Here is a 57,671-nt window from a genome sequence, read left to right as displayed (position 1 = left end):
TCATGTTTCAAACTTTAGGCGTGTAAAGCGAATCGGTGATATTGTGCGAGTTTTTGCCAAAGTAATTGAAAAAATTCCTGCACGTCTTGTTTTAGCTGGAGATGGACCTGAACGCCATAAAATTGAACAACTTTGTACGGAGTTAGGAGTTTGTGACAAAGTTGAATTAGTTGGAAATGTTCAGACAGCATCTGAAATTTACCGGATCAGTGATTTATTTATGCTCCCATCAGAAACAGAAAGTTTCGGACTTGCTGCACTTGAGGCTTTAGCTTCTGGTGTTCCTGTTATTTCGAGTAAAAGTGGTGGAATTCCTGAGGTGAACAAGCAAGGTTATTCTGGTTATCTGAGTGACGTGGGTGACATTGACGAAATGGCCGAAAATGCGCTAAAAATTCTAAGTGATGATGCTACGCTGGCTAAATTTAAAGAGCAAGCTTATCAACACTCGTTAAATTTTGGAATTGAAGAGATTCTACCAAAATATGAAGCCATTTACAATCGACTTGTAGAACAGAAAACTGTACAAAGTTAGCACGATAATTTTTAAAGTTAGAATTTAAATGTGCTTGTATTAAATGCCGAGTAAATCAAGCTTTTAAACGCTCAATTTGGATTGATTGTGTGAAAAACATCAAATCATCAGACAGCTCAAGAACCTCATAATCAATTTTGTTATTTGATTTTAAAGCCATTGTAATATAACCTAGACCTGCACCACCTTTTTTTGACATTATACCGTTGGACAATGTATCCATGTATATCGCCTTAATTTCTGCACGATTCATTCCATTTAAATCGTCAATTTTTTTAGTTAAATAGCCGATATTTTTCGCCTTAACTAAATTTCCAAAAGTGAATCGGTAATCATCTTCGTTCTGTAAAACAATTAAAAATGAGACTTGATTCCCATCACTGTCTTTTTCGCCATGAATGCGAGCATTTTGAAGACCTTCGACTAAAATGCTAAACATTCTTTTTACGGTTGCTTTTTTATCCCCCGACTCAATCATCATCTCCTCAATATTCGTCGTCAAAGAATTCACCAAATCCTGAGAAAACTCACCAAAGTGCGACACTAATATTTTACCATCCGCTTGGATGTTGTAATCCCCAAAAATTTTTTGGAATTGAGCATTACATTTTTCAACTAAGTTATTTCGATGTAACATCATGAGTTACAATGGGCTTGATTCATAATGGAAAGATAAACAATATTTAACTATTATAAAAAAATGTTGATAAAATTTAATAACTGTTAATTGTGGATTAATCGAAGAAATACTTCAATTCGTAGTAAAAACAAGGCTTTAAAGGAAGATTTTTTTAATGAGAATTCTTTAAGTTTTCGACAATTGTCGCAACAGCTGGACAAACAAGCGTATTTTTATAGGTCAAGGTTAAAATCTGGTGCATGTTTTTACGATCTGTGTGAGGATATTCACGGCATGCTTGCGGACGCACATCATAAACAAAGCATTTATTATCATCTAATAAAAATGGACATGGTGAAGATTGGAGCACATAATCATCGTCTTCATCAATTTTTAAATATTCTTGAATGAATGACTGTTCCTTCATTTTAAACAATTTGGACAACTTTTTTATGTCTTGATCTCTAAAAATTGGACTCGTCGTCTTACAACAATTGGCACAATCCAAACAATCTGTTTTTTTAAACGTTTCTTCATGTAAATTATGGAAACGAGTATCAATTTGTTTCTTATTCCCTTTTCTCAATTTTCTTAGAAACAAACGATTTTCCTTCTCTTGCGACTGGCTTTTTTCAAGTATTTTTTTCAATTCATGATCCACAATTACAAAAGTCGCAAAATTCATTTAATTATAATTATTATATTTCACTATTAAATTATAGAAGTGCATGAGTAATACAAGGTATGACCTTATTGTTATCGGAGGTGGTCCAGCTGGTTATGCTGCAGCGATGCGGGCGATAGACTATGGTAAAAAAGTGTGTTTAATTGAAAAAAAACGTGTGGGAGGTGCAGGTGTCTATCATGGTGCATTAAGCTCAAAAACATTATGGGAGCTTTCACAACGGGTAAAAAATGTCAATGAAACAATTATATCGCTTGGCAGAAAGCCCTATGAAATTTCATGGGCGGAAGTCAAAAAGACGCTAGAAGAGGCAATATTTGAACGAAAATTCCAGTACTCATGCCACATCAAGCTTTTAAAAAATATGGCGGGAGAACTTTTTAGTTACCGTCGTGGGTATGGAAAATTGGTGTCAAAAAATTGTGTTTCCATTCAAAAAGAGAATGGGGATACAACAGAAATTGAAGCAGATAATATTTTGATTGCCACTGGAAGTCGGCCAAGAACATTACCCAATATTACGGTGGATGAAAAAGCTATTTTAACGAGTGATGGCATAGACTTAATTGAAGATTACCCAAAAAGCATGGTAATAGTTGGTGCTGGGGTTATTGGATGTGAATATGCAACTATCTTCTCCAATTTTGGAAAAACAAAAGTATATATCATTGATCGGGCCGACCAAATTTTGCCATTTGAAGACAATGACATTTCTAAAACAGTTGCAAATAATTTGGAAAAAAGAGGAGTTACTGTCCACCATAAAGCTCAACTCGTCCGTATGGAGGTTGTTGATGGTGAAGTAGAATATGAAATAGAAAGTGATGGAGAACGAGAAGTTATTCGCGTTGAAAAAGCATTATTATCTGTTGGTAGAGTGGCCAATTTTGACAATATTGGACTGGAGGAGGTTGGCGTTAAATTAGGACCTCAAGGTCGATATATTGGCGATAACAATACGCAAACTAATATCCCTAACATTTATGCCGCAGGTGATATTTCTGGGCGAATTGCTTTGGTTAATGTGGGGGAAATCGAAGGGCGTCATGCTGTTGAGCGAATGTTTGATAAAGACATCAATCCATTATCGTATGACAATGTATGCACCATTATGTTTTTAGAGCCAGAGGTGGCTGCAGTTGGCATGAACGAAAAGCAGTGCATTGAGCAGAACATCCCATGTCGTGTTGTAAAGCTTGATTTTTCCGTGATGGCAAGAGCAATTGCGATGCGAAAAACTCAAGGATTTTTTAAAATCATTGTAACCAACGATGACGACATGAAGATATTAGGCATGCGCGCAGTTGGAGAACACGCGTCAAGCGCCATCGAAGCAGTTGCTCTTTTAATAAAGATGGATCGAGGTATTGCTGAATTAGCCGAACTTGTGCATCCGCATCCCTCTATTGTCGAAGGTGTGCAAGAGTGTGTTAGAATGCTTATGAATCGCTCCGTATTTAAATCTTCAGTATTTAAAGACAAATTAGCCTGTTACAGTTTGGTGGATGGTGTTAAAACACCTTTGCAACGATTGTAGCTTTTATGAATTCTTTATTTGCTTACGAACTAACCACTCGTACGTAGCGATATTCCCTCCGATTAGAATAAATGCGTAAATGACATCCTCTATTGGAATTGTCACCAATCTTCTACCGGCGTTCTCTAAATCATTATAATACACTATTGGTTGTTCTATACCCGAACCAGTTAGCACGCCGTTTACGATAAAAAAAGGCAATAAAGAAACGATAAACGCCAAAGGCAAATGCTTCAATTCGCGCTCTTTTTTTTGCAAAAAGTAAACTGTTAAAAGCGTAATCATCCCAACAACTAATGAATAAGCTCCACCCCAGCCCATTATCATCACAAACAAAGCGTAAATCACAACTAATGCATAAATCAATCGATTAAATCCAAGTAATTTAACTTTAGGAAAATAATCCTTCAAGCATTGATAAATAAAGGTACATGAGAATGGGACTACTAAAAAGAATAAAATTTCTTCAATTGGAAGATTAAAAATAGATAATCCAATTAGGTATTGATCGTTGAACCACCATACACCCATAGCTGTAAAAATAACATCCCAAAGAATAAAAGGTATGCCAATTATTAACAGTGCCAAAAACACGTGTTTCCAACTTTTATAGAAAGCTACTTTTTTATCAAAACTTAATAAAACTGGGAAAATGATTGTCAAAAAATCGAGCAGTATGTATAATGACTTCATAAGCAAAAAATTAAATCATGTTAAGCACCGCAAAAAACACGAACCAAATTAAGAAAAGCCACGAAGCTGTACGGTTTTTTAATCGGCTATTTTTCAGGTAAATGTATCCAAAAATACCCGAAAAAATAAACCAAGTAAGATAATTTGAAAAAGGTATTGCCTCACCGCCCCATGACCAAAAATCGAACTTAATCGCAACGGGCTCCATCACAAAATCCATAATTGTACAGAGAATTGCAGTGAGAATCGCTTTTCCAATTATGCCGCCCTTTAAATCTCGAACGATATTTGCTGAAGCTAAAACAATTACAAACCAGTTTACGCCTATTAACAAAGGAACATCGAGTAACTTGAATCCTAAAGTTCCGCCATAAGAATAGTTCCCAAATAATAAACCTGTCGCTGTTCCAATCCATTCAATTAAAAAACCTCCACCACCTATCACCAGCAAATAAAAAAGGGCTTTTTTTAAATTGTCTTCACTAAAAAAAACAAGCAAACCACAAAGGGTAAGGTTCATCCATGTTAAATCTGTACCCTTATTCAGTCCAAAAGTTTGAGGTGCCGCAAATAGTATTATTCCAATGAAATGAAAAATCATTAGAATTATGGGGGCAAAAAAAAGAATGCGTTTAATTATCATTTTTACGAATTAAAGTGGATACTATTTTAGCTGATTTTAACACAAGTGGAATTCCGCCTCCAGGATGAACTGTTCCACCACAAAAATACAATCCAGGGTATTTTTTGTTGGTATTACCATGTCTTTTTAAAGCCGCTAACTTATGATTTGAAGATGCTCCATACAGTGCACCCTGATGTGCTCCTGTAATTGCTTCAATATCTTTAGCCTCCCAAATCGACTCATGCAAAATGTCGTTTTTAATGTCAACGTCAAAGTGTTTTAAAATAACCGCATAAATATAGTTGCGTAGTTTATCTTTTTCTTGATCAGAAACTTTAAAACCCGCTGGCATATTGATCATCACAAACCAATTTTGACCTGATTCAGGTGCATCTTCATTATTGACAACACAACTAAGATGGATATAAATTGTTGGCTGAATATCAAAAAATTCACCATTAAAAATTTGCTGAAATTCCCTTTTATAATCCTCTCCAAAAAATATGTTGTGCAATTTTAAGTCTGGTATTATTTTGTCTACGGCCCAATAAAAAACAATTCCAGATGACGACCGTTCTTGCTTTTTAATTTTTCGTTCTAATGTCTGATCTTTGAGAATTTGAGTATAAAAATTTGCGACATCAATTCCTGATACCACGTTCTTTGTTAAATGAATATGCCCTGAACTTTCGGTTTTATAGCCTTCATCAAGCTGCTCAACTGAAATCTCACTTTGATTAAATTCAAATGACACCCCACAATCAATCGCCAATTGATAAAGTGCATCAACAATACTGCGCATACCTTTTTTTGGAAAGTAGACACCATCTTCCAACTCTAAACTACCTACCATACTATAAATTCCACTCATCTTGAATGGATTTGATCCGTTGTATGTTCCAAACCTATTAAAAATTTGAATTAGCCTTTCATCATTGAAATAAGAACGATTAAAACCATCTAAATTATCCAACAAAGGGCGGGATAATAACTTCGGGTATTGCTCGAGAACTTTACGGTCAAAAATATTGTTTAACCCAAATTTGGGGTGATTTATAAAAAGATTTCCTAATCCGGTATAAATTCGTTTCGTTCTGCCAATATATTCTTCCGCAGCAGCTGATTCTTTTTGCCCAAATATCTCAACGAATAGTTCTTTTCTTTTTTCTTGATCAGCTGGAATAGTCAAGCGCGAACCATCTTGAAAAAAATACTGGCAAGAATAGTCCATTTTGACGTATTCAAAATAATCCTTCAAAGATTTACCCGCGAGATCAAACAACTCTTTTATTTGCTCTGGTAAAGTAAACAAAGAAGGTCCTCTATCCCATCTAAATCCTTCCCATTTATAAGCTGCTAACTTACCACCATAGGTCTCATTTTTTTCTAAAACTAAAACCTTTTTACCTTGAAGAGCCAATCTAATAGCAACCGCCATTCCTCCCAAGCCAGCACCAACTACGACCAAATTTGCATTATCCATTTAAACCATGTGTTTCAACAAGTGCTCTTCAACTCGATCGAAAATCTCTAAAAACCAAACGGTATAATTCTCTCGATTTTCTTTCATGTCTTTTTTCAACGAAGTTAGGTCGATATATTTCCAATTAGCAACTTCATCTGGATTAGGTTTTGGCTCTTGGTTGTAGCGGCCGATAAGAACATGATCATATTCGTGTTCTGTTAAACCATTGTCTAATTTGGCCTCATAAATGAATTCAAAAATTTCACTTACTGGCGCAACGAATCCCATTTCTTCGACTAGACGTCGTTTTGCAGCGGCAAGAATACTTTCATTCTTTCTAGGGTGACTACAACAAGTATTTGTCCACAGCCCCCCAGAATGGTATTTCTCAAACGCACGTTGCTGCAAGAGAAGTTCATTCTTTTCATTGAAAATAAAAACGGAAAATGCCCGGTGCAAAAGTCCTTTAACATGCGCCTCTTGCTTCTCCATAAGTCCTATTTCATGATTTGAGCGATCTACCAATATAACCTGTTCCATTTATAAACTCAAGTTTTGTTTAATTTTCTTTTTGTAAGCTGCTGACCAAGTCGAGGTGTTTAAATTATCAAGAATAAACTTTCTATCAGCCTCAATATTTCCAGAATACCCCAAAAAGGATGGAGCATTTTTTTGAATTGAGTACCTTATAAATCTAATTTCAACATTTCTGCTGTCCCTAGCTATGGCTTTTTCTAGCATTTCTTTACCCTCGTTAAAATAATCTAATTTTTGTAATGGCCAATAGGTATGGTTTGCAAGCGACATTACTCCAGCAGCATAATATGCATAATATAGAGGGTTTTTACTTAGTGAATATGGTTTAGTGAGATTAATGAGCTCATTATTTTTTTCTTCATCTAAATTGGCCTGTTCGAACAAAGTCCTAATTCGAACAATATCAGAAGCATAAACATACTCGGTCAAACCAAGAATTAAGAAAACAATTAGTAATTTTTTCATTATAAAAAGTTAATTGAGTTTTTTAAATAGGACTGAAAGAATAACACTAATTTCTTCTCGTTAGAGATTCTAATTCTTTCTTTCATTAATTCATGAATTGTTTTTCTTTTAATTTTAGCCAACAGTTTGGTATAGTAGGTATAACTCACGTAGACACCTAATCGTGCGGATTTCGGTAACATCTTAATTCCAATATAAGCCTCTGCAAATTCTTTCTCTATTTCTTCTTCAATTTTGAGTTTATCTTGCGGAGTAATACCATCTTCACCAATATGTGGAAAATACAAACGTCCAAGCTCTTCAAAATCATCTTTTAAATCGCGGAGGAAGTTTATTTTTTGAAAGGCAGATCCTAATTTTTTTGCATAAGGTTTAAGATCATCGTACAGTTTTTGATCGCCTTCAACAAATACTTTTAAACACATTAATCCCACGACTTCCGCCGATCCAAAAATATATTCTTCGTACTTAGATTGCGTATAATCCACCTTATTCAAATCCATTTTCATACTGTGAAAAAAGGCATCTATTAGCGCATGGTCTATCTTATATTTATTTACTGTAAACTGAAAAGAATTCAGTATTGGATTCAGTGAAATTTTTTGTTCAATTGCCTTGTAAGTGTCCTTTTCGAAATCATCCAACAATTCTTGTTTGTTAAAACCGTGGAAAGAATCAACAATTTCGTCGGCAAACCGAACAAAGCCGTATATACCATGAACATCATTTCTAATTTTTTTATCCAAAAAACTGACTCCTTTATAAAAGGAAGTACTGTATGTTTTTGTAACCGCCTTTGAGGCTTCAGTAGAATAGTGATCAAATAATTCCTTCATAACTTTCAATTAAATGGTTAGCAACTAATTTTCCAGACATTAAAGCAGGTGGTACACCCGGTCCAGGCACTGTCAATTGGCCACAGTAAAATAAATTGTCCAATTTTGATGTAATTTTGGGTTTCAGATTGGCAGTTTGCTTCAGTGTATTTGCCAGTCCATAAGCATTACCTTTGTATGCATTGTAATCATTTTTAAAATCTTCAATACAGTAAGAACGCTTATAGATAATATGGTCTCTAATTTTCTGACCTGTACGCTCTTCAAGTCGATTCATTACAATATTAAAGTACTTTTCTCTTAACTCTTCCGTATCCTCTATATTGGGAGCGATTGGAATTAGTATAAAAATATTTTCCATTCCTTCTGGAGCCACCGTTCTATCAGTTTTCGAAGGCATGCATGTATAAAACAAAGGGCGTTTTGGCCAGTTAGGATTTTCATAAATTTCTTTGCCATGTGCCACTAAATCCTCATCAAAGAACAAATTGTGATGTTCTAAGTTTTCTAACTTTTTATCGATACCTAAATAAAAAATCAAACTACTTGGTGCCAGGCTCCGCGTATCCCAATATTGAGAGGAATATCTTCTAAATTTTTTGGGCACTAAATTTTGTTCGACAAAATTATAATCTGCACTTGCCACAACAGCGTCGAAAGTAAGATTCTTACCATTGACACTTATTGTCTGTATTTCACCAGCTTCACAGTTGAAGGCATCAACCGACGCATTCAATTTAAATTCTACGCCAAACTTTTGAGCAACTTTGTGCAAGGCTTCTGGTAATTTTCCCATTCCTCCTTCCGGATACCATGTTCCTAATCCCATATCGGCATAATTCATGAGGGTATATAAGGAAGGAATTCTACTCGGCATTTCTCCCAAGAACAAAACAGGGAAATTCAATAAGCCAATTGACTTCGGTGAAGAAAAACGGTTCCTCACATCCTTATCAACTGATTTAAAGACATCGAGTTTAAACGATTCTTTAAGCACCTTGAAGTTAACCACTTCGTTCAATTTTAGCCCAGGTTTTTCGAGGTATTCCGGAATAGCAATTTCGTATTTACTTTTAGCATCATTTAAAAAACGTTTCAGCTTCTCACCTCCTCCCTGCTCATAACCTTCAAAAAGCGCAACAAGTTCATCGCGATCAGCTGGAATATCAGAAAAATCATCCTCCCAGAAAACGCGATAAGAAGGATTTAGTCGAATGAGTTTAAAGTACTCAGAGCGATTTTCACCAATCTCCTCAAACAATTGGTCGATTAATTCAGGCATCCAATACCAGCTGGGTCCCATATCAAAGGTAAAACCCTTCTCTTGATAAACCCGAGCCCTTCCGCCTATTCTATCATTTTTTTCGAAGACAGTTACACGATGTCCAGCTTTTGCAAGCAAGATAGACGCATATAAGCCAGAAAAACCAGCTCCGATAATTGCTATATTTTTTACCTCTCTACGCATTCGCTTAATTTTTTTCTTGCTTGAAAAACACGGCTTTTAACTGTACCCATCGGGATGGATAATTTATCAGCAATTTCCTTATATTTAAATCCTTCCATGTGCATTTTGAATGGAACTTTTAAATCTAGGTTTAAATCTTCAATCTCTGCCTTAATCTGAAGTTCCATCATTCGATCAATTGGAGTTATCCGATCAGTTTCGCCTTGATTGACAATAAAACTGTCGGAGTCACAATGAATCATTTTATTAGACATTTTACGGATATTATTTATAAAAATATTACGCATAATCACTTTCAACCATCCTTTCAAATTAGTATTGGTGCGAAACTTATCATAATTCGTAATTGCTTTAAGTATTGTATCCTGTGCTAAATCCTTCGCTAGTTCAGTGTTTCGAGTGTACTTTAAGGCAAATCCATTAATAAAATCGGATAAATCCAAAATTTGTGTTTGATAATCAGTCCGTGTCATAATGTTTAACGTTTAAGATTTATTGTTAAACAAATCTACAGCAGTATATGCAATATTCAAAACTTTTGTTTAATTAATTTTTGTTAAAGTTAAACAAAATCACCTCAACCCTAGCTACAACAAAGGTTATATCAATAATAAAAAGTTACGTTAAAATTTTGGAATAGGATTTAAAAGCAAAAAAAATATCGATTTAACAAAAATCGATATCAGAAACTTGACTTATCACTTTTAATTCACTGGGAATATGTTCCTTATACAACTCTGTCTGAAAGCCACCGAGATAGACCTTTGTCAAATCAAAACAATTCTTAATCTTATCGATGAAAGCTTGGAATTCTTTTTCACTTATTTGAGCGACCAAACTCGAGAATAAATAGTCGGGTTGAACAGATTTGACCAAAACTTCTAAATCGGTCATTGGCATAGCCGCACCTACGTATACCGTCTTATACCCTTTTGTGCGCAAGTAATAATTGTAGAACAATAAACCAAGTTCATGGTATTCGTCTTCTTTAAGAAATAAAAGAACCACACCATTATTCATGGAAAGGTTCTTTAGTTCGGGCGTATTCACAATAAAAAGGCGACGTATAATATTGGATAAAAAGTGTTCATGCGCCACGGAAATAGTATTTACCTGCCATAATTCACCAACCTTCTTCAATAATGGAATTAATAGGTTAGTAAAGATATAATCGATACTGTACTTTGCGATATAATCGGAAAAAAGGTCAATAATTGAAGGTTCGTCGAATTCGATTAAAAAACGAATGATTACGTTAATGTTACCATCTTGACCTTCGTCCGCACCCATTAAATTTTCGATTGCTAGTTTTTGAATTTCTTCATCTGATAGTTTGGCAATCTTTGAAATTTTTAAACCATTGGAGTATAAAAGATTGATGTTAAGAATCTTCTTTAAATCATCTTCGGTGTATAGTCGTATGTTTGTTTTAGTACGAGCAGGCGACAGCAATTTATACCGCTGCTCCCATATACGCAGCGTATGTGCTTTAATCTGCGTGAAATTTTCTAAATCTTTGATCGAGTAAACGCTCATACTGAGATAAACAGATTAAATCTGCTTTTGTTCAAGAATCTAACTAATTTTTCAGGGCGCAAATATAATTAATGATAGTGAAATCACTCTCGTTTTGCTTTTCTAGCTGCCTTTTTTATTCGCCGTTCATTCTTGCGTTTTTGTTTTCGGATGTGCTTGTATTTTTTTGCACTTTTTTTCTTGCGTTCTTTATCTGCTTTTTTACCTTCCTTATAGGTCAATCGATCAATTGAGACTATTTCATCATCAAACTCAACAATCCCAGCCTGGATATCTTTGATTACCTGCTCCACTATTCTGTCATCGCCAATATTAGGTTCAAATGTTATATGCAGATCCTGATCCCACATTTTTGCCATTGTATTGAACATATTTGCTTTTGTCTCACCTCTATATTTACTAGAAATATCGTAAACTGTCATTCCGGTTTCACGATGAATGAGCTTCATTAACATTCTACCTTCACTCGTGTACAAATCCAAAATAAAATACTTAAAATCATTCTTTAAGTGTTTGTAAGCTTCTTTATAAAAACGATTTTTCTTTCTTCTTTTTTCAATTTTCTCTGCATTATGATCCACTTGATCGATTACATCAGCGGCATATAATGCATAGGGATAAACTTTTACAACCAAACGTTTCATTCGGTTATATCGATTCAAATATTCTTTTGTGTAAACAGGTACTATTTCCCCTTCATACTCCTTCAAACTGTCTGATGGCCACAAACCATTCTGTCCATATACAGTACCTCCCAAAATGAGTGCAAATATTACAAGTATTCTTTTCATAATTAGAATAATACAAGTTTCATACCATAAGTTACGTATATAATTCGAGATTATTATCTTTACAGTCATTAACATTTATTAAATACTGTCATGATACAGCGAATTGTATACCTAGGTCTATCGAGTGTTTTTTTCTTGTTCTCTTCATGTAATGGTGAGGGAGACAGCAATGCGAACGCTGACATAGATTCAGTTAAAATCGATACCAGTTTAGGAATAGACACGTTATCAATAGCTCCAGTTGACTCCTTGACAATTGATTCTGCAGGTTATATCAATGAGGAAGCAGCATTAAGCTCACAAATTGAACAAAAATATGGTGAACAGTGGGATTTTTGTGATTGTGTTGTAAAAAATGATTCAGTAAATAAAGCGATTATGGAAACGGAAGATGACGCTGCTTTTGAGGTTATTGTCGCTAGAATGGAAGTTATTGACCAGCATTGTAAGGAATTGCTTACCGCACCTAATACGACACCTGATGAGCGAGCAAAACATGAACGAAAAGTTAATAAATGCTTGAGAGCTGCGAAATAAAACTCTTTATCCTTAATTAAAGTCGAATGCTAATCTAATTCCCGGATTATTTCCTGCAAGAATTGTAGGATGCCAAGACATCGATAAATCCTCTGACACATCAAAAGTCACAAAATGGGCGTCTACGTATGCTTCGATAACATTTAGACCCCAAACACCAATAAATGCAAAAAGAAAAAGATCTCTTTTATTAGCATATGAATCATACCCTCGAAATTCTACTTCACCTAATGTATAGCCTTGTATGAGTGAGGTTTCTGCTATTCCGTTAGCGTCTTTCGGGTAGTTCTTAAATCGGGCATCTAAATAAGAATTTGGATTATCGATTTGATACAGATATTCCTGACGTGTAAGATTTGCAAATTTATTATTGTGATAAAAAAAATAGCCACATGCCCCTAAACCGCCATATATGAGTGGAACTTTCCACCAAGCACGGTGTTTTTTATTAGAAAAGTTTCGATAACCAATTTCGTTATAAATTTGACCTGCACCAGGAAGGATTGCAGAAAGAATTGCTGCTCGTTTCGTGTTATATCCAAACTCAGGGTGATTAACATCCAAAGAATCTTTCCATCCAAAAGCAAAGCTTGTCGAGATAAAAAGAATTAAACCAGACGTTACAAAAAATTTAGTCATCAAGTTGATTAATAAAATCTATAATTTGATCGAGTTTTTCCTCTGATCCAAAATTAATAACGATTTTACCTTTTCCTTTATTGTTTGAAGCGATTTGAACTTTAGTATCTAGTTTTTCTGCTAGTCTATTTTGAAAATCTACCAAGTTTTCTGCTAAAACCGTTTCTTTTTTCGGCGCAGATTTTGGTTCTTCCATTCCTGCTTTTTGAGATTTAATAAGCGCTTCAACTTCACGAACTGAAAGTTCATCTTCAATAATTTTTCTAAAAATATCGATTTGAACATCTTCTTCTCCCGCTGAAACTATTGCCCGCGCATGTCCCATGGAAATTAAACTCTCGCGAATTCCAATTTGAATTGGAGCTGGCAACTTTAAAAGCCTTAAGAAATTAGCAATGTTTGAACGGCTCTTCCCTACCTTTTTACTTAATTGTTCTTGAGTAAAATTACATTCATCAATTAAACGTTGATAAGACAAACCTACTTCAATGGCATTTAAATCAACTCGCTGAATATTTTCAACTAAAGCCATCTCCAGCATAGTTTGATCATTCGCGATTCGAATGTAACAAGGAACCTCAGTCAATCCAACCAATTGCGAAGCTCTAAAACGGCGTTCACCAGAAATCAGCTGGTATTTATCCCGGCCTAATTTTCGAACGGTAAGCGGCTGAATGATACCATGAACACTAATTGAATCCTTTAATTCCTCTAATTGCTCCTCCTCAAAGTGAGTCCTTGGATTAAAAGGGTTTGCTTCAATTTGCTCAATAGCAATAGAAGAAATTGAACCAACAGTTTTTCCTTCTGAACCAATGTTCTTGGTTGTTATATCTGTATTTGCATTTTCTAATAACGCACTTAATCCTTTACCTAAAGCCCTTTTCTTAGTCATTCTTCAATGCAAATTATATCAGTTGTTTATCTTTATTTTTCATTTTAGTCAAATCATTTTTTTGCAATACTTCTCTTGCAAAATTCAAATAGTTAATTGACCCTTTACATGTTGCATCATGCATAATAATTGTTTCTCCAAAACTTGGAGCTTCACCCAAGCGCGTATTTCTGTGAATAATGGTATTGAATACTAATTCTTGAAAATGTGTTTTTACTTCGTCCACGACTTGATTTGCCAACCTAAGACGGGTATCATACATTGTTAAAACAATTCCTTCTATATCTAAATCTGTATTCAATCGGGTTTGTACGATTTTTATTGTATTCAGCAATTTTCCTAATCCTTCCAAGGCAAAATACTCACATTGAACAGGGATAATAACCGAGTCAGAAGCTGTTAAAGCATTCACCGTAATCAATCCTAATGAAGGAGAACAATCGATTAAAATGAAATCATAATCATCTTTAATAGAGGCCAGCGATTGCCTTAACTTATGCTCTCTATTCGGCATATTAATCATTTCAAGCTCAGCACCAACTAAATCAATGTGCGCAGGAATAATATCAAGGTTCGGATTTTCAGTTTCAATTATTAAATCTCTTGCGTCAGATTCATTCACAAGAGAATCGTAAATACTTTTCTGAACATTTCTGGGGTCAAAACCAACGCCAGATGTTGCATTTGCCTGAGGGTCTGCATCTATAATCAGTGTCTTATATTCAAGCACGCCAAAACTAGCCCCTAAATTGATGGCTGTTGTGGTTTTTCCAACTCCTCCTTTTTGATTTGTTATTGCAATTATTTTACCCATTGAATTTTCTAATTTGAACGAAACCCAAAGATACCCAAATTATGGATAAAATTAAAAATTGTTGAAAACTTATCGAGAGGCATTGGAGGTTTTACCCCTCAAAAAAACTATTAATCAAAAGGTTGGCCACTAAAAAAACTTAAACCCAGCGGTATTTGAAGACCGCCATTATAATTTTATAGCCTGCCAAGATCGTTCCCTTGATAGTACCAGAAACTTTTGATTTTCCGATACGTTTTTTATAGTTTACCGGAACTTCAGTATAGGAATAATTTGAGCGCGCTGCTCGAAGTTGCATTTCGATGGTCCAGCCGTATGTTTTATCAGACATGCCAAGTGCCATTAATTTTTCAAACTTAATGGCTCTAAAAGGACCCAAGTCGGTATATCGAACACCGTAAAATAATTTCATTAAGCGAGTTGCCAACCAATTTCCAAATCGCTGAGGAAAGGTCATAGAACCTTTTTCTTTTTTCCCCAGAGCTCGTGATCCAATAACCAGGTCAATATCATTTGTTAGTATTGGTGCTACAACCAGTGACATTTCTTGCGGGTAATCTGAATAATCTCCATCAATAAATACTATTATATCTGGCTTTGGCACCATTTTATTCGCATACTCCATTCCTTTTAAACATGCCCAACCATAACCAGCTCTTGGCTCATCCAAAACAGTTGCTCCAGCAGCTTTTGCAACTTCTACTGTTCGATCTGTTGATGCATTATTACAAACAAGGATTGCCGATTTATCAGTTAAAGGAATATCGTCAATCACTTTACCAATAGAATGTTCCTCATTCATAGCTGGAATAATGACAACTATCTTTGGTTTGTTTACCTCTTCGACCAATTTTTTTGTTTTAGATGACAAAACTAGACATTTAATTGAAAACCATCATTTCCTAAAACAATTGGTCCTTCATTTCCGAATCGGCCTTTTTCTGGACCATTTTCTAATTTCAACACACCACGGGGACAAACCGCTGAACAAACACCGCAACCAACACAACTCGCACGCACTATATTCTGTCCTTTTTGAGCATATGCCCTGACATCAATTCCTTGTTCGCAGTAGGTTGAGCAATTGCCACATGAAATACATTGACCGCCGTTTGTCGTGATTCTAAATCTCGATTTAAATCGTTGCACTATTCCCATATAAGCCGCTAACGGGCAGCCAAAACGACACCACGATCGATTACCTAAAATGGGGTAAAACCCTGTACCAATTACACCTGCAAAAATTGTCCCAATAAAAAAACCGTAAACCTCACGAATATTGTAAGCTGAAAATCCAAATAAGATATGTTTATCTTGCATCTCAGGTCCACCGTAAATTTCGTTATAAGTATGATAACCGGTAAAAATTGTCATAATAATTGCAAATACCAGTACCAAATGTATCATCCAACGTTCCATTTTCCAAGACCATAATTTTTTATTTGATAATTGGCGAAATGGATCACCAACAGTTTCTGCCAAACCTCCGCAACCGCATACCCACGAACAATACCATCGTTTACCATAAAAATAAACGAGGGTTGGAACAATAATCACGGATAATAAAATACTCCAAACAAAAACAAATCGACCAAAAGTTCCATTTTCAATTAAGCCTTTCACATTCCAATCAAAAAGGAAGCTGTAATCCAACGGCCAAGCATTTTTTAAATCTTTTCCGGGTAAATCGAATAAAGGTAAAATTTCAACCAGCAGAAATGCAAAAACAAATTGAAAAAACACAACTGAAATTGTTCGAACAATTTGGTATTTATTGTGTCTATACTTAATGATCATTCTAACACCCATTATCGTCATTGAGATGGTGTACATAAAACCGTATAAAAACCATTGAGAAGCCTCACCACCTTCAACAAATAACCATTTAACAGGTTCAACAACAAAAATCATATTAACAATACCATAAGGCGCAATGTATAAGAGCAAGTAAAATCCGATCAACCAAGCAGCGGTAATCATTCCAATCCATCCTCGACTGGTGTTTGGATCGTGATAAATTCCATCATTTTTAATTCCTGGAGGTCCTTTGAGTTTTAAATCTGTTAATATAAAAATGAACGCCCCCAGAATAGCTAAACCAAAACTTAATAGAAAAAAAGCGAATTTATTATCCTTCACCGGTCCGTAAGCCGCAACTTTCGCAAGTTTTAATGAAAACTCTTTAGGGGAAGTGTGCATTACCTTATCCCATTGTTTATTTGCCCTGAATTCTTCATTTACATCATCATATATCCCTTTTACCGCACTACCAAAACCATAACTAGAAGTAAAATCAATGTCTATAATTTCCTTCTCAAAACGGTTTTCTAAATTATTTAATTCAGACTCTGTAAGAATATTCCTCATCATTTCATCCGACAATTTCACCCCTCCTATAAAGGGCAAAACGGTAAAAATCCCGAGACCAATAAGGAAAATTACTAAACCTATATTTTTGACTAACTTCATATTACCCTAATACTTTTTGCCACCATTTTTGTTTTAAAAGACGAATATTTTTACCTGTTTGAAGATTAAAAGAATCTAAAATCTCATTTTCGTATCGCTTATAAAATTCTGGGTCAAAATTGGCTATTCTTAGATTTGCCATAACTTCATCAATGTGCACCTTAGTTTTTAGCCATTGATTAAATAGCTCGTGTCTCATTCTCAAACCAAACACATTTATTCCGATAAAAATTTCGTTCGATTTTTCCCAGACCAGATGAATCGCAATTTCTTTAGTTGGATGCTGCCAATAAAAATCAAGTTCATTTGCAGCTCTATTGGCATTTACATTTCCATATGTTTGATATTCAATATCAAAGAATTTTGCAGAATTAAACCATGGTCCGGGTTGATAAGCTTTTCGGTTTCCGGTCAATGTAGCCGCTAATGTTTCCCCCATTATTCTACCAGTATACCACACCTGTTCGATGTTCTTGCGTCCTTCAACAGGAACTTGAAATTGCGCACAATCCCCTATCGCATATATATTGGGTAAATTAGTTTCAAAATACTGATTTACAACTATACCGCGATCAATGTTAATTGCTGAATTCTTTAACCATTCAACATTCGGTGAGACTCCTGCGGTTAAGCCAACAAATTGACAACTTATTCGTTCGCCATCTTTGGTAATTATTTCGTTTACTACCCCATTTTCATCACCAAAAATTTGATCAAGTTCAGTATTAAACCGGAGATCGATGTGGTGTTTTTGAATATGATTTGAAATTAAATTTCCTTCTTCTACAGGTAAAACACTTCCCCAAAAACGATTCTCTCTGACTAAAAATACAACTTCAATCCCTCTTGAAACTAGCATCTCCGCAAGCTCAACTCCAATTAATCCTCCTCCTACAATTACTGCCCTTTGAATTTCGTCTGCTCTTTTAGTTAAATTATCCAGGTCTTGCATGGAGTACAGACCTTGTACTCCTTTTAAATCTTGACCGGGCCATCCAAACTTATTTGGTTTTGAACCTGTTGCAATTATCAACTTATCAAATTTAATTTTTTTACCAGATTGCAACGATAATTCGGAATCGGATGCTTTAATGCCCGAAACATAGTCTTGCAATAGATCTATTCGATTTTTTTTCCAAAACCAGTCTTCGTATGGTTTAATGTCTTGTTTTCGCATGTGTCCCATAAACACATACATCAGTGCTGTTCTTGAGAAAAAATAAGGCGTTTCATCTGAAATTATTAGAAGTTCAGCATCAGATTTTTTTCTGATATGGCGGGCAGCTGTTACACCTGAAATTCCGTTTCCAATTATTACAATTTTCTGCATATCAGTAATTCTCAAATTCGTTTTTATTGTTTCTGCAACAAATTACGATTTAAGTCGCAATAATCAACGTGAACTTACTAAAGCTATTTATTTAGAATGATTCTAAACAGTTTTGAAGGTAAAACTCTGTCTTTGTGAGTGAGTATTCATCTACAGCATAGACCGTTATATTCAAGAAACCATCTGATTGCAAATTTACAACATAATCGGATTGCGGTATGGACCATGGGCATTCCTGTATCCAGCCGTTTACCGCTGAAAGTAGTTTTTCTTTATCAATATCTCCTATTTGATACACTATTTTTTTAGACATCAATTTTCCTTTTGCCTGCCTTTTAACAAACAATTCTGATGTCAACTTATGGAAAGGAATGTAAACGATTTCCTCATCCTTTGTTTTTAGGTGAATTGATGTCGTTCCAATTTTGCTAATTAAACCGATATAATTCATAAACCTTACGGGGTCATTTACTTTGTATTTATTCCCTAGTCGAAGCCATAATCCTGGAAAAAAATCTCGCCAAAAATTAAATCCAATCAATCCAACCACAAGCAGTAAAGCCGCTGTAACGAACAAGCTTTCTGTTAAAAACTGAGTAATACTAAAAAAGGCAAATAACAGCCATATAATCGTTTCCAACCGAAACAAAAACAGTTCAATTTTTGCATTTTTTTTACCCGTTTCAAAAACCGGGACGATATAGTGTCTTACTAAATAAAATGACCCGAATATCACTCCTCCAATCAACAAAAGAATGATAAAAGTATCCAATCCATAACCTAAACTAAATAATCTATTACTAAGCATAGTTCCAATCTTCTATTTTATAAACCCATTCTCTTTTAACCATTTCTCAATATACGGCCTGGATAATTTAATTAGATAAAATTCTCCTCGCTCATTTTGTTTCACAATTCCTGAGTTTTTGAGACTAAGTAATATTCGATTCACCCAATTTTTTTCTCCTTGTCCATAAATTGTATACAACTCATCTCTTGATAAGTTATAATGGATAAACAACTGATAAATCATATTCTTCCACTTGGCGTCATTTATTGTTCCAAGTCGGTGTTTATCTGGTAGGCTCATCACAATTGCATTATCCTTCTTTTCTAAAATTGAACTCAGCCAAATTTGCAGGGCTAATCCAACATTCCCTTCAGCGGCGCCATGAAACTTGAGTAAAAATTTATTTATTTTATGTACCGATAAATGTTGTTCACTCTCTTTATCCAATTGAATTTCCAAGCCGCCTATTTGATGTCTCGACCAAATAACGTCTTTGATTTGATTAGGTGTTAACGGCGGTAATATTACCGATTCGATAATTGCATTTTTAATAAAAGTATGCTGAGCCATTAATCGATACGCACTTATATTCGCTGTCAGAATAAAATAGTGTTTTGAGCTATACTTATTAATTATTCTAGTCAGCTCATTCAGTACAACATCTCCACCTGGCGCCTTTAACCACCATTGCTCAATATTCTCGAATATAATAGTTGATTTCTTGGGCAACTTATTAAAAATTTTCTGAAGGTTATCCTTAAACCCTGTTACCCGCTGAATAGCTTTTAATAAATCATCTTTTGTCCATGAACGATTTAACGGCGGTTGAATTTTATAGAGACTTCCATTTAATTCATGACTTGATATATGCGTTGTTAAATACGTTTTACCACTACCTGCTTCACCTAATATTAATATTGCACCATTAGCTCCGCTATTCAAATGGTCAATTGCAGCCTTGACCCGATCAATTTCTTGCTTCCGGTTTTCTAATGTTTTACTATCAGAAAAATAAGAGCCCTTAAATAATTGTTGATAATAAAAAGGAAGTTGAGATTGACCGCGAACCGCTTGAACAAAATTACTTATAATGCCTTGTTCACTCATTAAATTTTGATAGGAAGACTTATATTTTTCAGCCGTGTGATCCTGTTTCTTTTGTATTAAATAGTCAAAAACATTTCCTACTTTTTTCGTCGCCTTTTTATTGACACGACCTAAGCGTTCCAATATTACGTTCTTACGCTTGTGTTGTTTGACGTATTGTCGTAAGGTTTCTACTTGCTCAATAATTTGATTAATATCCAGTTCTTGCTGAATAATATTTTGACGTTCCTTTAATTCAGACTCAAACCCTTGCTGCACCAAATTAAAATCATTTTTCATTTCAATAATTTCAACGGATGCTTCTGAGATCATATCAGCCAAAGGCTTAATTTTATTGGTCGTAGAATATGAATCAATGGCTTTTTGAACTCGAATGGTCAGATGCATCATTTGACCCGATAAACGTTTTAATTGCTCATAAAACTCTTGAATTCTTTGATGTAATGGATCGACAAAATGTGTTCGTGTTAGGTAATCTGTAATTTCTTTTAAGGCAATTTTTTCAGTTTGTATTTCTTCCGCTTGAGCGTTTCTAATTCCATTAATAGATTTCGCGGTCATTAATTCTACTTCATCAGGAACTTTATTATTCATTTCCTGAATGCCATCTATTAGACGATTTATAATGGTCTCTGAATTAAAATATAATTCTTCGGAAATACGTATTGCGGAGCCCAGAATACCTTGTTCGTTTGAACTGACAATTAATTGATTTAAATTTTCAATTTGCTTTTCAACTTCCGAAAGGTTATCATTGATTTTGGTACTATAATTACTTCTCGTATATGCCGTTAGTTCATAAACCAATCCTTTAATTTTTCCAGCATATCCGATTAAATAGATTTCAGCTTGAAGGTGAAATGTAAACAGGATAACATTTCGGTACCAATAAGAGGGGAAATTATTCGTTCCTTTTCTTATTTTTTTGTACTCTCTATGGGGAAGAACGCTGTAAGTTTCTTGAATTCTTTGCAAATATTGTTTCGACAAAAATATTTTTGCTGCTTTATTGAATGCTTCTCTTTCGTTATTTCTTAATTTATGATAAAGATTTGCCGATAAGTTTAATGCTTCATCTCCTATTTGGTTCAGAGATTGATTTAAGGTTTTTTTACAGGCATTTATTTTATCAAGCTCAATACCATTGTTATCTGCTTTATCAAACAACTTCCAAATTACATCGTGTAAAATATTTTTACTTTGGTGCAATAGAATTAAATTATGATACCCAAATTCTTGTAGCGCGGAAAAATCCCCTTTTATTCCTTTGGCATACCACATTCTTTGTAAGGAGTCTCGGTACTTTATTTTTCTTTTTTTCTTATTCAGCTTTCCATGCGCATCGTAAAAATGATTTACAACAATTTTCTTTTCGAGATAAGCAATAAGTTTTTCTTTTGCATTAAAATAATCCGATACAGTTTCATCTAATCCCTCATAAACTAGTGGTAGTCTATTTTCTATGGCATCCGAATATTCATTCCTTATTTGTTCTAGGACGGTGTTTAATTTTTCTTGAATTTCTTCTCGAGTATCTTTTTCATTGATGTTCTTAAGATATTCATCCAACTTGGTGACTAGGGTTGAAAATATTTCATGGTGATAATTTTCGATGGGTTGAATTCCTTTAGCAATTAGCTCCTCCGTCATCTCCTCTAACTCCTGGTCGGTGCGGGTCAATGCGGCTTTTATTCCGTCATCTGGATAATTATCAAGTGGAATTAAAGCTGTTCGTTCAATTTCTCTCGGATTGTGCTTAAGTGTTATTGTTTCAAGCTTCAAATCAGTCTCTTCGAATTGAGAAGATGCTTTAACAAGTAAAGTTGTTCCAATTACCCCTACTAGACTGTTCGTTTTTGTCACAAAGTCTTCACGATCTTCTTCATTTATCTCTGGGATGCCTACAAAAACAAGATCTGCTTCGCTAGAGTGTATTTTCATTAATTCGTAAATCGGCTTTTTATCCAATTCATTATTAACTACTTTAATTTCGGCCTTAACTCTAAATTGTTCAATAATGGTTTTTATCCGATTTTCAACTACCTTAAATTCAACGTTTGAATCATTGGCAAGTAAAACACGAATATTTGCTTGAGACCAATCGGGAGAACTTGTAATAAACTTAGCTAAAGAAAGCATCAATTCAGCATTATTACCTACCCCTCTCCACCATAAATCAATTTTAGATTTTTTCCTGAACCCCCATCTTTCATCATAATCTAAATACAGTACATTATAATCTAATTCGATTAATTTTTCGGTCATCGCAGTGAACCACTTTGGGTCCTTTGTTTGTCCAGGCCAATCCATCATAACCGTATTTGGTTCGATTCCTGAAAAACCAAAAGTACAGGCTATACTTTCAATTCCTTTAAAGATATTTTGAACCTCTAATTTTCTACCGAAAATCCCATGTTTTTCGAGCTCTTCATCTTTAACGGCCTCCTTATTTTTTGGGAAAAGTACTTTTGCTTGAGGATTTTCATATAGATCAAAATTGGTTATAATTCCACCTTGACCAGAGACGGCTTTACTGAATTCAATCATTTTCCTGCGCTGGTCATGATTTGTACTGAATAAAAGCGTATTCGGCTTCCAATTCCGTTTATGATCATTCCCTGTTTCCATCCGTTTCAATCCCTTCTTTACAATAGTTGCCCAAACCGACTGCCAAATATCGCCTGTACCTAAAACAACCTGTTTACGAGAAAAATAGAGGTAAATACCACCAATAATTATAAAGGCAGCAATCATCGCTGGTAAATTTAATTGAGACATGACTCCAAATGTTGCAATGAAACCAAATAATCCAACCCATTTTTTAACTTTAAAAGTTGGTTTAAAGTCGGCACTTGCCCAGCTCTCTAGAAAAAATGAAAGATTAATAAAACCGTAAGCGGCCAAATAAAACATAGAAACGACTTCGGCAATAATATTCAAATCACCAATTAAAATGCCAGCTTGTGCAATAATCACTGTCAAGATTAAGGCATTTCGAGGTTCATTAGATTTCCCAACCCCTTTAGCGAATACTTTTGGCGTTAATTTGTCCACCGACATTGCCTGTAAAATTCTTGGTCCGCCTAAAATTCCACCCAAAGCAGAGGACAACGTTGCTCCCCAAACACCACAATAGACTAGAATTGGTAAAAGAGCATAATTAAAAAGTGCCTTTGGGTCATTAATTAAAGTTTCTTTATCGATGGAATAATCTAAAAAGATAGCGAGAGTAAGATAAATTACTAATCCAACAGCTATTGCTCCCATCGTTCCAATTGGAATTGCCTTTTTAGGGTTTTTCAAATCACCTGACATCGCCACGCCAGCTGTAAATCCGGTAACTGCGGGAAAAAACACTGCAAACAACGTAGCCCATGCAATTTTCTCATTGGTCACAACTGCTGCCACTACCGCTTCAGGATTATTGCCATTTCCTAAAAATAAAGCGCCTAAAGAGAGAAAGATTATTGATAAAATTATGTACTGTGATTTAATGGCAATAGAGGTACTAATAAAAGCGATAATGGTTAAAACAAGTAATGCAAGGCTACCTGTCAATCGGTATGAATTAAGAATTTTTGGACTTTTAACGAGCTCTCCTACTTCATTTTCAACATAACCAATATGCCAAAATTCGTTGAATATTTCAGCGAAACCAACTAAATACAAAGCAATACTTAGCGCAGTTGCAACAAATAAAGTAATTCCCAAAGCTCCACCAATTGGCAAACCTAAACTCCTTGATAAAACGTAATATACACCACCAGCCCCAACTTTTTTATCAGTAGCTATTGAAGAAATACTAAGACCGGTTGTGATGGAAATTAGATGCGCAAAAAGAACAATTCCTATTGCCAGCGTAAGTCCTGCATGACCAACTACCCAACCCATTCTAAGATACATAATTACCCCTAGAATTGTCAAAATTGAGGGAGTAAATACCCCTCCAAAAGTTCCAAACTTTTTACCTTCTGCCATTAATTTTAGTCTCCGATTTTGTTCTGTATCACTGAAATTTAAACATCAATACAAATAAGTTTTACAATCTTAAAAAAGATACTAAATTTAATGTTATTTTTGATTATTCTCTATAAATGGACAAGAAGAGCATTAAGTTATTGATGCTAAACAAGAGTAAACTTAGAGGTAAGAAAATGCAATTCAACGGCTAAGCAATTTAAAATGAAAAGAGTACCTATTCCAATCTTAATTCGAAAATTAAACAGCGTTTTAGACAGTTGTGTAAATGATGTTAATACAGTATTTTCTGAATTAAATGACGAGCAGTTGAATTGGCAACCGAATGAAAAAAGCTGGAGTATTGCTCAATGTCTCGCTCATTTAAACGCTTATTATCGTTATTATATTCCTGTTTTCAGAGGTAAAATTTCAAATACTCGATTTAAAGAGCCTACTGAATTTTTTAATAGTAGTCCACTAGGAATAGCGGTTTACAGATCTGTTAAACTTGGTAAAGTAAAAAATATAAAGCGTAAACTGAAATCAACTAAAGATTATAATCCTTTAGTCAATAAATCGCTTTCATTGGAAAATGTAATTGAAGAATATAAGGAGCATGTCAAAGAGTTTGGATTAGTTTTAAGCGAAGGTGCGACAATAAATTTGCGTAAAACTAAATGTCCATTATCATTAAGACCTGTAGTAAAGCTAAACTTAGGTGATGCTTTTATCTTTACAGCATTCCACAATGAAAGGCATGTCGAACAAATGAAGCGTGTTATGCGTTGCCCCGGGTTTCCGCGTTAGTCGGCGCTGATGACTGTCTTGATCGAAACTTTCTATTGAATCTATCTTGATGATTCTTTTTTAGTGAAGAAAGTGCTACAGGTATATCCTTTTTCCATCGTTTATGAGACCATAGCCAAGCATGTTTATGTTTCTTAATATCATCCTCTAAAAAAGAAATATAAGTTTGTGTGATAAAGCCATATTTCTCATTAATTGGTTGATCCGAAATTAGCTTAAGTTCCAACTCGTAATGGCCATTTTTTAATCGATTCATACTTGCATAAACCACTGCCATATTGCGTTCATTTGCTATTATTTCTGCACCAAAGAAAAACGCTGTTTCCTGATTCAAAAATTCCGTCCAAAAACAATTTTCATCTTTACCTGGAGATTGATCTCCCAAAACTAACGTAGCAGTTGGTTGATTATCATATGAATTAATAACTTCCTTATACGTATTCGCATTAACTACCTCCATTCCAAACCTGGCTCTTCTCTCATTTATTTTTTTATCCCAAAACTTATTCGATAAAGGCATACCAATGCCAATTGCCTGATGCTTGAAAATTAAATTTTGTGCCGTTATCAAAAACTCCCAATTAAAAAAATGTCCTGAAACTAAGAGGACCGACTTTCCTTCATCGTACAACTTATTCATCAATTCAGGATTTTTCACGCGCATCCTTTTCTTGAGGCTATTTTCAGAAATACTTAAGTTTTTAACTGACTCTGCCAATAAAAACGCCAAATGCTTATAAAATTTCTTTACTATAACCTCTTTTTCTTTTTGCGATAAACCTGGAAAAGAGCTATTAATGTTCTTTCTTACAACTTTTTTTCGATAGGGAATTATACGATACAATAAAAAAAACGTGAAATAGGCGAACAAGTTAATTATCGCAAATGGCAAATAAGACATTGGCAATACTACCCCATAATATATCAACTTATTAAGCAAATTTGTCTAATTAATCTCTACGAAGTTATGAATAATCCTTGAAAACTGTTCTCAACTTTTTAAGCTGACAAACTTAACTTAAAATAGTCCAGCGTATTTTAAACAGTAAATTAAAAAATGTTAATTGTTGAAGAGATTGGTAAAGAAAAAATCGAATAATATTAATTATTGGCAAAATTCATATCACCACTTTTCATTCGTTTGTAAAAATGCGCTAGCGTTCCTAACAAGTTTGACATTGCTTCAAATCCTTGCTCAGATGCTTCAGAAATTTCAACTTTTTTCAATCTTAGAATTAATTTTCCGTAAAGTGCATTAAAGGCTACTTCGACTAAATTTAAGTCACCAGCATCACTTTTTTGTTGAAATTCTTTAAGCGCTGGTAAGGCCTTTTCAAAGACCTGAAGGTATTTTTTTTCTTTGCTAATATTTATTAAGGTATTGTGCAATAATAAAAGCTCCATAAGAATTTCATTCACCTCCGACAAATGACCTTTCGTTTCAATTCTTTCACTCTTCATTTGTTTGATTAATCCTGCATACCATTTCGTATAAGCATCAATCAAATCCTCATCCTGAATTTGGGGTTGAATAACGTTATAAATTATCGCGTCTAAATCAAGGTTGTTTGCTCGAATTAAATCTTCTATCTGAAACATGTAGATAACATGCTCCGCAATATTCGTTTCTTTCGTTCTCTTCGCAATCAACATCTCTCTGAAAAATAGTTATGAAACTAGTTTAACGCATTTGTTGAGTCAATAGTAGATTTAGCGTGATAGTCTGCGTTAATCATCTCCATCAACTCTTTTGTAACATCGTATTTAGGAGCTCCATAATAAATATTTTGCCCCAGTTGATAAGATAAAACAAAATCATATCCATTTTCTTCAGCGAATTTTTTTGAGATGTCAGAAACACGAGAAATCAATTTAAACATAATTTCTTCTTGACCTTGCGCCAACTCCATCTGTGCAATTTGCTCTTTTTGCGCCATTTCTTGTTGCATTCGCATTGCATCTTCTTGATATTTCACCTGTTCATCCGGAAACAATTTAGAAGGATCACCCCATTTTTGTTGGAAGGCATTCACTTCATTTTGCAACTGTTTCATTTTTAAATCAAACTTAGATTGTGCTTCGGCACTTAATTTTTCTAATTGATCCATCATGTCAAGATTTTGCACAGAATCTGCATGGAAATAGCATATTTTTAATCCTCCAGTGTTTGAATTATTATGATGGCTATATGATGTATCCCGATCATTATTACCCTGCAGCGACTCAGCCGAAGGTCGAGTAATGAAAGAAATTATAACTAAAACCAATAATACTAGGCTAATACCCAATGAAACTTTTGCAATTGTATTTCCGTTGTTTTCCATAATGACATTAAATTCAGCGCGAAATTAATAACAATATATTAGAATCACACCGAATACAACGGATTTTTACCAGAAACTAGAATAACAAAGTACCGGTTACTGATTTCCTTTAAGACACCAGACTAACTTGCTCTGCTGTATAACTAATGAAATCAAAAGGAATTTTCACCATGTAGGCATAATCTTGTCCCACTTCAAACATATCTTCGTCGTTTTCATTATACATCCATTTAATGCGAACGTCTGTGGTACCTGCATGTAAATCATTGAGCTTATACATTAAAAACAAGATACGCTTAGAAGATGAAATATTAAAATATTCAAGGTTTATTATTAAGGTCATTTCCTTATTGGGCTGTTGCATATACTCATCAAACCAATCCAAAATTGGTGCGTAAAAACTTTCCGCATCATCTGGAACAGATTTACCTCGAATTTCAAATATATTATTTGCAGCATCGAAATGAATACTAGGGGTATTTTGAGTAGCGGCTAAGGAAAGCGTTTTCATAGTCAGCGTTTTTTAGAGAATACTAAGGTCACTATATTTATTTAATTTTGAAATACATTTTCTACTAAGCTTATCAAAAATTAGACTAAAAATGTTTTTCGTTGGATGACTTATATTTGTTAATCACTATTTTGTTTAAAATGGTAACGGAGTAAATCCTTCCCAGGGTACTGTATAATTCGTTCAATTTTCATTCCATTTTTTTTAAAAGCATGACTTATTTCTTCATTAAAATTTGCTGCAATAGAACCAACTAGTGAGAGTTTATCAACTTTAAAACCTTTTAGGTGCCTTTCATAAAAGAGTTCAAAATATTGCGTGAGTAATTCCTTTATTATAACATCACCTCTATGTTTGCACAAAATTTTAGTTAATTCACTTAGTTGTTTCAGGTTTTTCTCTAAACCCTCATTTTTAATAGCTCTATAATAATTTTGAATAAAAGAATTTTTTGTAGTTCCCAGAAAGTCTGCTATTTGAGTTTCTACTTCATGATTAAAGCGACCATTCAACCAATAAGACACCGCTATTTTTCCTAGTTCATATCCGCCACCAATATCATCAATTAGATAACCATACCCCCCTTTATAGTTCACTATTTCAGTGCCATTATAAAATCCAACTACACCTCCCGTCCCTAAAATACCAACCACCCCCTCTTTTAACCCTAAACAAGCTCGTGCCGCACCAAGTAAATCGCTATTTATCTCTGCGTAACATGAAAAATTATTAGCGAAAAATATTCTTAGATGTTCTTGATTACTTCTACTGGCCATACCACTTCCATAGAAATAAACAAGGTCATTTTTTTTAATTTCCAATCGAGATAACTCATTAAAAAAAGAGCTGTTATCCCTGTTGGGATTATACCCCGTCAAGGTTTGTGATGAAAAACTGTCCTCATTCCATTTTACTCCCTGTTCGATTTTAACAACAGTGGTCTTTGTACTACCTGAATCAAAAACTATTAAATTACTCATCAAAACAGGGATACGCAAAAGGTGAAAAATAGTTCAAAAAAAAAGCCCCGATTATAATATCGAGGCTTTAGAAACTTTTATAAAACGTACTAGGCCTGATTTTCCTTTAGGAAGTTTAATGCCGACCCTGCTTTAAACCAGTCAATTTGAGATTCATTATAAGTATGATTCAATTCGATTAAATCTTTACTTCCATCACCATGCACAACCTCTAGTGTTAATGATTTTTCAGGAGCAAAATCAACCAAATCAATAAAATTGAAGGTATCATCCTCCATTATTTTATCGTAATCATTTTCATTTGCGAATGTCAAACCAAGCATCCCTTGCTTTTTAAGGTTAGTTTCATGGATTCGTGCAAATGATTTCACAATTACAGCCCTTACTCCTAGATGACGTGGCTCCATAGCAGCATGCTCACGAGAAGATCCTTCACCATAATTATGATCACCCACAACAATAGAAGGAATTTTAGCGGCTTTATATGCTCGTGCTGTATCTGGAACAGGCATGATTTCACCATTTAATTGATTCCTAACAGCATTTGCCTCACCTCCGAAAGCATTAATCGCTCCAATTAAGCAGTTATTGGAAATATTATCCAAATGACCACGATATTTCAACCATGGGCCTGCCATCGAAATATGGTCCGTGGTGCATTTCCCAAACGCTTTAATCAATAATTTTGCCCCCATAATGTTTTTTCCATCCCAAGCATCGAACGGTGTCAATAATTGAAGTCGATCGGAATTAGGATCAACAACAACCTTAACGTTTGAGCCATCTTCTGCTGGCGCTTGATATCCATTATTTTCAACAGCAAATCCATTTGGTGGTAATTCGTAACCAGAAGGGTCTGTTAATTTAACTTCTTCTCCATTCACATTAGTTAAAGTATCTGTCATTGGATTAAAGTCTAATTTCCCAGAAATAGCAATTGCTGCTACCATCTCAGGAGAAGTAACGAATGCCATTGTATTAGGATTTCCATCCGCTCTTTTTCTAAAATTTCGATTAAAAGAGTGCACAATAGAATTTACTTCCTCTTTTTCCGCTCCTGCTCTATCCCATTGTCCAATACAAGGACCACAAGCATTTGTAAAAATAGTGGTACCATTTAAGGAATTAAAAATATCGAGCAATCCGTCTCTTTCTGAAGTATAACGAACTTGTTCTGAGCCCGGATTAATTCCTAATTGCGCTTTCGCTTCTAACCCTTTTTCTTTTGCATCTTTTACGATAGAAGCTGCACGGGTTAAATCCTCATATGAAGAGTTGGTACAAGAACCGATGAGTGCCCATTCAATATCAGTTGGCCATCCGTTTTTCGCAGCAGCATTTTTCATTTCGGCAACTGGTGTTGCTAAGTCTGGTGTGAATGGTCCATTTAAATGCGGAGTTAATTTGTCCAAATCAATTTCAATAACTTGATCAAAATATTTTTCAGGATTTGCATATACTTCCTCGTCACCCGTGAGGTGCTCTGCAACTTTATCAGCTGCATCAACCACATCTTGTCGTCCCGTTGCGGCTAAATATCTTCGCATTGATTCGTCATAACCAAAAGTTGAAGTTGTTGCTCCAATTTCAGCACCCATATTACAAATTGTACCTTTTCCAGTTGCAGACAATGATTTTGCTCCCTCTCCAAAGTACTCCACAATACAACCTGTACCACCTTTTACAGTTAAAATACCGGCTACTTTCAAAATGATATCTTTTGGAGCAGTCCAACCACTCAGTTTTCCTGTTAATTTTACACCGATCATTTTAGGAAACTTCAGCTCCCATGGCATTCCCGCCATTACATCAACAGCATCTGCTCCACCAACTCCAATTGCTACCATACCTAAACCTCCAGCGTTTACCGTATGAGAATCTGTTCCTATCATCATTCCTCCTGGGAACGCATAATTCTCCAAAACAACTTGATGAATAATTCCTGCACCTGGTTTCCAGAAACCTATTCCGTATTTATCACATACTGAGCTCAAAAAATCAAAGACTTCGCCATTTGTATGGCTTGATCGCTCTAAATCAGCTGCAGCTCCATCTTTTGCAAGAATTAGGTGATCGGCATGTGCCGTCGAAGGAACAGCTACTTTCGTTTTTCCGGCTTGCATAAATTGCAATAATGCCATTTGAGCTGTGGCATCTTGCATGGCTACTCGATCTGGATCAAAATCCACATAGGACTTCCCTCTTACATACGGTTCTGTTAAAGGGTTATCCCATAAGTGGGTATAAAGAATTTTTTCTGCTAAGGTCATCGGTTTACCTATAATTTCGCGCGCTTTCGCAATGCGATCAGGATAACGTTCATAAACCTTCTTGATCATGTCAATATCAAATGCCATAAGATATTTTTAGTTTAATTGTTAAAAATGAATTGTACACAAATTTAATCAATTTAAGCCTTATTTTAAAGTATTTAGGTGGATATCTTTCCTTTTAGATGTTGCAACATTGATTCACAACTAGTCATGAGCTTTTATTCCTCTTTATCGAATTATCATTCACTTTTACTTATCCATCAATCAGATCATCATAAAACCAAGTTACAGCGACAGAAGAACATTGATTCTCTTGTTCAGGATAAACTTTAAACGCAACCATAATTTTACCATCCTCACTCAAATAGGTAATTTCATTGACAAAATCTTTGGTTACTACTTCACTGGTAGGTTCGCCGAGTTGATCTTTTATTTCTGCTGAAGTTCTACCAAACCAAAACTGATCACATTGTTGAATTTTATATTGATTAACCGCTGTAGCAAGATCAATTTTAAAATTCTCTTCTAAACTGAGCACTTCCATAAAAACAGTTCGTACCTTATTCGTATTTGCATCTACCCAAACCTGAATCGGTACACGAGGCACACGTAAATAATAATACATGAACAATGTAGAGTCTTCTGAAAAATTACCATTGGTCATTGGACCTAGTTTTGCGGTCAATAATTCTTCTTTATCACCATATCTAAAATTCAAAAAATTTATGAAATTTTTCACCTCTCTATTTGAGCAATCTTCTCCCATTTTGGGAAGACTATCCTTATCATTGAAGTTGGCGCCCAACTCTTTTTCGGAGCCATTTTGGCATGCATATCCACAAACCAATGCGAAGAGTAAAATTGTTGCAACACCTTTAAATCTCATCTATTTTTGTATTATTTGAAAGACTAAAAGGGATAAATATACGTTCAAAAAACTATATGAACAATTCCCTCAAGGAAACACTTAGAACAATCAATTTAAGATTTTCGGTACGTTTATTGTAACTACCTTTAGTAGAACAATAAGAAAATTGTTTCCTCAAAATTTAAGAATATGTTTTTAATACAATTGAATACTTACCCCAAGAAAAAAAGAAAAAGCTCAAATTCTATTGATGAGAATTTAATAAAAATGTCCCCAAAAAGAATTCAAGCTTTGATAAGCTCTAAAAAGGATTCGTAGCAAAGACACTTACTTCTGGAATGAAACCGCGGCTATCCATTTTAAGACTAGCTATAGCAACATCTGCAATTTCTTTAGGACTTAGTTTATTTGGCTCTTGCGTTCTCTCCGAACGGTTTTCTACGTTGAATGCCGTTGGAACTTCGGAAGGATTAATTTGTATGACTCTCACATTAAACGGCCTTAATTCGGCCTGCCAACTTTGAGACATCCCCCTCAAAGCAAATTTTGAAGCCGCATAAATTGACCCCATTTTAAACCCTTTTTGGGAAGCTGTAGAAGCAATATTGACAATATCACCATAATTTTGTTTTTTGAATCGTTTCGCCGCATGTGCAGCTACTATTGCTGCTCCAAATACATTCACGTCAAAAACTTTTTGCAAATCTTCTCTTTTTAACGCATCTACCTCTGACCATCCTGCAATTCCCGCATTATTGATTACACCATCTAATTGGTCAAACTTTTCGTCAACAAATTTGTAAAGCGCCTCAATCTCTTCATCTTTTACCACATCTGCATGAAATGGAATGGCACTTATCGCATTCGCCACTTCATTTAATTTATTTTCATCTCTTCCCGTAATTACAACTTTAGCACCTTCATTAATTAGTGCCTCAGCCATTGCTTTACCAAGTCCCGAACTACCGCCGGTGACAATGTAAACTTTATCTTTTAATTCCATAATTTAGTTTTAATACAGTTTTATCAAAGTTCGGGATTTAAAAACGGAACAACCTGTTAAGAAGGGATATTTTTTTAAAAAAAGTTGAAGCAAGAATTAAATGCGAAATAAAAAGAACAATCCAATAAGCAAACGTTGAACACTGAAAATCAACCTCATGAAAACCTTGAAAAATCCTAAAAAAAACACTATCTTTGCAGCACTTAATTCAGAAAGGTATGTCAAAGGAAAATGAAGTATTAAATTCATTAGATCAACACTATAAAACTACAGTATTAGAAGATTTTAAGCTCGCTAGAATTTCTCGAGAGACTTCTTTATTAGGGCGAAGAGAGGTTTTAGGCGGTAAAGCAAAATTTGGAATATTTGGAGATGGTAAAGAAATAGCTCAAATTGCGATGGCAAAACAGTTTAGGAATGGAGATTTCCGATCTGGTTACTACCGCGATCAAACATTTATGATGGCAATTGGCGCTTTAAGTGTAAGAGAATATTTTGCTGCCTTGTATGCACATACAGATATTAATGTGGAGCCGGCTTCTGGAGGTCGACAAATGGGAGGTCACTTTTCGACTCGAAGTTTGAACGAAGATGGGTCTTGGAAAAATTTGATGGAACAAAAAAACAGTTCTGCTGACATTTCCCCAACTGCAGGTCAAATGCCACGTTTAGTTGGTCTAGCATTAGCCTCTAAGGTTTATCGAAAAGATAAGGCTTTGCACGATATGACCAACTTTACGAACAAAGGAAATGAAGTTGCTTTTGGAACGATTGGTGATGCTAGTACATCCGAAGGACCTTTTTGGGAATCAATGAATGCGGCAGGTGTTTTACAAATACCTTTTGCGATGAGTGTTTGGGATGATGGATACGGAATTTCAGTTCCCAAGAAATATCAAACAACAAAAGGCAGTATATCCGATGCCTTATCTGGAATGCAACGAACTAAAGATAAACCTGGTTTTGAGATTTTTAAAACAAAAGGTTGGGATTATCCAGATTTATGCGAAACTTATGAAAAGGCAATCAAGTTATGTCGTGAAGAACACGTTCCAGTCTTAATTCATGTTGAAGAAGTTAATCAACCTCAAGGACATTCAACTTCGGGATCACATGAACGTTATAAATCGAATGATCGTTTAGCTTGGGAGAGTGAAATGGACTGTATAGAAAAATTTAAGGAATTTATTCTTTCCAGTGGAATTGCTGAGGTCGAGGAATTAGAAGCTATTGAAAAAGACGCGAAAAAATATGTAAGAGAAGAGAAAGGAAAAGCATGGAAAGCCTTTAATGCTTTAATTGACAATGATTTTAACGAAGTTATTGGTCTTTTAAATCAAATGGCAAATGAAAGTTCAAATGGGGTTTTTATTCAAAAAATCGCTGACGACTTGAAACAAACCATGGGACCAATTAAAAAAGATATATTCTCTGCTGCAAGAAAAGCTTTACGTTTTATGCGCGGTGAAGAGTCTACCGGTAAAACTGCTTTAATTGATTGGTTGAATCGTGGTATGGATAGTAATGATGATCAGTACTCATCGCATCTCTACTCTCAATCGAAGGATGCCGTTAAAAATATTCCTATCGTTGATCCCGTTTATGGTACTGATGAAAAAATCGATGGGCGTCTTGTGCTTAGAGATAATTTTGACGCATTATTTTCTAAACATCCTGAAGTTTTAACATTTGGAGAGGATGTTGGAAAAATTGGTGGAGTGAATCAGAGTATGGAAGGGATGCAAGAAAAATTTGGTGAACTTCGAGTATCTGATACTGGAATTCGTGAATGCACAATAATTGGGCAAGGAATAGGAATGGCAATGCGTGGACTACGTCCGATAGCGGAAATACAGTATTTAGATTATTTATTGTACGCTATTCAAATCATGAGTGACGATCTAGCAACGGTACAATACAGAACTAAAGGCGGGCAAAAAGCACCTTTAATAATTAGAACAAGAGGACACCGGTTAGAAGGTATTTGGCACTCAGGTTCCCCGATGGGAATGATTTTAAATGCCATTCGAGGAATGTACGTTTGCGTGCCAAGAAACATGACTAAAGCTGCAGGGTTTTACAATTTGCTAATTCAAGCAGACGAACCTGCCTTGGTTGTTGAACCTTTAAATGGATACCGATCAAAAGAAAATCGACCGGATAACTTGACCGAATTCACGACAGCAATTGGTGAAATTGAAACAGTTGTTGAAGGTGATGATATAACAATGGTTTCATATGGTTCTACATTCAATATTTGTCAAGAAGTGGTTAAACAATTGGCAGAAGTAGAAATATCAGTTGAGTTAATTGATGCTCAATCATTAATTCCATTTGATACCAAACATGAGGTTGCCGAATCGCTTTCAAAAACGAACCGCCTTGTTATTGTAGACGAAGATGTTTCAAGTGGAGCAACTGCCTACTTATTGGATCAGATTTTAGTGAAACAAAAAGGCTATTATCATTTAGACTCTGAACCACTAACCATTTCAGCTAAAGATCACCGACCTGCATACAGCACGGATGGCGATTATTTTAGTAAACCAAATGCTGAATCAATCTTTGATGAAGTTTATGCATTAATGCATGAAGCAGAACCGAATAAATATCCAAAAATTTATTAAAAATAGACTATGAAGTTAGCTACACTAAAAGATATGAGTAGAGACGGTAAATTACTTGTCGTTTCTAAAAACCTAAAAAAAGCAATACATGCTAAGAGTGCACCTACTATGCAATCAGCGTTAGACGACTGGGATAATGTTGCACCTCGATTAAAGGAAGAATACGATCAGTTAAACGCTGGCAATGCTGAAGCTGCATTTGATTTTGACGAAACAGCTTGTACATCCCCTCTTCCGAGAGCGCCACAATGGCTAGATGGATCGGCTTATGTTAACCATGTAGAATTAGTTCGTAAAGCTAGAAATGCGGAGATGCCACCAAGTTTTTGGGAAGATCCGTTAATGTATCAAGGAGGATCTGATACATTTCTTGCACCGCATGAAAACATCAAAATGGAGTCTACTGATTGGGGCATTGACATGGAGGCTGAAACGGCCGTTATTCTCGGTGATGTTCCAATGGGTGCTAAAAAAGAGAAAACGTTGGATTATGTGCGTTTAATTATGTTAGTGAACGATGTTTCATTAAGAGGGTTAATTCCTCAAGAACTTGGAAAAGGCTTTGGATTTGTTCAGTCCAAACCTTCTAGCGCATTTTCTCCTGTCGCGATTACACCAGATGAATTAGGTGATGCATGGAAGGACGGTAAAGTTAATTTACCAATTTCTGTTGATTTAAATGACCTTCCTTTAGGTAGAGTTCACGCAGGTGTTGATATGACCTTTAATTTTGGGAAATTAATTGAACACGCAGCTAAAACGAGACCGCTAAGTGCTGGTACAATTATTGGTTCCGGAACTATATCAAATAAGGATAAAGACGGTGGCCCTGGTAAGCCGATTGTTCAAGGTGGTTTAGGTTACTGCTGCCTAGCGGAGGAGAGAATGGTTGAAACTATTTTAGATGGAAAGCCGTCAACTCCTTTTATGCAATTTGGCGATAATGTTAAGATTTATATGAATGATGAGGATGGGAACTCTATATTTGGTATGATGAACCAAGATGTTGAGAAATACAATCCTCCAGCATAAAAACATATAATATTATAATTGAAAAGGGGCTTCGCAAAAATGCAAAGTCCCTTTTTTTAATTGAATCAATTCAGTTTTCATTTCATTAAAAAACCCGATGAATATTCATCGGGTCGGTTCATAAATTATTTTTCACACCGTATTTTGGTTAAATTCTTAGTGCAGATTTATTTAAATTAATTTCATTCATTAGTTTATCGGAAAAACCATAGCTCCCTTTATGGGCAATTACTCTGAAATTTCTATTTTTCAACTCTGCTAAGGTCTTTAGAAACTTCCATTTTGTTTTTAGCAACGGAATGTCTTGAGATTTTAATCCGACCTCAATATACTGCACTCGACCATTGTTCTCAGCGACAATATCTGGTGTAATTTCGATACCTTTCGAAGGCATTTTAAAGGATTTCGGCGTTTCGTAACCGTCTATATCCGCTTTAATATTTTCGTACCCTTTATCTTCGAGATAGTTAATTGTCTTTTCAATTAATGCCTTATGTTCTTGTTTTTCGTCTAAAATCATAACTGCATTATACTAAATATTTTCTGTATTGTCAAATTTTTACCGATATTGTTAAGTAAAAACCAAAACTAATTAAAAAATGAGATTCTTTAAATTACTTTTAACAATTATTCCTTTAGGGGTATTTGGACAGGAAATAATTGAGATAGAAAGTCATCCACTACCGATAGAAGTTCAGGAAACATCAGGATTAATCTTATTTGAAGATCGTATGATTACACATAATGATTCTGGTGATGGTCCAACACTTTATGAAATAGATCCATTAACCGCATTAATTACTAGACGTGTTCATATAGCTAATGCAGAATCAAATGATTGGGAAGATATTTGTAAAGATGAAGAATTTATATACATTGGCGATTTTGGAAATAATGCTGGTATTCGAACCGACTTAAGAATATACCGAATTTCAATTTACGAATATGAGCACAGTGAAAACGATACTATTTATTGTGATACAATTCAGTTTAGTTATGCTGATCAAACCAGCTTTGAACCTGCGCTTTACGAGACAAACTTTGATGCCGAAGCATTTATTTCTAAAGGTGATAGCCTCTATATTTTTACAAAGAACTGGGGTAATTTTAAATCAAATATCTATCCAGTTTCCAAGTACCCTGGAACATATGAGTTACACAAAACAGATTCTATAAATTCAGAAGGTTTAGTAACAGCAGCAGATTATGACCCTATTACAAAACGCTTAGTATTAATAGGGTATCAAATCTTTGACGATTTCATCCTCTATTGCCCAGAATTAGGTGACTCTCCTTTATCTTCTCATTCTTTTACAAGATTTAACCCCGATTTGAGTGGGTCGATACAAATTGAAGGAGTAACTCTGTCCGATAGTCACACAATGTACATTAGTTCGGAACAAAAAGATTCAGATCCTGCTATTTTATCGCATCTTAAAATCATTGATACATCCAACAATAGCGAGCTTCATAAATTTGACAATAAGCGAAGTATTAAACGTATAAACAGTAATGAGTACCATCTTGAGTTCAAATTCGAATCTTACCAAATTTTTAATCAATCGGGCAGCGAATTAATCCATTCAAAAAACGAAATAATTGATTTATCGAATTACCCAAGCGGCATTTACATTCTACATATCCAATTCTGGGATGAAGAACCCTACTCTATACAAATAGTTAACTATTAGCGATTTTGTTTCCAAGCGCTATACTCATCCAACACTTTTTTTGGAGAAGCATTATTTTTAAGCTCGTTAAATACGCCATAAGTCATTTCCGCGATATTTGATTCAACAGGCGTTCTAAGCATTTCTGGTTTAAAATGATCTCCTACAAAATTAATCGTAAAATTACCATTTCTGAATTCAGGATGATTAATAGCGAAACGACAGAATCCCATCGTTGTACTGAACCCTGCAATTTCATAATCATCAATTGCTTGTATTGTTTTTTCAATAGCCTCTTCACGAGTTTCTCCGTAGACGATAAGTTTAGCTATCATTGGGTCATAATTTAAAGGAATTTTCATTCCTTGCTCGTATCCATCATCCACACGAATACCTAAACCAACAGGACGTTTATAATGAACCAGCGTTCCTAAATCTGGTAAAAAGTCATTCATAGGATCTTCTGCATAAACGCGAATTTCGATTGCATGGCCTTTCAACTGTACTTCTTCTTGGGTATATGATAAAGCTTCGCCACGGGCCACTTTAATTTGTTCTTCAACCAAATCGAGTCCTGTAATCATTTCTGTTACTGGGTGTTCAACCTGTAGTCTGGTATTCATTTCCAGAAAATAGAAATTTTTATCTTTATCCAATAAAAACTCAACTGTACCTACACCTTCATAATCACAAGATTTAGCAACATTAATTGCTGCTTGCCCCATTCGTTCTCTTAATTCTTGATCCACTACTGGAGATGGAGCTTCTTCTACTACTTTTTGATGACGTCTTTGAATTGAACACTCTCTTTCATTCAAATGTAGAACATTACCATGCTGATCTGCAATAATCTGAATTTCAATATGCTTAGGTTGTTGAACAAATTTCTCAATAAATACAGCCCCATTTCCAAAAGAAGAAATAGCTTCAGAAACTGCACGGTCGAATTGACTTTCAAATTCGGCACTATTTTCAACAACACGCATCCCTTTACCTCCTCCTCCTGCAGAAGCTTTAATCAAAATTGGGTAACCTATAGACTCTGCTATAGACTTACCTTCTGCAATATCGGTAATCGCTTCATCTGTACCCGGAACCATTGGTACATCAAAGGCTTTTACAGCTTGTTTAGCATCCAGTTTATCACCCATTACATTTATTGCTTTAATGGATGGTCCGATAAATTTAATTCCTGCCTCTGCTACTTTTTCAGCAAAGACCGCATTCTCAGACAAAAATCCGTAAGCAGGGTGTATACCGTCTGTATTAGTTTGTAGCGCTATTTTTAGAATTTTATCCATGTTTAGATAGCTCTCAGAAGGCGTTGCTTCACCAAGACAATAAGCTTCATCAGCAAATTTAACGAATGGAGCATCACTATCTACGTCAGAATAAACAGCTACACTTTGGATGTTCAACCTCTTCAATGTACGCATAATACGCAAGGCAATTTCACCTCTATTTGCTACTAATACTTTTTTCATTTTACTCTCTTTATGCTTTTAAAAAATCTAATTTTCTTCTTTGGGATTAAGTATCGCTTCACGCGCACCTTCGACCCTTTTTTTCTTTCCGTTATCCTTATTCGGATTTATTTCAACATCTTTTTCTTTGGATCTAAATATATTTAAAAAAGCTTGTAATAGCTTAAATTCCTCTGCTGTATTGAAAGATTCGGAGTAATGTAAACCAACACCTTGAGTGAAAGGTCCATTTTCAGCTTCACTTCCTTGATTTGAAGTGTTAAAAACATTCACCGTAAAAGTTCCGTCATCGTTTAATCGATATTCAATAATTACATCTCCAATAATTCCTCCTGAATGTTGTTCGTCTCCTGAAACTACACCTAAACTTGTTTTTATTGAAATCTTTTCCCCTACTTTCGTTTCTAAATCCACAGCAGTAGATCCATTGTCAAGTACAGCTGCAATCTCATAATTATCGCCAATATTATCTAAAATTGCATTGATTTGATCTTGAGCAAAATCTATGGCTGCATCACCCGATGCTCCACCTTGACCATTAGTTGAAATAAATTTGTTTAAAGCTACAATCGAGAAAAATTGTTTATTCAACTCATCCTGATCCGCCGCGATTGATTTTAATGCTGCTTGACCTAAAGAACCAGCAGACGCTGAAGAAATAGCAAAACTAATCGTTGGGCTCATCAAAGTATTGCCCATATTAATTGTCGCCGTTACACTTTCTTTTTTCTCACTATCCCCTTCCAACCCTATCGGCAATATTGGGGCAAATGAAACATCGGTTTTATAATCTGCAAAAATATTTATATCTGCATCATAAGGAGAAATATTCCATTTTAAACTACTTCCATTACGAATGATAAAGTCTTTATTGACTAGCCCCTTAACACGCATGAAATACATTCCTTTTTGAATCGTATAATTACCAAACATTTTCATTTCACCAAACTCATCCATATTTAAAGATATAGCACCTTCTCCAGCATCGACGACTATTTGATCCTCATAAATGGGGTCAAAAACAATTGTCGCTTTTGTCTCTTTGGTAATATTGAAGTTTAAGTCCATCACCAAACCAGAAGATTCTAGCTGTGCTGCTTTTGCGCCATCATCGGTTGTATATCTTGGTGGAACTACCGAATCATAAACGATAAACGAAGACTCTTCAAGATTACCCGATCCGTACATTGCCAGCTTTAAGTCGGTACCCGGTTGTGTTGTTACATTCACTCCAATTTCAGTTAATTCAGTCGAACCATTTACGAATACATCACCAGACACGTAGGCTTTCCCATAATACAAATCACCGTCTTTATATTTTGTATTCATTGCTAAAAAACGCTTAGATGATTTATCAGAGGACATGTCTAGGTGAATATCGTATTTCCAGTCTGACCAATTTTTATGTCGAATATCCATCGCTGTGATTGCCTTATGACCTTCTTCATCTGTTAATTTTAATGATTTTGTACTAAAGCCTTTTTCTCCAAAATTAATTGGCCCATCCAGCCCAAACTTTACATTAAACATTGGCACAAGAACTTTAGCTGCAATAACGTTTAAACCACCTTTAATTTGAGGACTTGCAACTTCTCCTTTTATGGTTAATTTACCGTTTAAAATTCCTTCAATTTCGCGGTACAATTCAGGGTCTTCAAAAGCGTTTAGGAAGCTAATGTCCGTATTATCAAAATTTAACTCTAAATCGAGGTTGTCTTTTTCTTCTTCTGTTAAATAACTTCCCGAAATTTTAAACGTTTCAATACCTTCTCTTTTGAGGTTTCCATTAAGTTCGATACTATTTTTTTCTTTATTCCACTTATTATCCACCAGTAAATCTCCAACAAGCTCATTTTTAACTTCAAGATCAGCAATATGTGAAAGCGCCATGAACTTTACATTATCGTAGAGATCCGAAACACCTCCTTCAACATTTAAAATTCCACCTAACCCGAGATCTTCACCTAACATACCATTCAAATCCGCCAGATCAAAATCCCTCACTTGTACATACAACCAATCTTTTGGATTTTTTGAAACACGACCGGATAAATCGATAAATTGATTTTTATTCGCTATTCTAAAGTCTGAAACCTCTACAATTTCTTCATTAAACAGAATTGATGAACTCGGGTTGATATTCCATTTATGTGATTTTAAGAAAAAGAAAGAAGGATTAAACTCTGTTAAAACATTATGCGCACTGTCAATTTCAGTGGTAAAAGCGAAAAGTGCTGGTTCGACATCCCCCATTGCATCCCAACCAACGTTTGTGGAAAATTTATTATCTTTTAAATATGAGAATATAGCCGCATAGCGAACACCTAGACTATCCTGTACATATACTTCACCAGCTTCGTACTGCATATTAGCTCGTAAACTATCAAAATAGTTTGTTAAGTGAAGGTCTACTAATTTCATATCTCCATAGGTTACAAGATCGGAAGTCAATTCAATTTTCATTTTTAATTTTTCCAAACTATAATCCGCCTCTAATTTGGTTCCTTTAGCCACATACAAAGTAGAGTCTATGTATGGCATAAATGGGTTAATATCTTTAAGATTGACATTAAGATTAAAATGTTTATTGTTAGACTCTATAATATCGACATCCTCGATCATATTATCGGCCACCCGCGCTAATTGATGTTGAATTGACGGCCAAATATCACCTAAGTCAAACTTTCCGGATAGATCCAAATCGACAAAATCGGAATTCAGGTAAACCCTGTCTAAAGAATCACTTCTATCAATCTGTAAGTACAAACTATCCAATGAAATATCCGTTCCAATCGATGAGTCCATATAATCAAAACCACGTATTGCAACTTTTCCTCTTATGTTTTCTAAACTATTTCCCTTTATTTTCACCTCAATTTTCGAAGATTTTAATCGATCCACAATTCCATCCTCTCTGAAATTCAGCTCCGCCAGCTTAGCACTATCAATCCTCACGTCAAACTCAAATGTCATATCATCTTTTAAGTCCATCCAGCCATCATAAGTTAGGGCTAAGTTGTCATCATCAATTTTAACTTCTCCATCAAATACATTATTGGTGAACTCCCCTTTGGTAATTATGATATCATGGTATTCATAACCGTTTAACTCAAAAGATTCAAATCGTCCAGAAAACAAGACTAATAAATCATCCAGCGAAAACCCTTTAGAACCTTTTTTAACGGACAACCAACCTGTCGTTTTTCCCAACATCGTGTTATCTGTTAATGCCCCAAGGTCTAAATTTGTCACTTGAATATCTCGATTTTGTCCATCCTCTTTTACCGAACTATAATAATAGATATTTGAAACTGGATCTTTTTTAAATTTCAATCCATATTCAGTCGTCACATTCCCCAACCCAGAACTTATATTACCATCTACCTGAAAATTATTTAACGACCCTGTAAAATGTCCACCTTCAATTCGAATATTCTCTGCTTGTTTCATAGACGCAGGCAGAACTAAATAATCTTGATTCGATAAAAATGGTGTCAGTTTAATTCTCTCTATATCCTCAATTGAAGTTTGAAATAAATCTAATTTTTCATTAAAAATGGCAGATTCTGGATCATCCAGATTAGGTATTTGAAAATCTCCTTGAATTTTTGTGGACTGTAAAAGTGAAATATCAGTTTGAGCAAGTCGCATTCCATAAACCGGACCTGAAACATTTATATTATGAATATTAACTATGGTATTCATTCCTCGAATTGTTGGAACGAAATAAGCAATATCTGCTAGATCAATTTGAGTATTTATAATTTTACTATCAAAAACGACTTTATGAACAAAATCACTAAAATCCTCTGCTCCATTTGGAGTTTTGAGATTTAAGAAATCGGCACGTAAAACAGAATTACTCAATGCTAGCTCTAGGTTCTCCAAGCCAATTATTTTAGCGTTATATAAGAGGTCTACTGTTAAATTGGTTAAGGCTAATCCACTTTGTTCCTTAAATTTTAAATTTTCAATGCGAGTAATGATATTTTCATTTTCGAAACTAAAGTCAGAAAATCGACCATAAAGATGCTGAATATTAAGATCCGAATAATCAATTCCGAAAGGCAAAGGATCTTCATTTTGGTCTTGATATCTGAAATTTACATCATTTAAGTTTACCGCTTCTACACGAACCGCAAAGGGAGAACTTTCGGTTGTATCTTTTTCTTCACTGGCGAAATAATCTATTAAATGTTGAAAATTGAATGTCGTGTCATTTTTATATTTTCGGATATTGGCAACTGTTTTATTTAAGGTAACATCCTGCACTTCTACAAAAGATTCGCTCAGACTAAATCCACCAACGTTAACGCGAATAGATTCTGAAAATAGAAGCGTATCTTTAATTTTATCTTCAATGTACACCCCTTCAATATCTACTTTATCAAAAAAAATGACGTCTACTTTATCAATACGCACCTCTGTATCCAACTCATTCGATAGAAAAGAAGCAAGATTTTGTGCTAAATAAGTTTGAAACCAGGACGTTCGAATAAAGAAGGCCACTAAAATTAAAATCAAGATGATTAACTCGATCAAAATGTGAATTGACCGACCAAATCCTTTCAGTATTTTACTTAGCTTTGCGATTTCAAATAATTTTTGATAAAAATAGTCAATTGAACGATAATGAAGTCATAATTTTAGGAATAGAATCATCTTGTGATGATACCTCTGCTGCTATTTTAAAAAACGGCAGGATTCTATCCAATGTAGTCGCCAATCAAAAGGTTCATGAGAAATTTGGTGGCGTAGTCCCAGAATTAGCTTCTCGTGCTCATCAACAAAATATAATCCCGGTTGTGGAGACCGCAATACAAGAAGCTGGAATTCAAAAAAACAACCTTTCTGGGATTGCATTTACTCAAGGCCCAGGACTATTAGGTTCGTTGGTTGTAGGAACGAGTTTTGCCAAGAGTTTCGCAATGGGATTAGGGATACCGATGATGGCAGTCAATCATATGCAAGGTCACATTTTGGCACATTTTATAAAAGGTGATCAAACAGAACAACCCCAATTTCCATTCATTTGTATGACCGTATCAGGTGGACATACGCAACTTGTTTTAGTGAGAAACTATTTCGACATGGAAATTATAGGGCAAACCATGGATGACGCAGCCGGGGAAGCCTTTGACAAAGCGGCTAAAATTATGGGCTTACCCTATCCTGGAGGACCGTTGATTGACAAATATGCTAAAAGCGGGGACCCTAGAAAATTTGAATTCCCCACTTCAAATATACCTGATTTCAATTTTTCTTTCAGTGGATTAAAAACAAGTATACTTTACTTCCTGCAAAAGGAGATGAAGAAAAATGATCAATTCATTAAAGAGAATTTAGCTGACATCTGTGCATCCTATCAGCATACAATAATTAAAACGCTATTCAAAAAACTAATAAAAGCCTGTCGTAAACACAATATTACAGATGTAGCAATTGCAGGCGGTGTTTCTGCAAACTCTTTATTGCGCAGCGAATTGGAGCGAATTGGTAAAAAGGAAGGTTGGCGAACCTTTATTCCATCATTTGAATACTGTACTGACAATGCAGGTATGATAGCAATTGCTGGATACTATAAATTCTTAGAAGGACAATTCGCAACACAAGATATCACCCCGAATGCCCGGTTAAAATTTTAAGAGAGGGCAATTTAAATTTACAACGCTATCGAAGAAGTTTTAAGACCGAATTTCTCTTCAGCCATTTCTGAGATATACTCCCCTATTGCTAAAGAAGCTGTTGCAGCTGGTGAAGGCGCATTGAGAACATGTATACTATCGTCAGTGTGTTCTATTCTAAAATCATCCCTTGTATCACCATCCTCACTCAACAATAGCGCGCGCACCCCTGAGCGTCCAGGTTTAATGTCATCCATTTCCAGTGAAGGAATCATTGTTTGTAGTGTTTTTAAGAATAACCGTTTTGAAAAAGCACGTCTATACTCATTAATACCAAATTTGACATTTCCAAAAAACAATTTCCATGTACCTTTATAAGATAATGCATCAACAGTATCTTTCAAACTAAAGTCAGTTTTACCATAACCTTCTCGTTTAAAAGTAAATACTGCATTGGGTCCACATTCGGTTTCACCATTTGTCATTCTTGTAAAATGCACCCCTAAAAAAGGAAAGTCGGGGTTTGGAACAGGGTAAATAAGATGTTTTACTTTGTGTTTGGCTTGCTCCGTTAGTTCATAATAATCACCCCTAAATCCAACTACTTTTTCTTTTAAGTTAACTTGATCTTTTTTCGCCATTCTATCCGCCTGTAATCCTGCACAAAAAATAATCTTTTTTGCAAAAGCTAATTGGTGCTCCATCACTATTTCCTTGTGATTAGATTTATCGTTAATGGCAATAACCATTTCACCTAAAATAAGTTTTGATTTAGGTTGCTTACCTAATGCAACTTCCACCATTTTATTGGTTGCTCCAACAAAATCAATAATTCCAGTACAAGGCACATGGATACCGCCTATACTTTCAACAAAAGGCTCAATATCTTTTACTTGTTCCGCTGAAATTTTTTCAATTCCTTCTGTATTATTTGCAATACCGTTATTGAAAATTTTATCCATAAAAGGCAACTCTGCTTCTTTTGTCGCAACAACTACCTTTCCACAAACATCATGAGCAACGCCATATTCTTTAGCAAAAGCTACCAATTCATGCCTACCTTTTACGCAATTTTTAGCCTTTAAAGAACCTGGTTTATAATAGAGACCGGAGTGAATAACGCCTGAGTTATGACCAGTTTGATGGTTCGCCAATTTATCTTCTTTCTCAATTAAAAGAATTTTCAAATCTGGGTTTCTTAATTGCAATTTATAAAGCGTAGCAGCTCCAATAATACCACCACCAACAATTGCAACGTCAAATATTTCTTTATTTTCCAATTTCAGTTAAATTTGATGCAAAACTAATGAAAGATACGCTTTGAACACAGGAGATTCCAAAAAAATAAATTCTGTATACTTTCAAAACCTGGATGCCGGACGTTTTATTGCTGCATTTTCAGTCTTTTTATTACATTTTTCCAATGATTTAAAGGGGTTATTTCCAAAAATAAATGAGTCGATTATTTTTAAAGGTTTTTATCTTTTTACAAGTAAAGGAAGTTTAGGTGTTAACTTTTTTTTTGTGCTAAGTGGTTTTTTGATCACTTTCCTAATCTTAAAGGAGAAATCTGATACTGGAATTTTTCACGTTGGCAAGTTTTTAATTAGGCGAACTTTACGAATTTGGCCGCTTTATTTTATTGTCGGTGGAATTGGTTTCGGTTTGTTTCCTGTGCTTTTTGATGATTTCCATACCGCTCATCAACCAATTAATTATTTTCTTTTTTTAGCCAATTTTGATGAAATTTGGTATGGATTTAATGATTCAATTAACTTTTTAACTGCTCCGTGGTCAGTTGCTGTTGAGGAGCAATTTTACTTGTTTTGGGGATTATTGCTCTACGTCCTATTCTATTTAAAAAAAATAAACTTACCAATAGTCATACTTTTCCTATATCTAATTTCTTTTTTGTTTCGCTATTATTACTGGGAAAATGAAGTCATTATTTATCACCACACCTTATCTGTTTGTCAGGATATATTAACCGGTTCTTTTATTGGATGGGCTGTTTTCAATCAAAAAAATTGGGTCACTCAACTTCAACAACTAAATCGCAAAAAATTGTATTTAATTTATGTCATCGGAGTACTTATAATTCTTGGTAAAAATAAGATTTTCACCGGTGAGTTAATTATTTTTCAAAGGTTTATATTCTCTTTATTTTTTGCATTTATAATTCTTGATCAAATCGGTGGTAAAAACTCATTTTTTAAGTTGGGGCGGTTAAAATTATTGAATCATTTAGGAAAGTTATCCTATGGTATTTATATGTATCATTTAGTGGTGATGTATCTTATTGTACGTTTTGTGCCGTTTAACGAATTCAGTATTTTTTCAGCAATTTTGATATACGGGCTATTAAGTATTTCAGGTACCTATCTCATGTCTTATTTTAGTTACAAATTTGTTGAATCGAAATTTCTATCTTTGAAACCAAAGAATTCTAAATGAAAAAAAGCATCTTCTTTCTCTTGTTAATTATGTTTTATGCGGCTGTTGGCCTAGCTCAAAACGACACCATTCAAATCACATCTATAAAAACCATCGACCCTACCCCATTTAAAGTACCTCAGCAAAAAATAAATGCCCCGTTTTACCAAAGAGCTATTGGACCATTATTTTTGGCTGCTATTAGCATTGATTTGATGCGTGATTCTATAAAATATGATCTCCAACCGCGTTTCCGGTCCGTTGTAAAAGACTCTTTTCGAACACATGTTGATGATTGGATTCACTATGCGCCTGTACTCACCATGTATACGGCGGATTTATTAAATGTCCCTGCTAAAAACACAGTTTGGAACCAAACCAAATTTCTGATTATTTCTGAAGCCATTACCTCTGGGATAGTTTGGAGTTTAAAAGTAGGGTTAGGCATTCAAAGACCGAATAATGGAGGTTATACAGCTTATCCTTCTGGACACACTTCACAAGCATTTGTGCAAAGTCAAGTTTTATTCAACGAATTTAGGGAAACAGCACCTTTGTTAGCATCCAGTGGTTTTTTATTTTCAATTTCCACGGGTGCCCTACGTGTTTTGAACAACAGACATTGGGTTCCTGATGTACTATTAGGAGCAGGAATTGGTATGTTAGTAACCAATGCAGTGTACTATTTTGAGCCCTTAAAAAACTGGAACCCTTTCCACAAGAAAAAAAACAAGCACTCACAACTTGATGTAACTTTTGCACCTAGAATTGGAAGCTCGTTTTTGGGGGGACATCTAAACTTCAAGTTTTAAAGCACTAATTCTTTAAACTTTTCACTATATTTAGGATTAAGCGTAGTTCATGAGTAGTCAATCAACATACAAGATAGAATTTGATAATCTAAAAGTTAAGATTATTAATAAAAATTTTGTAGAACTGTATTACCCTGAGGAAGTTGACGTTAATATGGAAACAGTCCTAAAACTAGATCAAATTATTTTTGAAAAAACTGAAGGAAATAAATTTTATTTGTTCTGTAGTTTTGAAAACAGTTACGGTTCAATGGTATCTGATGCGCAAAAATTTCTGGCTCGGGAAGCAAGAACGGTGAAACAAATTAAAGCAAATGCGATAGTGATTAATAATTTACCGATTCGTCTGCTTGTTAAATTTTACATTCGGTTTTATCGTCCAATTTATGCTACAAAAATATTCTCAAATGCTAAGAGTGCACGCATGTGGTTAACCGAAAAATACGCTCACGAACATTATAACAACTCTTCTGATTTAGCTAAAGCTCAATAAATAAAATGAAAATTAATCTAAACAAGTTCGAAGTAAAATCTTTCGGAGTTTGCAACCTTTCAATTATTCCTATTCGTAAAACGCCGAGTGATGAAGCTGAAATTGTAACACAAATGCACTTTGGCGATAATGTTCGCATTCTTGAAAAGCAACTTCCTTGGCTTAAAGTTAGTTTTCCAGCTGATGATTACGAAGGTTGGTTAGATTTTAAACAGTTGACTTATTTAAATGAGGAACAAAATAATAAGTATTTGGATCAAGAATTCATTTATGTGAAGGACCCACTTTTAAGGCTAACAGGACCAAGAGGTGTTCAAAACATCATGCTTGGAGCTAAAATCCCTCTCACAGAAAATGAGAGTTTTATACTTGGGGAAGAAGTTTATACGTTATCTGTAAAACCCAATAACTTTAAGCAAAACCTCATTGAAACTGCGATGGGTTACCTCAACACTCCTTACCTCTGGGGAGGTAAATCTATTTTTGGAATTGATTGTTCAGGATTAGTACAAACTGTTTTCAAAGTGCATAATATTTTTTTAAGTCGTGATGCATCAACACAAGTAAAGGAAGGTCTTCATGTGCCTTTTAATGATCGAAAAGCAGGTGATGTACCCTTCTTTATAAACAAAAATGGAAAAGTTCATCATGTAGGAATATTGACTTCTAAAGATGAAATATTGCACGCTTCTGGAGCAGTTCGATTAGACAATTTTAATGAAAAAGGCATTTATCGAAAAGATTTTGATAAAATCACCCATCAACTTTTAGAGATTCGAAGATTTACCGCATAGACTAAGGCCTATAAACCGGCTTTTCTTCAACGACTTTTGGAACAAGGTAATATTGCTTTAATCCGGTTTTATCACTAAAAGAAATCAATGCCTGCTCGTTTGAAATATCAACTGGGCACTCAATAAATTTATGATTTGCCATAAGTTTAAATTTAGCTTGAAAGACTTTATATCCTGAACGCACTTTTTCTGTTAGTTTTTGATGATATCCTCTAAAATAAACGCTGTCTAAAGTGATGTCATTAAGTTCTCCTTCATATGCTAAAACTAATAGCATTTCTTTGTCCCCCTCTTTATCACCGGGGTAAATCATTTTATAAAAAGGTTTTACAAAATCAATAGGTAAATTATCAACTACTTTTATTTGACTATGAATGGCGCAACTCACAAAAACACCCCCCAAAATTAACCCTAATAAATACCTCATTCAATAATTATTTTTATGACTGATTTTTCATTTTCAGCAATTTGGACGGCTAAAAAATAAGTGCCTGTTGCCAAATCTGTGGTCACATTTACAGTCGCACTGTTCGTCTCTGACTTTTCATAAACTACTTTACCATCAGCAGAATAAATTTTTAGGTCAATGTTCTTATAATTTCTATTCAATTGAATTGAAAATTCGCCAGTTGAAGGATTGGGATAAATAGTTATAAAACGTTCAACTTCTTCTCCCGTGCGTAGTCCAGCAATGTTAAAGCAATCTGATGTATCTGAGCAAACCCCATCATCAATAATAACCGCGTAACTCCCATTTTCAACAGGACTAAATAGTTGTTCTGTTGCACCAACCACAAAAGCATAATCTTCGTTACAATCAACCCATTGGTACGATACATCCGGCAACGTCGCCTCAAGAGAAAATCCATCCTGCTCTACAGTTGTGGGTAAATCATAATAAGATAAAGTCAATGTAACAATCGAATCGCACCCATGAATAGTTTCAAATAATTCTGTATACACACCTTCCGCAGTCAACGTTTGTGTCCCAAATTCTAGCTCATCCCCTTTACAAATCTCCTTTGTTTCAAAGGCTTCTATGTTGGGATGAACAATAACTGCTTCAAACAAGTAATCGACTGCTGATATTTCACCTTCCCATGCCTCAATACTCAAATTATACGCTCCTGCCGGTAGTAACAATGAATCAATGAATTTATCAGAAGAAAATATCACCCCGTCCCCCATAAAATCCCAATCTATTGCGTCAATTGGTGAACCTGTATATTCAAAATAAATCATTTTCCCTTCGCAAATTTCATGCTCAGAAATCGTGTAATCTAAATTAATTAAAGGTTTGATAAAAATTGTATAATCTTCCACTTCTCCATCAAATCCTTCTTCACATGGATCCGCATCAGATGGATATTTTGCTGAAACTCTCATTCTTGTTTTACCCAAATGAGCATCTTCAGGCACCGTAATTTCTAAAGGAGATAAACTTGTTGCCCCATCAACTTCGTCATTCGCAGTTCCTAAATCATAAGATTCTCCCGGATCTGTAAAATCTCCATCCCTATTCCAATCTATCCATGCATTAGAGTGTATCGTATAGGGACCATCCGTATTGAGATTTACCGATAAATCATATGTCATTGTTTGATACAAATTAGCTGTATCTAAATCCACATAACTCGTATATGGCGCTAACTTGCCAGAAGAATTATCTAGATCGTTTAACGTAACTCGTGTTACTGCCGTTTCCCAAGACATGTTACCATGGCTTGTACAATATTCAAATGGTTGAACAGTATACATAAATTTGTATGTTTCCGAATACTCGGTAAATTCACCTACCGCCTTTACTTTAAAGAATACCTTTGTGCCAACAGGAAAACTTGGAATTGGGTCTTCAGCTACCCAAGTTGTATCCTCAGTGTTTATCATGGGTATGGTATTTTCAAAGGTTGGTTCATCAATTGACCATAGGACCTCTGCGTGATCTAATTCATAATCATAAGTAATAATTGAGGTCACATATTGCTCAGAACCTTCTGCTGGAGTAGTAAAAGTAGGCGGATTTGTTATATCCGTTTTAAGAATTGTAGGATAGGCTGTTCGGCCATTAAGTGTAAATTCCCATACACCTCTGCCCCATGTCGCTGTTCTTAAGGTATTTGAACCATATACAATATCCAACTCATAATTCATACAATTTGGCAAATCCTCATTGTATAACTCCCATTCTTCTTCCTCCATTTCCTTTACATAAACTCCGATTTCGCCTGCCAGATAAATATTTCTATTGTTATCATGATCAATCACCGCACCACGTATTGGCATATCCTCTAGATTAGCCGTTATATTTTCCCATGTTTCACCTAAATCGTGTGTTATAAATACTTTTTGGCCATCAATTTGATAACGATTATAAGTAACCACAACGGTACTATCAAATCTAGGGTCAAAAGCAATGTCTGTGATAGCATAAGGAGGCAATTCTCCTTGAATATCTGTAAATGTCACGCCACCATCATCCGATAATTCGATATCTTGACCTCTAGAGACAATTATTAATTGTGAATTATTTTCTGCAATTGCTGCTTCTTGAATTTCTCCGCCAAAACTTGGCGACCCTTTTACCTCCCAGGAATTTCCATAATCTGTACTTTTGTGAACATCTACACCGAAATGATAAACGGTCATATGGTCATTTGGATCAAATGCCATAGGAGCAACCCATGCAGAAGAGTGATCTGGAGGAGAAACATTTGTTTGTGTCTGACCTCGATCCAATGTTCTTCTTCTTCCGCCATATTGGTAACTCGAAATCATCCAGTCTTCATTGAGGGGGTGAATGATGGCTTCCATACCGTCTGCACCAGCAAACTCAATCCATCCACTTTCCAGTTTAATACTCGTTCCATTGTCTTGAGACCCTACCATCGTAATGTATTGATTGGATTGACTTACTCCTAAAGTATAATTCTCACGTATTCCAACATCATCACATAATCTTTGCCACGATATCCCATTGTCGCTACTCTTGGCTAAATAACCATCTGTAGCCAAATAAAAATTACCATCAATACATTCGGCCGAACGCATATCAGCGTGCACATATTGGTCACCGTCAAAAGGAGCCGCCCATAAGCCCCACCATGTAACTTGATCAAAACTGATTCCTCCATTATTTGAAGCAAAAGCATCAATTCCCCCATAAGTCATGAACATAGTATCGACATCACTTATTGCAAAACCTTCGCTACTCATATCAGGATTGGCACGAAATTCAAAATTCAATCCTTTATCATAAGAAATCCATAGTCCATTTCCAGATCCGAAATAAAGGCAGTCTTCACAAATTGGACTGACATCAAGATGAACATTCGTATTATTATCATTGCCAATAATTTCCGCCGAACCTGAAAAAGTAATCCCCTGATCTGTAGAGCGTAGCACCTTATTTTTATTTGGTCCCCAATAGTAATAATCATAAATATAGATAATCGAATTATCGACAGGATGAAATTCTATTTCAGAAATACTCCCACTTGTTACTTTGGACCATGTTGCTAGGTTATCTTCTGACCGATACAATCCATCACTCGCCGCAATAAAAATTAAATCACTGACTCTGGGGTGATAGGCAATTTGATTTATGCGAAAATTACTCCCTAAGCCGCCTTTATCAAGCGTCATAGGATTAAAATTCGATTCGAACCAAGAGTCTCCTCCGTCAGTCGAACGATACAACCCATGTGTATAGCCATTACCTGCATTTCTCAAATTGATAAGAATTGAATCTGAATTGGTAGGTGAAACTGTCATTGTATTTACACCAGAAGCAAATAAAAAATCGGTGGAACCGCCTTCCCATGAATCTCCTCCATTAGTTGACTTCCAAAAACCTCCACTTCTCGATCCCATATAAATTAAATCCTCATCGTCAGGATGAACATAAAAACACTCAACTCTGCCTAATCCAGGAGCATAATGTCCGGTTATACTGTCAACGGTTATAGGACCTACTTCTTCCCATCCATCCTCAAAAAGTAAGCTTAAATGTTCGCTTGAACTAGAATTTTCAATAAACTTTTGATATGATTTTTGTAGAAAATACGGATCTTCTGAAGAACGATTTCCACTGGGATAGTACTTGGATTCGTTATGATACTTCCACCTTTGATACCCTTTGTACCCGGAACCTTTAGCGTGTTTATCAATTGTTTCAAAATACGCATCTGCAACAGCGCAAACTTCATAGAAGTTCACTGAATTATCCAATATTAGTTCTTTATACGATTGCTGCGTTAAACTCTGCTTTGGAAAAGAAAGAATAAACAATAAGAATAATTGTAACAGTTGTTTCATGCGTTGCGTTTAGTGGACAATTTAATAATTATCATCTGATTATCAATCATAATAGCCAAAGTACTTAACAGATAACAAGATGAAATCTTGATAAACACTAATTTATTTAGTATATTACTTTAAAAATTAGCTATATGGGTGCAGGAGGTTCTATCTCAGCAATGATTTCTTCATTAAAAAATAATAAAATTCCAACAAGAGAGCGGTCGAGTCCTACATATAAAGCAAAAATGGGGCAACCTCTGATCTTTAAAAACAAAATGAATTCGACTGAATTAAAACAATTCAGCAGTCATTTAAAAGCTCAAAAAAGGAAAAAAACTATCACCACCATTGTCATAACGGTAATCGTGTTTTCATTACTCTTTGGTATCTCGCATGAATATCTGTTATAGACTTTTCTTTTATAGGAATTACTATTTTTGTGTGGTTTGGTCTTGACATAAATTCATGAAGCAATTTTATTACCTCATCCATATTCAGTATTTAGGATTTCGATTTCACGGTTGGCAAAAACAACCCAAACATAAAACAGTTCATTTAATGATTGATAAAACTGTAAAATTTGTCTTGGGAGATCAACCTTTTAAAACATTGGGAACGAGCAGGACAGATGCCAGAGTTTCCGCTGAACATAGTGCTTTTGAATTGTTTTTGGATGAACCAATTGATCAAGCATGGTTTCTAGCAGCGTTTAATTCAAATTTACCTTCAGATATAAGAGCGCTATCCATAGAAGAAGTAGATGAAAAATTCAACATTATAAACACTGCGAAAACTAAGGAATATTTGTATTTATTCACTTTTGGTGAAAAGCCTCATCCATTTACCGCATCAATCATGACTTATTTCAAAGGTAAGTTAGCGCTAGAAAAAATGCAGGAAGGAGCTAAAATATTTGAAGGAAAGCATAATTTTAAACGTTATTGCACAAAACCCGCCGAACATACAAATTTAATTCGAGAAATAATACATTGCAGTATTGAGCAAAACAGCATTTATACCGCTAACTTTTTCCCCAATGAATCCTATATTCTAAAAATACAATCGAAAGGATTTTTACGTTATCAAGTCCGACTTATTATGGCGGAGCTGGTTAATTTAGGTAGGGGAAAAACAACAATTGATAAAATTAAAGACCACCTGAAAGGAATTGAACCTGTTGAATTGATGGAAACTATTGCTCCTGGGTCGGGGTTAATTTTAAATGAAATCAAATTTGATAAATAAAGATCGGATTATGATCAAAATGCAAAAATTAGCCCTATTTAAGCATGAAATAGTTTTAGCAAGTTTACTAATTCTATTGTTCGGGCAATTATTTATCCCTGTAAAATGGCATAGCTTCATCCAACCCTTTTTATTTGCGCAAACATTTATTGCAGGAATATTCTTATTCTACACTCAAAAAACATGGCGAACATTGTTCCTTCTGTGTTTTTCATTGGTATTAGCTACAGAAGTGTTGAGAATCTTTATCGAAATACCGCTACTTCGTTCCATTAACAGTTTATTATACATTTTCTTTTTTATCAGTATTTCAGTTGAAACTTATCGGCAAATTTTTAACACAAAAAAAGTAGGGTTAAGTATGATAATTGCTGTATTTTCAGGCTTTATATTACTTTGTTTTATTGCTTCACTTCTCTTCTTAATTATCGAAAATCAAACACCGTTTTCATTTTCTAATCTTGGATCGAATGAAGAAAAATTTCAAAACATCAACTATTTTAGTTTTATCACTGCTTTAACTATTGGGTATGGTGATATAGTTCCACTTACACAGCAAGCTAAGAAAGCGGTAATGCTAGTTTCTTTATTAGGAAACTTTTATAGTGTATTTGTAACAGGCACTGTAATTGGAAAATACATCAACAAAAAAAGCAATGGCGAATAATCATTTACCGGGTCCTCATCGTAAAATCATTCATATTGATATGGATGCGTTTTTTGCTTCAGTTGAACAATTAGACAACCCTGAACTTCGAGGGAAACCAATTGCGGTTGGTGGTAGTGAAGATCGCGGAGTAGTTGCTGCAGCGAGCTATGAAGCCAGAAAGTATGGCGTAAGATCAGCCATGTCTAGTGCACTTGCAAAGAAAAAATGTCCAGATTTAATCTTCGTAAAACACAATTTTAAGAGATATAAAGCGGTGTCGAGGCAAGTGCGTGAAATTTTCAATTATTATACAGATTTGGTTGAACCCCTTTCAATAGATGAAGCTTTCTTAGATGTGACTGCTAACCAGCACGGTCATGAATCTGCAACTGAGATAGCATCAGAAATCAGACAGAAAATATTTGAGCAGACTAAATTAACTGCTTCAGCAGGTATTTCCATTAATAAATTTATGGCCAAAATTGCGAGTGATATCAATAAACCAAATGGTCAAATGACAATTAAACCGCATGAAGTACTTCTGTTTTTAGAGCGATTACCTATTTCCAAATTTTATGGTGTTGGAAAGGTTACTGCAGAGAAAATGAACAGTTGGGGTATTTATAATGGATATCAACTCAAACAACATTCGCTTGAATTTCTGGTTCAAACCTTTGGTAAATCGGGACAGCATTTTTACAATATTGTTCGCGGAATTCATAATAGTCCAGTTCAGCCAGATCGAATAAGAAAATCTGTCGGAACGGAAAGAACTTTTGCAAAAAATTTAGTCCATCAAGATGACATTGTTAGCTCTTTATTTAAAATTTCGACGACAACTGCCGATCGTTTATGTCAAAATAACTCAAAGGGAAAAACGATTACACTCAAAATTAAGTATAATGATTTTAGCGTTCAAACAAGGAGTAAAACCATTCAGAATTTCACTCAAAGCAAAGAACTTATTTATGAAAACATCATCGAATTACTTAATCAAAAAGCGCTGAATTTACCTGTTCGACTATTAGGGGTTACTGTTTCTAATTTAGAAATAGAAGAAGAAAGAAATTTACAGACAAATCATCAATTAAAATTAAGTTTTTAATCTTTCAATTTCCGCTTGTAGATTCGCCAATTTATGTTGTTTTTTGCGAAAATTTTCTTCATTCGGATGTAAGAACTTATGCGCATTTAACTGCACTAATTTATTCGATAATTGGACAATTTTAGCTGTCTTTTCATTAAAGTAGGATGCTGAAAATTTTTCCATCACATAATCTACTGCTTGAGCATTAGGGTGAATCAAGTCTTGCTCAAAAAAACGATAATCTCTTAAGTCATCTAATACCAACTCGTAGGAGGGAAAATAACTAATCTCCTGAAATGATTTTTCTAAATAATCGGTCAATA

The 57,671-nt window shown here is 34.9% G+C and carries 51 protein-coding genes (2 of these 51 cut by a window edge); 16 read left to right on the top strand and 35 right to left on the bottom strand.

All coding sequences use genetic code 11. The annotated features are described in order from the left end of the window. Positions 1-535, top strand: the 3' end of a protein-coding gene (gene bshA / locus A8143_RS12855) for an N-acetyl-alpha-D-glucosaminyl L-malate synthase BshA (RefSeq protein ID WP_070138319.1). Its footprint begins 614 nt before the window's first position; the window shows 535 of its 1,149 coding nt (coding positions 615-1,149); its start codon lies beyond the left edge, outside the window; it ends in the stop codon at positions 533-535. 55 nt (positions 536-590) lie between these two features. On the opposite strand, the gene A8143_RS12850 is transcribed toward bshA, so the two are convergent. After that, positions 591-1,175: a SiaB family protein kinase gene (locus A8143_RS12850; RefSeq protein ID WP_139134352.1), complete on the bottom strand. Its 585-nt coding sequence runs from the start codon at positions 1,173-1,175 to the stop codon at positions 591-593. A gap of 151 nt (positions 1,176-1,326) precedes the next feature. Then, the gene (locus A8143_RS12845) at positions 1,327-1,839 is read right to left on the bottom strand and encodes a YkgJ family cysteine cluster protein (RefSeq protein WP_070138317.1); all 513 of its coding nucleotides are present in this window, start codon (positions 1,837-1,839) and stop codon (positions 1,327-1,329) included. 43 nt (positions 1,840-1,882) lie between these two features. Between A8143_RS12845 and A8143_RS12840 the strand changes: the two genes are divergently transcribed. Continuing rightward, positions 1,883-3,376: a dihydrolipoyl dehydrogenase family protein gene (locus A8143_RS12840; RefSeq protein ID WP_070138316.1), complete on the top strand. Its 1,494-nt coding sequence runs from the start codon at positions 1,883-1,885 to the stop codon at positions 3,374-3,376. 3 nt (positions 3,377-3,379) lie between these two features. On the opposite strand, the gene A8143_RS12835 is transcribed toward A8143_RS12840, so the two are convergent. From A8143_RS12835 to A8143_RS12790, 10 genes are all read right to left on the bottom strand, one after another. After that, positions 3,380-4,069 carry a lycopene cyclase domain-containing protein gene (locus tag A8143_RS12835; protein WP_070138315.1) on the bottom strand — a complete coding sequence of 230 codons (690 nt, stop codon included), beginning with the start codon at positions 4,067-4,069 and terminating at the stop codon, positions 3,380-3,382. Between the two features lie 10 nt (positions 4,070-4,079). Next, the gene (locus A8143_RS12830; protein WP_070138314.1) at positions 4,080-4,712 is read right to left on the bottom strand and encodes a carotenoid biosynthesis protein; all 633 of its coding nucleotides are present in this window, start codon (positions 4,710-4,712) and stop codon (positions 4,080-4,082) included. After that, positions 4,702-6,177, bottom strand: coding sequence for a phytoene desaturase family protein (locus A8143_RS12825; protein ID WP_070138313.1), 1,476 nt, complete (start codon positions 6,175-6,177; stop codon positions 4,702-4,704). The genes A8143_RS12830 and A8143_RS12825 overlap by 11 nt, the downstream gene beginning before the upstream one ends. Continuing rightward, positions 6,178-6,699 (bottom strand): isopentenyl-diphosphate Delta-isomerase, encoded by a 522-nt coding sequence (gene idi, locus A8143_RS12820; protein WP_070138312.1) that lies wholly within the window; start codon positions 6,697-6,699, stop codon positions 6,178-6,180. Beyond that, a complete protein-coding gene (locus A8143_RS12815) occupies positions 6,700-7,161 on the bottom strand; it encodes a hypothetical protein (protein ID WP_070138311.1) in 462 nt (153 codons plus the stop codon). It abuts the gene before it with no gap. Beyond that, positions 7,161-7,997 (bottom strand): phytoene/squalene synthase family protein, encoded by an 837-nt coding sequence (locus A8143_RS12810; RefSeq protein WP_070138310.1) that lies wholly within the window; start codon positions 7,995-7,997, stop codon positions 7,161-7,163. The genes A8143_RS12815 and A8143_RS12810 overlap by 1 nt, the downstream gene beginning before the upstream one ends. Beyond that, positions 7,981-9,465 carry a phytoene desaturase family protein gene (locus A8143_RS12805; RefSeq protein ID WP_070138309.1) on the bottom strand — a complete coding sequence of 495 codons (1,485 nt, stop codon included), beginning with the start codon at positions 9,463-9,465 and terminating at the stop codon, positions 7,981-7,983. Before A8143_RS12805 ends, A8143_RS12810 begins: the two co-directional genes overlap by 17 nt. Then, entirely contained in the window at positions 9,450-9,938 is a 489-nt protein-coding gene (locus A8143_RS12800) for an RNA polymerase sigma factor (protein ID WP_070138308.1), read from the bottom strand. Before A8143_RS12800 ends, A8143_RS12805 begins: the two co-directional genes overlap by 16 nt. A 193-nt stretch (positions 9,939-10,131) precedes the next feature. Next, positions 10,132-11,001 carry a MerR family transcriptional regulator gene (locus A8143_RS12795; RefSeq protein ID WP_070138307.1) on the bottom strand — a complete coding sequence of 290 codons (870 nt, stop codon included), beginning with the start codon at positions 10,999-11,001 and terminating at the stop codon, positions 10,132-10,134. Positions 11,002-11,084: 83 nt separating this feature from the next. Continuing rightward, entirely contained in the window at positions 11,085-11,792 is a 708-nt protein-coding gene (locus A8143_RS12790; RefSeq protein ID WP_070138306.1) for a DUF4294 domain-containing protein, read from the bottom strand. 90 nt (positions 11,793-11,882) lie between these two features. Here A8143_RS12790 and A8143_RS12785 point away from each other — a divergent pair, with 90 nt between their 5' ends. Beyond that, the gene (locus A8143_RS12785; RefSeq protein ID WP_070138305.1) at positions 11,883-12,329 is read left to right on the top strand and encodes a hypothetical protein; all 447 of its coding nucleotides are present in this window, start codon (positions 11,883-11,885) and stop codon (positions 12,327-12,329) included. Positions 12,330-12,341: 12 nt separating this feature from the next. Here the strand turns inward: A8143_RS12785 and A8143_RS12780 are convergent, their stop codons facing one another. The 8 genes from A8143_RS12780 to A8143_RS12745 form a co-directional block, all read right to left on the bottom strand. Continuing rightward, positions 12,342-12,968, bottom strand: a complete 627-nt coding sequence (locus tag A8143_RS12780; protein WP_070138304.1) for a DUF5683 domain-containing protein — start codon at positions 12,966-12,968, stop codon at positions 12,342-12,344. After that, positions 12,961-13,863 carry a ParB/RepB/Spo0J family partition protein gene (locus tag A8143_RS12775; protein WP_070138303.1) on the bottom strand — a complete coding sequence of 301 codons (903 nt, stop codon included), beginning with the start codon at positions 13,861-13,863 and terminating at the stop codon, positions 12,961-12,963. The genes A8143_RS12780 and A8143_RS12775 overlap by 8 nt, the downstream gene beginning before the upstream one ends. A 13-nt stretch (positions 13,864-13,876) precedes the next feature. Then, the gene (locus tag A8143_RS12770; RefSeq protein ID WP_070138302.1) at positions 13,877-14,677 is read right to left on the bottom strand and encodes a ParA family protein; all 801 of its coding nucleotides are present in this window, start codon (positions 14,675-14,677) and stop codon (positions 13,877-13,879) included. Between the two features lie 139 nt (positions 14,678-14,816). Then, complete coding sequence (locus tag A8143_RS12765; protein WP_262485623.1) at positions 14,817-15,548, bottom strand: glycosyltransferase family 2 protein; 732 nt, start codon at positions 15,546-15,548, stop codon at positions 14,817-14,819. Positions 15,549-15,550: 2 nt separating this feature from the next. Next, positions 15,551-17,146 carry a 4Fe-4S binding protein gene (locus tag A8143_RS12760; protein ID WP_070138301.1) on the bottom strand — a complete coding sequence of 532 codons (1,596 nt, stop codon included), beginning with the start codon at positions 17,144-17,146 and terminating at the stop codon, positions 15,551-15,553. Between the two features lies 1 nt (position 17,147). After that, positions 17,148-18,476 (bottom strand): NAD(P)/FAD-dependent oxidoreductase, encoded by a 1,329-nt coding sequence (locus A8143_RS12755; protein ID WP_070138300.1) that lies wholly within the window; start codon positions 18,474-18,476, stop codon positions 17,148-17,150. A gap of 91 nt (positions 18,477-18,567) precedes the next feature. Beyond that, positions 18,568-19,284 (bottom strand): mechanosensitive ion channel domain-containing protein, encoded by a 717-nt coding sequence (locus A8143_RS12750; RefSeq protein WP_070138299.1) that lies wholly within the window; start codon positions 19,282-19,284, stop codon positions 18,568-18,570. A gap of 12 nt (positions 19,285-19,296) precedes the next feature. Further along, positions 19,297-24,351 carry an amino acid permease gene (locus A8143_RS12745; RefSeq protein ID WP_070138298.1) on the bottom strand — a complete coding sequence of 1,685 codons (5,055 nt, stop codon included), beginning with the start codon at positions 24,349-24,351 and terminating at the stop codon, positions 19,297-19,299. A 204-nt stretch (positions 24,352-24,555) separates the two neighbouring features. Here A8143_RS12745 and A8143_RS12740 point away from each other — a divergent pair, with 204 nt between their 5' ends. Next, positions 24,556-25,140: a DinB family protein gene (locus tag A8143_RS12740; RefSeq protein ID WP_070138297.1), complete on the top strand. Its 585-nt coding sequence runs from the start codon at positions 24,556-24,558 to the stop codon at positions 25,138-25,140. Here the strand turns inward: A8143_RS12740 and A8143_RS12735 are convergent. The 8 genes from A8143_RS12735 to A8143_RS12700 form a co-directional block, all read right to left on the bottom strand. After that, positions 25,112-26,080 (bottom strand): lysophospholipid acyltransferase family protein, encoded by a 969-nt coding sequence (locus tag A8143_RS12735; RefSeq protein WP_139134351.1) that lies wholly within the window; start codon positions 26,078-26,080, stop codon positions 25,112-25,114. The genes A8143_RS12740 and A8143_RS12735 overlap by 29 nt on opposite strands. Positions 26,081-26,241: 161 nt before the next feature. Next, positions 26,242-26,793, bottom strand: coding sequence for a DUF4924 family protein (locus A8143_RS12730; RefSeq protein ID WP_070138295.1), 552 nt, complete (start codon positions 26,791-26,793; stop codon positions 26,242-26,244). A gap of 23 nt (positions 26,794-26,816) precedes the next feature. Next, positions 26,817-27,464, bottom strand: a complete 648-nt coding sequence (locus tag A8143_RS12725; protein WP_070138294.1) for an OmpH family outer membrane protein — start codon at positions 27,462-27,464, stop codon at positions 26,817-26,819. Between the two features lie 109 nt (positions 27,465-27,573). After that, positions 27,574-27,975, bottom strand: coding sequence for a DUF1987 domain-containing protein (locus tag A8143_RS12720; protein ID WP_070138293.1), 402 nt, complete (start codon positions 27,973-27,975; stop codon positions 27,574-27,576). Positions 27,976-28,094: 119 nt separating this feature from the next. After that, complete coding sequence (locus A8143_RS12715) at positions 28,095-28,955, bottom strand: hypothetical protein (protein WP_070138292.1); 861 nt, start codon at positions 28,953-28,955, stop codon at positions 28,095-28,097. Between the two features lie 89 nt (positions 28,956-29,044). After that, positions 29,045-31,312, bottom strand: coding sequence for an aconitate hydratase (locus tag A8143_RS12710; RefSeq protein ID WP_070138291.1), 2,268 nt, complete (start codon positions 31,310-31,312; stop codon positions 29,045-29,047). Positions 31,313-31,481: 169 nt separating this feature from the next. Continuing rightward, positions 31,482-32,114, bottom strand: a complete 633-nt coding sequence (locus A8143_RS12705) for a hypothetical protein (RefSeq protein ID WP_070138290.1) — start codon at positions 32,112-32,114, stop codon at positions 31,482-31,484. 283 nt (positions 32,115-32,397) lie between these two features. Continuing rightward, positions 32,398-33,099: an SDR family oxidoreductase gene (locus A8143_RS12700; protein WP_070138289.1), complete on the bottom strand. Its 702-nt coding sequence runs from the start codon at positions 33,097-33,099 to the stop codon at positions 32,398-32,400. A gap of 218 nt (positions 33,100-33,317) precedes the next feature. On the opposite strand from A8143_RS12700, the gene A8143_RS12695 reads away from it, so the two are divergent. Beyond that, complete coding sequence (locus A8143_RS12695; RefSeq protein ID WP_070138288.1) at positions 33,318-35,726, top strand: alpha-ketoacid dehydrogenase subunit alpha/beta; 2,409 nt, start codon at positions 33,318-33,320, stop codon at positions 35,724-35,726. 9 nt (positions 35,727-35,735) lie between these two features. Then, positions 35,736-36,758 (top strand): fumarylacetoacetate hydrolase family protein, encoded by a 1,023-nt coding sequence (locus A8143_RS12690; RefSeq protein WP_070138287.1) that lies wholly within the window; start codon positions 35,736-35,738, stop codon positions 36,756-36,758. Positions 36,759-36,906: 148 nt separating this feature from the next. Here the strand turns inward: A8143_RS12690 and A8143_RS12685 are convergent, their stop codons facing one another. Continuing rightward, complete coding sequence (locus A8143_RS12685) at positions 36,907-37,278, bottom strand: hypothetical protein (protein ID WP_070138286.1); 372 nt, start codon at positions 37,276-37,278, stop codon at positions 36,907-36,909. 79 nt (positions 37,279-37,357) lie between these two features. Between A8143_RS12685 and A8143_RS12680 the strand changes: the two genes are divergently transcribed. Then, positions 37,358-38,449: an SdiA-regulated/phytase-like domain-containing protein gene (locus A8143_RS12680; RefSeq protein ID WP_070138285.1), complete on the top strand. Its 1,092-nt coding sequence runs from the start codon at positions 37,358-37,360 to the stop codon at positions 38,447-38,449. On the opposite strand, the gene A8143_RS12675 is transcribed toward A8143_RS12680, so the two are convergent. Next, positions 38,446-39,912: an acetyl-CoA carboxylase biotin carboxylase subunit gene (locus A8143_RS12675; RefSeq protein WP_070138284.1), complete on the bottom strand. Its 1,467-nt coding sequence runs from the start codon at positions 39,910-39,912 to the stop codon at positions 38,446-38,448. The two genes, A8143_RS12680 and A8143_RS12675, sit on opposite strands and share 4 nt — an antisense overlap. A gap of 27 nt (positions 39,913-39,939) precedes the next feature. Further along, a complete protein-coding gene (locus A8143_RS12670; RefSeq protein ID WP_139134350.1) occupies positions 39,940-44,436 on the bottom strand; it encodes a translocation/assembly module TamB domain-containing protein in 4,497 nt (1,498 codons plus the stop codon). Between the two features lie 98 nt (positions 44,437-44,534). Here A8143_RS12670 and tsaD point away from each other — a divergent pair, with 98 nt between their 5' ends. Then, a complete protein-coding gene (gene tsaD, locus A8143_RS12665) occupies positions 44,535-45,557 on the top strand; it encodes a tRNA (adenosine(37)-N6)-threonylcarbamoyltransferase complex transferase subunit TsaD (protein WP_070138342.1) in 1,023 nt (340 codons plus the stop codon). A gap of 17 nt (positions 45,558-45,574) precedes the next feature. On the opposite strand, the gene lhgO is transcribed toward tsaD, so the two are convergent. Further along, complete coding sequence (gene lhgO, locus A8143_RS12660) at positions 45,575-46,816, bottom strand: L-2-hydroxyglutarate oxidase (protein ID WP_083261373.1); 1,242 nt, start codon at positions 46,814-46,816, stop codon at positions 45,575-45,577. Between the two features lie 40 nt (positions 46,817-46,856). Here lhgO and A8143_RS12655 point away from each other — a divergent pair, with 40 nt between their 5' ends. The 4 genes from A8143_RS12655 to A8143_RS12640 are packed head-to-tail and all read left to right on the top strand — an operon-like array spanning position 46,857 to position 50,068. Then, complete coding sequence (locus tag A8143_RS12655) at positions 46,857-47,990, top strand: acyltransferase family protein (RefSeq protein WP_070138282.1); 1,134 nt, start codon at positions 46,857-46,859, stop codon at positions 47,988-47,990. Beyond that, positions 47,987-48,781, top strand: a complete 795-nt coding sequence (locus tag A8143_RS12650) for a phosphatase PAP2 family protein (protein WP_070138281.1) — start codon at positions 47,987-47,989, stop codon at positions 48,779-48,781. The genes A8143_RS12655 and A8143_RS12650 overlap by 4 nt, the downstream gene beginning before the upstream one ends. 49 nt (positions 48,782-48,830) lie before the next feature. Then, complete coding sequence (locus A8143_RS12645) at positions 48,831-49,274, top strand: DUF7793 family protein (RefSeq protein WP_070138280.1); 444 nt, start codon at positions 48,831-48,833, stop codon at positions 49,272-49,274. 5 nt (positions 49,275-49,279) lie between these two features. Beyond that, positions 49,280-50,068, top strand: coding sequence for a C40 family peptidase (locus A8143_RS12640; RefSeq protein WP_070138279.1), 789 nt, complete (start codon positions 49,280-49,282; stop codon positions 50,066-50,068). A gap of 1 nt (position 50,069) precedes the next feature. Here the strand turns inward: A8143_RS12640 and A8143_RS12635 are convergent, their stop codons facing one another. Together A8143_RS12635 and A8143_RS12630 are read right to left on the bottom strand one after the other, a co-directional pair. Beyond that, positions 50,070-50,495: a hypothetical protein gene (locus A8143_RS12635; protein ID WP_070138278.1), complete on the bottom strand. Its 426-nt coding sequence runs from the start codon at positions 50,493-50,495 to the stop codon at positions 50,070-50,072. Further along, positions 50,492-54,382 carry a GEVED domain-containing protein gene (locus A8143_RS12630; protein WP_070138277.1) on the bottom strand — a complete coding sequence of 1,297 codons (3,891 nt, stop codon included), beginning with the start codon at positions 54,380-54,382 and terminating at the stop codon, positions 50,492-50,494. Before A8143_RS12630 ends, A8143_RS12635 begins: the two co-directional genes overlap by 4 nt. Before the next feature lie 134 nt (positions 54,383-54,516). Between A8143_RS12630 and A8143_RS12625 the strand changes: the two genes are divergently transcribed. The 4 genes from A8143_RS12625 to dinB are packed head-to-tail and all read left to right on the top strand — an operon-like array spanning position 54,517 to position 57,366. Continuing rightward, positions 54,517-54,777, top strand: coding sequence for a hypothetical protein (locus A8143_RS12625; RefSeq protein ID WP_070138276.1), 261 nt, complete (start codon positions 54,517-54,519; stop codon positions 54,775-54,777). Positions 54,778-54,832: 55 nt separating this feature from the next. Next, entirely contained in the window at positions 54,833-55,612 is a 780-nt protein-coding gene (locus A8143_RS12620) for a tRNA pseudouridine synthase A (RefSeq protein WP_070138275.1), read from the top strand. Between the two features lie 10 nt (positions 55,613-55,622). Beyond that, on the top strand, positions 55,623-56,279 hold the full coding sequence (locus A8143_RS12615; protein ID WP_217494809.1) for an ion channel: 657 nt from the start codon (positions 55,623-55,625) through the stop codon (positions 56,277-56,279). Next, positions 56,269-57,366, top strand: a complete 1,098-nt coding sequence (gene dinB, locus A8143_RS12610; RefSeq protein ID WP_070138340.1) for a DNA polymerase IV — start codon at positions 56,269-56,271, stop codon at positions 57,364-57,366. Before A8143_RS12615 ends, dinB begins: the two co-directional genes overlap by 11 nt. On the opposite strand, the gene A8143_RS12605 is transcribed toward dinB, so the two are convergent. After that, positions 57,355-57,671, bottom strand: partial view of a GSCFA domain-containing protein gene (locus tag A8143_RS12605; protein ID WP_070138273.1) — the end only. 616 nt of this gene lie beyond the right edge of the window; only the last 317 of its 933 coding nucleotides appear in the window; the start codon falls outside the window, past its right edge — the gene reads right to left on this strand; it ends in the stop codon at positions 57,355-57,357. The two genes, dinB and A8143_RS12605, sit on opposite strands and share 12 nt — an antisense overlap.

The organism is Crocinitomix algicola (assembly GCF_001661595.2).
GTDB classification, from domain to species: Bacteria; Bacteroidota; Bacteroidia; order Flavobacteriales_D; family Crocinitomicaceae; genus Crocinitomix; species Crocinitomix algicola.
Note: the sequence above shows the minus strand (reverse complement) of the source record. Positions and strands in the feature narration are given on the sequence as shown.

What these genes read in the sequence shown, in the direction of transcription:
- A8143_RS12850 (WP_139134352.1), bottom strand. Translation starts at nt 1,175, where the DNA reads ATGATGTTACATCGAAATAACTTAGTTGAAAAATGTAATGCTCAATTC.
- A8143_RS12845 (WP_070138317.1), bottom strand. Translation starts at nt 1,839, where the DNA reads ATGAATTTTGCGACTTTTGTAATTGTGGATCATGAATTGAAAAAAATA.
- A8143_RS12840 (WP_070138316.1), top strand. Translation starts at nt 1,883, where the DNA reads ATGAGTAATACAAGGTATGACCTTATTGTTATCGGAGGTGGTCCAGCT.
- A8143_RS12835 (WP_070138315.1), bottom strand. Translation starts at nt 4,069, where the DNA reads ATGAAGTCATTATACATACTGCTCGATTTTTTGACAATCATTTTCCCA.
- A8143_RS12830 (WP_070138314.1), bottom strand. Translation starts at nt 4,712, where the DNA reads ATGATAATTAAACGCATTCTTTTTTTTGCCCCCATAATTCTAATGATT.
- A8143_RS12825 (WP_070138313.1), bottom strand. Translation starts at nt 6,177, where the DNA reads ATGGATAATGCAAATTTGGTCGTAGTTGGTGCTGGCTTGGGAGGAATG.
- idi (WP_070138312.1), bottom strand. Translation starts at nt 6,699, where the DNA reads ATGGAACAGGTTATATTGGTAGATCGCTCAAATCATGAAATAGGACTT.
- A8143_RS12815 (WP_070138311.1), bottom strand. Translation starts at nt 7,161, where the DNA reads ATGAAAAAATTACTAATTGTTTTCTTAATTCTTGGTTTGACCGAGTAT.
- A8143_RS12810 (WP_070138310.1), bottom strand. Translation starts at nt 7,997, where the DNA reads ATGAAGGAATTATTTGATCACTATTCTACTGAAGCCTCAAAGGCGGTT.
- A8143_RS12805 (WP_070138309.1), bottom strand. Translation starts at nt 9,465, where the DNA reads ATGCGTAGAGAGGTAAAAAATATAGCAATTATCGGAGCTGGTTTTTCT.
- A8143_RS12800 (WP_070138308.1), bottom strand. Translation starts at nt 9,938, where the DNA reads ATGACACGGACTGATTATCAAACACAAATTTTGGATTTATCCGATTTT.
- A8143_RS12795 (WP_070138307.1), bottom strand. Translation starts at nt 11,001, where the DNA reads ATGAGCGTTTACTCGATCAAAGATTTAGAAAATTTCACGCAGATTAAA.
- A8143_RS12790 (WP_070138306.1), bottom strand. Translation starts at nt 11,792, where the DNA reads ATGAAAAGAATACTTGTAATATTTGCACTCATTTTGGGAGGTACTGTA.
- A8143_RS12785 (WP_070138305.1), top strand. Translation starts at nt 11,883, where the DNA reads ATGATACAGCGAATTGTATACCTAGGTCTATCGAGTGTTTTTTTCTTG.
- A8143_RS12780 (WP_070138304.1), bottom strand. Translation starts at nt 12,968, where the DNA reads ATGACTAAATTTTTTGTAACGTCTGGTTTAATTCTTTTTATCTCGACA.
- A8143_RS12775 (WP_070138303.1), bottom strand. Translation starts at nt 13,863, where the DNA reads ATGACTAAGAAAAGGGCTTTAGGTAAAGGATTAAGTGCGTTATTAGAA.
- A8143_RS12770 (WP_070138302.1), bottom strand. Translation starts at nt 14,677, where the DNA reads ATGGGTAAAATAATTGCAATAACAAATCAAAAAGGAGGAGTTGGAAAA.
- A8143_RS12760 (WP_070138301.1), bottom strand. Translation starts at nt 17,146, where the DNA reads ATGAAGTTAGTCAAAAATATAGGTTTAGTAATTTTCCTTATTGGTCTC.
- A8143_RS12755 (WP_070138300.1), bottom strand. Translation starts at nt 18,476, where the DNA reads ATGCAGAAAATTGTAATAATTGGAAACGGAATTTCAGGTGTAACAGCT.
- A8143_RS12750 (WP_070138299.1), bottom strand. Translation starts at nt 19,284, where the DNA reads ATGCTTAGTAATAGATTATTTAGTTTAGGTTATGGATTGGATACTTTT.
- A8143_RS12745 (WP_070138298.1), bottom strand. Translation starts at nt 24,351, where the DNA reads ATGGCAGAAGGTAAAAAGTTTGGAACTTTTGGAGGGGTATTTACTCCC.
- A8143_RS12740 (WP_070138297.1), top strand. Translation starts at nt 24,556, where the DNA reads ATGAAAAGAGTACCTATTCCAATCTTAATTCGAAAATTAAACAGCGTT.
- A8143_RS12730 (WP_070138295.1), bottom strand. Translation starts at nt 26,793, where the DNA reads ATGTTGATTGCGAAGAGAACGAAAGAAACGAATATTGCGGAGCATGTT.
- A8143_RS12725 (WP_070138294.1), bottom strand. Translation starts at nt 27,464, where the DNA reads ATGGAAAACAACGGAAATACAATTGCAAAAGTTTCATTGGGTATTAGC.
- A8143_RS12720 (WP_070138293.1), bottom strand. Translation starts at nt 27,975, where the DNA reads ATGAAAACGCTTTCCTTAGCCGCTACTCAAAATACCCCTAGTATTCAT.
- A8143_RS12715 (WP_070138292.1), bottom strand. Translation starts at nt 28,955, where the DNA reads ATGAGTAATTTAATAGTTTTTGATTCAGGTAGTACAAAGACCACTGTT.
- A8143_RS12710 (WP_070138291.1), bottom strand. Translation starts at nt 31,312, where the DNA reads ATGGCATTTGATATTGACATGATCAAGAAGGTTTATGAACGTTATCCT.
- A8143_RS12705 (WP_070138290.1), bottom strand. Translation starts at nt 32,114, where the DNA reads ATGAGATTTAAAGGTGTTGCAACAATTTTACTCTTCGCATTGGTTTGT.
- A8143_RS12700 (WP_070138289.1), bottom strand. Translation starts at nt 33,099, where the DNA reads ATGGAATTAAAAGATAAAGTTTACATTGTCACCGGCGGTAGTTCGGGA.
- A8143_RS12695 (WP_070138288.1), top strand. Translation starts at nt 33,318, where the DNA reads ATGTCAAAGGAAAATGAAGTATTAAATTCATTAGATCAACACTATAAA.
- A8143_RS12690 (WP_070138287.1), top strand. Translation starts at nt 35,736, where the DNA reads ATGAAGTTAGCTACACTAAAAGATATGAGTAGAGACGGTAAATTACTT.
- A8143_RS12685 (WP_070138286.1), bottom strand. Translation starts at nt 37,278, where the DNA reads ATGATTTTAGACGAAAAACAAGAACATAAGGCATTAATTGAAAAGACA.
- A8143_RS12680 (WP_070138285.1), top strand. Translation starts at nt 37,358, where the DNA reads ATGAGATTCTTTAAATTACTTTTAACAATTATTCCTTTAGGGGTATTT.
- A8143_RS12675 (WP_070138284.1), bottom strand. Translation starts at nt 39,912, where the DNA reads ATGAAAAAAGTATTAGTAGCAAATAGAGGTGAAATTGCCTTGCGTATT.
- A8143_RS12650 (WP_070138281.1), top strand. Translation starts at nt 47,987, where the DNA reads ATGAAAAAAAGCATCTTCTTTCTCTTGTTAATTATGTTTTATGCGGCT.
- A8143_RS12645 (WP_070138280.1), top strand. Translation starts at nt 48,831, where the DNA reads ATGAGTAGTCAATCAACATACAAGATAGAATTTGATAATCTAAAAGTT.
- A8143_RS12640 (WP_070138279.1), top strand. Translation starts at nt 49,280, where the DNA reads ATGAAAATTAATCTAAACAAGTTCGAAGTAAAATCTTTCGGAGTTTGC.
- A8143_RS12635 (WP_070138278.1), bottom strand. Translation starts at nt 50,495, where the DNA reads ATGAGGTATTTATTAGGGTTAATTTTGGGGGGTGTTTTTGTGAGTTGC.
- A8143_RS12630 (WP_070138277.1), bottom strand. Translation starts at nt 54,382, where the DNA reads ATGAAACAACTGTTACAATTATTCTTATTGTTTATTCTTTCTTTTCCA.
- A8143_RS12625 (WP_070138276.1), top strand. Translation starts at nt 54,517, where the DNA reads ATGGGTGCAGGAGGTTCTATCTCAGCAATGATTTCTTCATTAAAAAAT.
- A8143_RS12620 (WP_070138275.1), top strand. Translation starts at nt 54,833, where the DNA reads ATGAAGCAATTTTATTACCTCATCCATATTCAGTATTTAGGATTTCGA.
- A8143_RS12615 (WP_217494809.1), top strand. Translation starts at nt 55,623, where the DNA reads ATGATCAAAATGCAAAAATTAGCCCTATTTAAGCATGAAATAGTTTTA.
- dinB (WP_070138340.1), top strand. Translation starts at nt 56,269, where the DNA reads ATGGCGAATAATCATTTACCGGGTCCTCATCGTAAAATCATTCATATT.